Genomic DNA, 56,120 nt, shown 5'->3' on the forward strand with positions numbered 1-56,120 from the left:
CTAGCCTGTGTGCCATGACCGCCGCTCACGATCCCCTCGCCCCGCCCGCCGTGGACCGCTTCGGCACGCCGGGCACGCCGACCGCGACCCGCGTGATGCTGCTCGGCTCGGGGGAGTTGGGCAAGGAGGTGACGATCGCGCTGCAGCGGCTGGGTGTGGAGGTCGTCGCGGTCGACCGCTACGACGGCGCACCCGCCCATCAGGTCGCTCACCGGGCCCACACCATCGACATGACCGACGCCGACGAGGTGCGCCGTGTCGTGGAACTCGAGCGGCCCGAGGTGATTCTGCCGGAGATCGAGGCCATCGCCACCGCCGCGCTCGCGCAGATCGAGCAGGACGGGCTGGCCCGGGTCGTGCCCACCGCGCGCGCGGTGCGGCTGACCATGGACCGGGAGGGCATCCGCCGCCTCGCGGCCGAGGAGCTGGGCCTGCCCACGAGCCGCTACGCGTTCGCCTCCTCCCTCGAAGAGCTTCAGGACGCGTGCGAGGCCATCGGGTTCCCGTGCCTGGTCAAGCCCACCATGTCGTCGTCGGGTAAAGGCCAGTCCACCCTGCACGGTCCCGAGGACATCGAGGGTGCGTGGCAGTACGCGCAGTCGGGTGCCCGCGTCGCGGGGGCGCGCGTGATCGTGGAGTCGTTCGTGGACTTCGAGTACGAGATCACCCTGCTCACCGTCCGCAGTGTGGACCCGGAGACGGGCCGGATCCGCACCGACTTCTGCGAGCCGATCGGCCACCGCCAGGAGCGCGGCGACTACGTGGAGTCGTGGCAGCCGCAGGCCATGACCCAGGACGCGTACGATTCCGCACGTTCGGTGGCCGCGCGGATCACCGGCGCGCTCGGCGGCGTCGGGGTGTTCGGCGTGGAGTTGTTCGTCAACGGCGTCGACGTCTACTTCTCCGAGGTCAGCCCCCGCCCCCATGACACCGGCCTGGTGACGCTGCGCAGTCAGGTCCTCAGCGAGTTCGAGATGCACGCGCGCGCCGTGCTCGGCCTGCCGGTGGTCACGACGATGGCCAGCCCGGGCGCGTCGGCGGTCATCTACGGCGGCCCGGGGATCGGCGAGGGCCGTGTGGACGCGGTCGGTTTCGAGGGCGTGGCGCGGGCGCTGGCCGTGCCGGAGGTCGACGTGCGGTTGTTCGGCAAGCCGTCGGCCAGTGAGTTCCGCCGGATGGGTGTGGCGGTGGCGACCGCGGAGGACGTGGACGGCGCCCGCCAGCGGGCGCGCGAGGCCGCGTCGCGCGTGACGGTGGTGAGGTAGGTGCCGTCGGTCACCGCGAGTAGGTGGGAAGGCTCCGCTCGATGACGACGACGAGGTCCGCCGCCGACGACGCACGCGATCTGCCGCCCGAGCCGACGGCTCCGTGGATTCTCGTGCTGGCCGGGGGTGTGGTCCTGCTGTGGCTGGGAGTGCTGGCCTGGCAGGTGGCCGTCCTGCCCGAGCGGGTGCCGACGCACTTCGGCGCCGACGGGCGGGCCGACGGCTGGTCCAGTCGGACCGGGGCGCTCGCGTTCTCCGCGCTGATCCCGCTGCTCGTGGTGCTGCCGATGCCGCTGCTGTCCCGGCTGGCGTTGTGGGCCCCGGGCCAGATCAACGCGCCCAACAAGGAGTGGTGGACGGCCACCGGTCCGAGGCTGCGGCGGTTCGAGCGGTTGATGCGCGAGGACCTGTGGCTGATTACGACGGTCACGCTGCTCCTGCTGGTGGCCGGGCAGGTGGGCATCGTGCTCGCCGCAAGGTCGGGGGGGCGACGCGATGCCGACATGGATCCTCCCGGTCGCGCTGGTGGTCTTCCTCGTGGCGATCGGGGCGGTGATGGCCCGGATGTTCATCGGCGGCCGGTACGCCGCGCAGCCCGATCTCGAGTGAGTGACGCCCCCTGTGGATGGTCGTCGACCCCGTCCACAGGCACCTGGCGGCGAGGGCTTCGTGTCGGTGCCGACCCCTAGCGTGACCTGACGAGCGGCGCGGAGTGCCGGGCCGGAGGGGAGCGGGGTCGATGGCAGGGCAGGACGGGGGAACAGGCGCGGTGGCCGTGGGGGATGCGGCGGCCGCGGCGGTGGTGGCGGGCACGACGGCCGCGGCGGCGCAGGGGCCGCTGGGGACGGCCGTGCTGGCGTTCGATCAGGTGGCGGTGACGGCGGAGGCCACGCGAGTCCGCGAGGCCGGGCGGGAGTTGGCAGAGGGAGCGGTGTCGCTGAGCGCGGCGCTCGAGGAGGCGTCCGCGGTGGCGTCCGCAGCACAGGCGGGTGGCGTCGGACTACTCAGCGGCGGCGCGCTCGCCGAGTGTGCGGCGCTGCTCGCCCGCCGGTCCCGCGACCTCGCGGAGGAGACGGAGCGGTCGGCGGACGGGATGGCGCGGGCGGCGGGCCTGCTGACGGCGGCCGACGAGGAGGTGGCCGGTCGTGTCGCCGGCGCAGGGGGCTGACGGACTGGTCGCGGCGATCGACCTGGCGGCCGCGCGGGCGGCGGAGGTGGGCCGACGGATCGCGGATTCCGCCGAGGACCTGGACTCGGTCGCCCGCAGGCTCGGAGGGCGCGCGACAGACGGGGAGTGGTCGGGCCGGGCGGGGGAACGGGCCCGCGGCGAGGCCGCCGATGCCGCCGTCGAGGCGCTGATGCTCTCCGGGAACTGCCTCTTCGTGGCCGATGTGCTCAGGGTCGAGGGGAGTCGGCTCGCCCGCGCGGTGACCGGGTGGGCCGCCGCAGAGGCGGCCGAGCCCGGAACCGGGGACGCGGTCGCGGTGCAGGACGCCGACCGCGTCCTCGCCATGAGGCTGCGGGAGGCGGCGGACGGGCTCGCCGGCCGGGTCGACCCCGCGACGAGGCCGTGCCTGGACCTGTCGGGCTCGACCGACGACGACCCCCGCGAGGTCGCCCGGCTGTGGCACTCGCTCGGGCCCGCCGACCGCGCCCGGCTGGCGCGCGACCACCCCGAGCTCGGCTCGGTGGCCGGGCTGTCGTCGGCGACGCGCGACGCCATCAACCGGACGCGGCTACGGCGGCTGCTCGACGCGACCGGGTCCGGGGCGGGGGCCGGGTCCGGCGCAGGCGGGCGGCTGTCCGACGAGGCGGCGCGGGATCTGGAGGCGTTGGCCGCGTACCTCGAGCAAGACCCCCGGAGGCATCTCCTCGACCTGCATCCCGACGGCCGGGCGGTGGTCGCCGGCGCCGACCCCGATTCCGCCGAGCGGGTGGTGACGCTGGTGCCCGGCACCGGTTCCTCGCTGGCCGACCTCGGGCGCACCGGCGAGCGCGCCGGCGCGGTGTGCGAGGCGGCGGACGCGGCGGAGGCGGCCGGCGAGGCCGGCGCAGGGCACGGGAAGGGCGCGGCCGGGGAGTGCGTGGCGGTGTCGTGGCAGGGCTACGACGCGCCGGACGGCATCGTCTCCGCCGGCTCCTCCGCGGGCCCGGCGTGGGCGCACGCGGGCGACCTCCGGACCTACGCGGCCGGGCTGGACGCGGTCGAGGGCCTGGACGGCGACGACGCCCCGCACGCGGCCATCGGTTACAGCTACGGCTCGGTGGTCCTGGGCGCGGCCGCGGCGGACCCCGAGGGGCTCGCTGCCGACCTGATGATCCACGTCGGCAGCCCCGGCGCGGGTGTCGAGTCGCTCGGCCGGCAGTGGGTGGACGAGGCGGGCGTCAGCCGCCCGGCGGTCGACGACGACGTGGTGGCCGTGGCCTCACGCTGGGATCCCGTCCCGTGGTGGTCGATCACGGGCGTGCTCGGCGAGCGGCCGGGGACCGACGAGTTCGGCGGCCGCTCCGTGGACGTCACCGAGCCCGGCGCGGGACCGGAATCGGTGCGCACCGCGCACTCGCGCTACCTCGACCCGGGGACGGTGTCGCTGACGGAGATCGGCCGGCTCGTCAGCGGGATCGAGTAGCCCGCGAGGAGCGGGCGATGTCGAGCATCTCCGCCCGGCCCGGCAACTTGGTGCGCTCGCGGCCGGCCGCCTCGCCGAGCTCACGCTCGTGGGCGTCGATCGCGAGCCAGGCGTCGCCGTCGACGATGTCCACGCCGCGGTCGGCGAGCAGGTCGCGGACGGCGGACGGATCGGGGTCAGCGGGCTCGGGCAGCGTGCCGGACTCGAGCTCGGTGGTGAGATGACCGACCGTCTCCACCGCGCACGACCGGTTGGTGCCGATGACACCGGAGGGCCCGCGCTTGACCCACCCCGCCGTGAACAGCCCCGGCAGGTGGTCCCCGCCCGGCGCGTCGAGCACCCGGCCGCCGTCATTGGGGATGGTCGCCCGGGAGTCGTCGAACGGCACGCCCTCCAGGGCGGCGGAGCGGTACCCCACCGCGCGGTACACGGCCTCGACCGGCAGATCCTCGAAGCGGCCCGTGCCGCGCACCCGGCCGACGGCCGACCCCGTGGCCGCGGCCGCGCCGGACGTCCCGGCGCCGGCGCCGGCGGGCGCGGGATCGGGTTCGGTGATCTCCAGACGCAGCCCCGAGACCCGGCCGTCGTCGCCCACGATCTCGACGGGGGACCGGTGGAAGCGGAACCGCACCACCTTCCCGCCGGCCGCGAGCGCGGCGGTCTCGGCCTCATCCGCCGTCTCGAGCCCGGCCTCACGCTGCGCCCCGACCCATTTCTCGAGTTGCGCGCACACCTGCCCCACCCGGCGATCGCCGTCGCGGAGGGCGCGCGCCTCGTCGTCGTACTCCAGGTCGTCGGGATCCACCACCACGGTGACTCCCTCCACCTTGGCCATCTCTCGCAGCTCCAGGGGCGTGAACTTGGCGTGCGCCGGGCCACGGCGCCCGATCACCGACACCACGCGCGTCACATTGGTGCCGAAGCCGTCCCGCACGTGGGCGGGGATGTCCGTCGGCTCGAGCTGCTCCGGACTTCGCACCAACATGCGCGCCACGTCCAGGGCCACGTTCCCCACGCCGACCACGGCCGCCCGTTCGGCGGTGAGCGCCCACTCCGGGTGCGAATCGGGGTGACCGTCATACCAGGTCACGAACTCGGCGGCCCCGTACGATCCCTCCAGGTCCTCGCCCGGGACGCCCAGCCGACGGTCGGTCAGCGCGCCGGTGGAGAACACGACCGCGTGGTAGAAGCGCCGCACGTCCTCCACCGTCAGGTCGCGGCCGAACTCCACGTTGCCCAGGAACCGGATGCGCGGATCCGCGGCGATCCCCTCGAGCGTCCGCGCGATGCCCTTGATGCGGGGGTGATCCGGGGCCACGCCGTGACGCAGCAACCCGTACGGCACGGGCAGGCGGTCGAGCAGGTCCACCACGATCCCGCGCCCCGACGGATCGCTCGAGTCGCTCCAGTCCAGCAGGGCCTCGCACGCGTACACGCCCGCCGGGCCGGACCCGACGACGGCCACACGGTAGGGGTGATCTGTGAGCGGCGTCATATCCGGATCGTCGCACAGAACGGCCACCCGGGTACCTCGACCCCGCCGATCGGGCGTCGGGGGAGCATAATCGACACCCATGAGCGACTACGCCGGGGACCTACCGCCCCGCCAGGCCTGGGAACTGCTCGCCTCCGATCCCGACGCCGTGCTGGTGGACGTCCGCACCAGCGCCGAATGGCAGTGGGTCGGCGGCGCCGATCTGTCGGAGCTCGGCAAGCGCACGCTGGGCATCGAGTGGATGACCTCGGCGGGCCAGCCCAACGCCCGGTTCGTGGAACAGCTGGGCGAGGCCGGCGTCGAGCCCGACGCGCCCGTGCTGTTCCTCTGCCGCAGCGGACACCGGTCGGCGGCCGCGGCCCGGGTCGCCACCGCTGTCGGATACGGCGCCGCCTACAACGTGGCCGGCGGCTTCGAGGGCGACCCGGACGCCGAGGGGCATCGCGGCACGGTCAACGGCTGGAAGGTCGCGGGCCTGGCCTGGCGCCAGTCCTGACACGGCCCGCCCCGACACACGGGCGGTCCGCACACACGGACCGCCCACACACGGACCGCCCACACACGCACCGCCCACACACGGACCGCCCACACACGCACGCACACCCGAGTACACAGAAAGCAGCGGATGAAGAACAACGAGCTCCCCGACGGTCTCCACCCCGACACCCTGGGGGTCCGCGCCGGCCAGATGCGCACGGCCTTCGAGGAGACCACCGAGCCGATGTTCCTCAACTCCGGCTACGTGTACTCCTCCGCCGAGGCGGCCGAGGCGTCGTTCAACGGTGAGAAGCAGCGCTTCGTCTACTCCCGCTACGGCAATCCCACCGTGGCGATGTTCCAGGAGCGGCTGCGCCAGATCGAGGGCGCCGAGGCGTGCTTCGCCACCAGCTCCGGCATGTCCGCGGTGTTCGTGGCGCTGGCCGCGCTGTGCGGCAACGGATCCCGGCTCGTGGCCTCCCGCGCGCTGTTCGGCTCCTGCTACGTGATCTGCGCGGAGATCCTGCCGCGGTGGGGCGTGGAGACGGTGTTCGTCGACGGCGCCGACCTCGACCAGTGGCGTGAGGCGCTGTCCGAGCCCACCGACGCGGTCTTCTTCGAGACCCCCTCCAACCCCATGCAGGAGCTGGTCGACGTCCGCGCGGTGTGCGACCTGGCCCACGCGGCCGGCGCGCAGGTCGTGGTGGACAACGTCTTCGCCACCGTCCTGCACCAGAAGCCGCTCGAGCTGGGTGCGGACGTGGTGGTGTACTCCACGACCAAGCACATCGACGGCCAGGGCCGCGTCCTCGGCGGCGCCGTCCTGGGGACCGAGGAGTACATCACCGGTCCGGTGCAGAACCTCATGCGCCACGCCGGGTTCGGCATGAGCGCGTTCAACGCGTGGGTCCTGCTCAAGGGCCTGGAGACCATGAGCCTGCGCGTCGAGCGGATGAGTGCCAACGCGCTGGAGGTGGCGCGGTTCCTCGAGTCCCACCGGGCGGTTGACTGGGTGACGTACCCGATGCTCGAGTCACACCCCCAGTACGAGCTGGCGCGCGCGCAGATGTCCGGCGGCGGGTCGGTGGTGACGTTCGGGTTGAAGTACGACGACGACGAGGGCGGCCGCGGCAAGAAGGAGTGTTTCGCCCTGCTCAACTCGCTCGAGGTCATCGACATCTCCAACAACCTCGGCGATGCCAAGACGCTGGTGACCCATCCCGCGACGACGACGCATGCGTCCATGGAGCCCGAGGCCCGCGCCGCGGTGGGCATCGGCGACAACGTGGTCCGCCTGTCCGTGGGGCTGGAACACGCGGGCGACCTCATCGAGGACCTGCGTCGCGGTCTGGGGTGACGGTCTAGATTGATCGTATGTCTGATCGGGGTGAACATTCCCGGGTCCGGGTGGCGGTGCTGCCGGCCGCCCATCCCGCGGTTCGCCGTATCACCGGCCTGGATGGCGCTGAGCACGTAGAGCTGGTGCCCGTCCGGCCCGGGGTGGTGAACGGGCAGACCCCGCCCGAGGCGGTGACTCCCGCGGAGTTCGATCCCGGCCACGAGGCCTCGGGCGAGATTCATCGCGACGGCGACCCGCTGCGCACTGTCGACCTGGCGCACGTGCACTTCGGTTACGACTACCTCGAGCCCGAGAGCGTGGACGGGGTGGTGGAGCACCTGGCGCGGGCCGGGGTGCCGATGGTGCTCACCGTCCACGACATCGTCTACCCGTCCCACGAGGACGAACTCCCGCACCGGGATCACACCGGCACACTGGTCGAGGCCGCCGCTGCCGTGGTCACGCTGACCGAGGTGGCGGCGCACGAACTGTGGGTGCGGTGGGGCGTCGAACCGGTGGTCGTGCCGCACCCGAGGCTGCTGGACGAGGACGAGATCTCCGCCGCCGTGCGCGCGGGCAAGCACCTGCGCGGGCCGGACGACCCGCTCGTGGTGGGGGTCCTGCTCGAGCGGATGGGCGAGAACATCGAGGGCCCCGAGCTGTTGGACCAGCTCGCGCCGGTCGCACAGGGCCGCCGCGGCGCCCACCTGCGGATCGTGGTGGAGGCGCAGGCGTGGCGCGACGCGTGCGGCGAGGACCGCGAGGCCGGCGGGCACCACCTCGTCGCGGAGCTAGCGGCCGAGGGCGGCTGGGAGTCGGTGCGGTTGGTGCGTTACGAGTCGCTGGATCTGGGGCCCGTACTGCCGGAGTTCGCCGCGCTCGACGTGTGCGTTCTGCCGTACCGGTTCGCCACCCACTCGACGTGGCTGGAACTGTGCCGCGACCTCGGGGTCGCGCCGGTGTTCCCGTCGGTGGGGTTCCTGCGCGACCAGTGGTTCGACCGGTGCGACCCGGGCGAACACTCGGGAGAGGTGTACGACCCGCGTGATCCCTCCGCGGTGGCGGTGGCCGTGCGCGCGGCGTCGGAGGATCCGCGGGCCGTGCCGCCGCGGGTGGCGGGCGCCGATCCGGAGACCGTCGTGGCCACCCATGCGCGGCTCTACCGTGAGGCCGCCGGCGGCTGAGCAGGCGACCGCGGGGAGCGACTGACGAGCGATCGGGCGGTCGGTTCAGGCGGTGGCGTCGCTGCGGGCGATGTCGACGGGCCACGCCAGCGTGAGGACCGAGTCCGGCGCCGGGGAGTCGGCGTCCATGCTCAGTTCGAGGCACACGGTCACCGCCGCGCCGGGTGTGGTGCGGGTGGCGCCGGGCAGGATCAGCGGGACGTCGGAGGTGGGGGCGTCGACGGGCACCGGCTGCTCACCGTCCCCGGCGAGGACGTTGTCCGAGTCGAGGCGGAAGGCCGGCGCCGCGCAGGCCCCGCCGCGGGAGGCGACCGCCCGGATCCGCACGTCGACGGCGGCGGCCGGGTCGCCCTCCACGAGGACGCCCTCCCCGATCGCCACGTGGGCGTCGTCGCGCGAGTCGACGCTCGTGCGGAGGGTGAGCGGTTGGTAGGCCGAGCGGTCCCGCAGGCCGGCAGTGTCGACGCGGACGGGGAAGTGGCCACCGTAGGAGGAGATGGGCGCGGTCCAGGTGGTGCCGAAGTCGGTGGACGCCTGCACGGACCAGGCGGAGCTGCGGAGCTCGGACTCGCGGGCCTGCTCTTCGCGGTCCTGGAGAATCATCGTGGCGCCGAGGGCACAGGCGGAGGAGGCAGCGAGGGCCACCAGGGCGGTGGCCGCGTGCCTGATCCGCATGACTCCTCCGATATTGCGCTCCCCCGGAGGTCGGTGCAGGGGAGGGGGCCCTGGTCACGCGATGCGCGGTGACTTCCGGTTTATGAAGGATATTGCTGACGCGGCCGTGTTCGTTACAGCTACCTACGGCGTGTGGCCGATCTCATCAGATGTTCCGGCGGCCATGTCGCGGCCGGGGCGCTGACGCGTCGGCTACCCGTGCACCTTCCGCGCCGAGGCGACCTCGGAGCGTCGAGGTGGGGACAGGGCGCTACGAGTGTCGCAGGCCACTGGCATACTCGGCGCAGTGGCCCGCGCGACGGAGTGCCGCCGCAACGAACGCCGCAACGAACGCCGCAACGAACGCCGCAACGAACGCCACCGCGAACGCCGCTGTGAACGCCCCAGTGAACAACGTCGACGTACACCTGGCCACACGCCTAGACGTAGGAGAAGCCGATGCCCGACACCCCCTCCCTCAAGCTCGGATACAAGGCCTCGGCCGAGCAATTCGGGCCGCGCGATCTCGTGGAGTTCGCGGTGATGGCGGAGCAGGCGGGCATGGACTCGGCCACGGTCTCCGACCACTTCCAGCCCTGGCGCCACGACGGCGGCCACGCCCCGTTCTCCCTGGCCTGGCTCACGGCCGTAGGGGAGCGAACCAGCACCATCCAGCTGGGCACCTCCGTGCTCACCCCGACGTTCCGCTACAACCCCGCGGTACTGGCCCAGGCGTTCGCCACCATGGCGTGCCTCTATCCGGGGCGCGTCTTCCTCGGCGTGGGCACCGGTGAGGCGCTCAACGAGATCGCCACGGGCCACCGGGGCGAGTGGCCGGAGTTCAAGGAGCGCTTCGCGCGACTGCGGGAGTCCGTCCGCCTCATGCGTGAGCTCTGGACGGGTGAGACCACCAGCTTCTCCGGCGACTTCTACTCCACCAAGGACGCGTTCCTCTATGACGTTCCCGAGGGCGGCGTGCCGGTCTACATCGCCGCGGGTGGCCCGGTCGTGGCCAAGTACGCCGGTCGCGTCGGCGACGGCTTCATCTGCACCTCCGGCAAGGGTATGGAGCTCTACACGGACAAGCTCCTGCCCGCGGTCGAGGAGGGCGCGCGGATCAACGAGCGTGACTCCTCGACGATCGACCGGATGATCGAGATCAAGATCAGCTACGACCCCGACCCGGAGAAAGCCCTGGAGAACTGCCGCTTCTGGGCGCCGCTGAGCCTGACGCCGGAGCAGAAGCACTCGGTGGACTCGCCGCGAGAGATGGAGCGCCTGGCCGACGAGCTGCCGATCGAGCAGGTCGCCAAGCGCTGGATCGTCGCCTCGGACCCGGACGACGCCGTGGAGCAGGTCAAGCAGTACGTCGACGCGGGCCTCAACCACCTGGTCTTCCACGCACCCGGTCACGACCAGAAGCGCTTCCTCGACCTGTTCGAGGCCGACCTCGAACCACGTCTGCGAGCACTGGCATGAGCGACGAGAACACCCTCCCCGGCCCGGACACGGCCGATCTCTCCGGCCTCGAGGGCATCCTCGGCGGCAAGGACAAGGTCCGCGTCCTGCGCTACCCGCACGAGACCGAGCCGGACGAGGAGGGGAAGACCACCGAATGGCACTGCGACATCGTCGTCGTCGACAACGTCCCCGCCGTCGGCTTCTCCACCTACGCCACCATCGGCGCGCGGGAGCTGCCCACCAACGTCACCACGCCCGAAGGGCGTCAGATCCGCAGTGAGTTCGTCACGGTCGGCCGCACGGGGCACCGCGCGATGGCCGACGTCCTGGACGCCTGCGCGCTGGCAGTGGCGACCGGCTCGATCCACGTGGCGCCCGGCGCGGTGATCCCCAACGCGGTCGGCCTGGTCGATCCCGGGCGTCGCTGCGAGCACCTCGTCCTCACGCCGCCGTTCCTGTGGCCGGAACTGCAGGTCGTCGACGAGACCGGCGGCCCCGACGGCGCCGGCCCCCTGCTCACGCGCCTGCAGGCCGTGCCCATCACCACCGCGGAGATGTCCGCGATCGGTCGCGACGGTGCCGACGCCCTGTTCGAGAAGCTCGATACCGCCGACGCCGACGTCACCAACCCGGACCGTCCGAGCGTGGTGTGAGCGTGCGCGCGGCCCGGACGCCCGGCGTCGCCGCGCGGCTGCTCGAGACCGCGGCCGGCCTCATGATCGTCGAGGCCACGGCCGTGGGAGTGTCACGTCTGCAGCAGGTCGACGAGAGCGAACTCCACGCGGTCGACGCATGGTTCGACGTGAAACACGGTGACGGACGGGGAGGGGACGACGACGAGGACCCCGACAGCGGGCCCGGCGGCGCTGGTGGGCATCTGAACCGACTCGCGCGTCAGGTGATGGCCTACCTGGCCGGCGAGCTACGCGGCTTCGACGTCCCGCTCGACTGGGCCGCCGCCGGCGTCCACGACGAGTTCTCGCGCGAGGTCTACCGCGAGATCCAGCGCATCCCGTACGGCGAGACATCCACTTACGGGCAGATCAGCGTGGACGCCGGACGGCCACGCAATGCCCGGCGGGTGGGCCGGCTGTGCAGCATCGTGCCGGTGCCGTTAGTCATCCCCGTCCACCGCGTGATCCGCGCCGACGGCGGAATGGGCAACTGCCCGGAGTACCGACTGCGGCTGCTCGAGCACGAGCGGCGCAACGACGCCGCCGCGCGCGGTCGGCCACAGGCCCCGATCTCTTTCGTGTAGCGATTCGGTGGGCGGTGTCGTACGCCGTGGTTAGGGTGGCGGAAACGCCGGGGGTCCGACGGGTCCCCGTCCCAGACCGCCTGCCGTCGACCACGAACCACGGGGGATCCCATGACAGTCGGCTCCGTCAGCACCGCTCCTCGCACGGGGAGCGTCGTCGAGAGATTTCTTCGGGTGCGCGGGCTCACGGACCTGCTCGCGTCCCGGCTCAGTCCCGAGGATCAGATCCCCCAGTCCATGACCGCCGCCAGCCCCGCGGCGTGGCACCGCGCGCACACCACGTGGTTCTTCGAGGAGTTCGTCCTGGGCCGGGTGCCCGGGTACGTGGCGCCGGAGCCGGTGTTCCGCTTCCTGTTCAACTCGTATTACGAGGCGGTCGGGCCCCGGCAGCCGCGCCCCGAGCGCGGGCTCATCACGCGGCCATCGGTCGCCGAGATCTCCGACTTCCGGGCGCGGGTCGACGAGGCCGTGGTCGCGGCCCTCGAGGCGGACGACATCGACGAGCGCGGCCTCGAGCTGCTCGAGCTGGGCTGTCATCACGAGCAGCAGCACCAGGAACTGCTGCTCATGGACATCAAGCACCTCTTCTCCCACAACCCGACCGATCCCGTGTACGTCGACAGGCCCGCCGACCCGGCCGCCGCGACGCCGGGGGAGACGGAATGGCTCGCCGTCGTCGAGGGGGTCGCGCAGATCGGCGCGCCCGATCCCGCGTGCGGCAATACACCCGGCGCCAACGCACCCGGCGCCAACGCACCCGGCGCCAACACTCCCGGCGCCCACATACCGCCCGCGGGGTTCTCCTACGACAACGAACGGCCCCGCCACCGCGTGTGGATCCCGGGCGGCGAGGTCGCTACTCGCCAGGTCACCGTCGGCGAGTGGAAGCGGTTCATGGCCGACGGCGGTTACTTACGTCCCGAGTTGTGGCTGTCGGACGGGTGGGCGACCGTGCAGGCCGAGGGCTGGGACGCGCCCGGGTACTGGCGGCGCGAGGACAACACGGGCGATGCGCGCGCCGACGCCGGCAGCGCCGTCGACGGCGAGTGGACCACCTTCACGCTCAGCGGGCGGCGCCCGGTCGTCGACGCCGAACCGGTCATCCACGTCTCCTTCTACGAGGCCGACGCCTACGCGCGCTGGGCCGGGGCGCGGCTGCCCACCGAGTTCGAGTGGGAGGTCGCCACCACCGGCTGGGAGATCCGCGACGAACTCGACCCCGACCGGTGCCACCCGCGGACCGTCGCCGACCGCACGATCGGCGGCGTGTGGGAGTGGACCTCGAGCGCTTACCTGCCGTACCCCGGCTTCGTCACCGAGGAGGGCGCGGCCGGCGAGTACAACGGCAAGTTCATGTCCGACCAGCACGTCCTGCGCGGCGGCAGCGCCCTCACGCCCGCCGGCCACACGCGGCACACGTACCGCAACTTCTTCCCGGCCGCGTCGCGGTGGGCGGCCGCCGGCCTGAGGCTCGCGCGGTGACCGGCGCGCGCCGGGATTCCGTACACGTGGCCGCCGAGCGTGGGGACGCCGGTGGCGAGGCCGCCGCGCGTGGGGACGCCGTGGGCGGGGCCGCCGCGCGTGGGGACGTTATAGCGCCGACCGACGTCGCGGGGGCCCCGGGTTCGACGGCGACGACGACGAGCCCCGCCGATCCCGATACCGCCGCCCTCGAATCGGACCTGCGCGAGGGGTTCTTCTCGGACCCGCCGACGGTGCCGCCGCGGTGGTTCTATGACGAGAAGGGCAGCCTGCTGTTCGACCGGATCACCCGGCTGGCCGAGTACTACCCCACCCGCGCGGAGGCCGAGATCCTGCGGTCGCGGGCCGTGGACATCGTCGGCGACGCGACCACCATGGTTGAGCTCGGGGCCGGCACCTGTGAGAAGACGCGGGTACTGCTCGACGTGTTCAGTCGCCGCACCACTGCCCCTCCCGCCGGCGCTGCCGCTCCCGCCGGCGCTGTCGCTCCCGCCGGCGCTGCCGCTCCCGCCGGCGCTGCCGCTCCCGCCGGCGCTGCCCCTCCCGCCGGCGCTGCCCCTCCCGCCGGCGCGGCGGCCGAGGCGTCGCCGCTCTTCGTGCCCGTCGACATCTCCACCGAGATGCTCTTCGACTCCGCCCGCGCCCTCGCCGCCGAGTATCCGGGCCTGCGGGTCGAGCCCGTCGTCGCCGACCTCACCGCCCTCGACGGGCCCCTGCCCGGCGAACCTGGCGGCCGGCTCGTGCTGTTCCTCGGCGGGACGGTCGGAAACTTCAGCGAAGCCCAGCGTGCGGACTTCCTCGACATGCTGCGCGGCGTCATGGACCCCGGCGACCGCCTGGGACTGGGCTTCGACCTGGTCAAGGACCCCGCGCGCCTGGTCGCGGCCTACAACGACGCCGACGGTGTCACCGCGGAGTTCAACCTCAACATGCTCGACGTCATCTCCCGCACTGTCGAGGCCCGGGGCCTGGACCGCAGGGATTTTCGGCACGAGGCGGTGTGGAACGCCGAGGAGAGCAGGATCGAGATGTGGCTGCGGGCCATCCGCGACGTGCGCATCGACTTCCCGACGCTGGGGCGCTCCCGGACCCTCGACGTCGGGGCGGGCATCCGCACCGAGATCGCGCGGAAGTTCGAGCCGTACGCCCTCATGGACGAACTCGCGGGGCACGGCTTCCTCCGCGGGCCCGTGTGGACCGACGACGCCGGTGACTTCGGGCTGGCCCTTGTCGTCGTCGACTGACAGGCACCTCAGCATGGCCACGCCGGACGGACCCGACCTCGCCGCGCGCGCCCGCGACCTGCTCGACGACGCGCGCGTCGCCGAGGCGGCCATCGACACGGCCGCGGCGACGCTGTTCCGTCTCGGCGGGGACGTCGCCCGCGCCGGCACGCGGCGCGAGGCCGCCCGCAGCGGCGCCCGCGTCGCCGCCGAGCGGGACAGGGTCAGCGGTCTGCTCGGCGAACTCGCCGTGCTCTCCGCCGCCGCGGATCGGCTCGGTGCCGAACTGGTGGGCTCGGCGAGCGGGGACGCGGTGGCCGGCGGGGCTCCGCGCGGCGGGGCTCCTCGCGGCGAGGTTTCCGGCGGCGGGGCTCCTCGCGGCGAGGTTCTCGACGGCGGGGCTCCGCGCGGCGGGGCTCCTCGCGGCGAGGTTCTCGACGGCGGGGCTCCGCGAGGCCCGGCGCGGGACGGCGAGGCCCGGCGCGGCGAGGTGAGGGCGGTCCTCGAGTCGGCCCGGCGTGTCCTCGAGGCGGCCGGCGAGCGCGGCCGGGAGTGCGTGTGGATCGGCGAACTCGCGCGCGACCGCGTGCACGACTTCGCAGAGTTCGACCTGCTCTACACGCGCGCGTCACGACACCTCGACCACAGTGACCCCGACGCGGCCTCAGCGGACCTCGCCAGGCTCGTCACGCTCGAACGCGCGCTCGTGAGCGCCGAGGTCGCCGCCATGCTCGACGAGCTCAGGTTCCGGCTGCTGACCGAGCGCGACTGAGGAGACCCGCGGGCGGTCGGCCGCCGGAAGCAACCCCACGGTGTCGTACGCCTGTTCTATACTTCAGGGCATGGAGCAGGGGATATCGGGCACCGAGGGCGACGGCGGTCGCAGTGTCGAGCCGCCCACGCTGGCCGATGTCCTCGGGTTCCTCGAGGCGTCCGTGGAGTCACTGTCCGCGGTCGAGTGGTCCGCCGTCGAGGCCGACGCGCTCGCGGACGCGGTGGGCCGCGTCGAAGTCCTGGCGCGCCGGCTCGAGGCCAGCGGCTGCCGCGCGACCGCCGAGCTGGCGGCGTTGCACGGGCAGAAGGGCCGGACCCCCGGAGGCGTGGCCGCCATGCTCGCCGAGAGGCTGGGCCTGGCCAAGGGCACTGTGCACGGCCGGATCGACGCCGGCGGGCGCCAGGCCACCCCGGCCGGGCGGGCGGCAGCGAGCGGAGAGATCTCCGGTGAGCACGAGCGGATCATCGCCAAGGCCGTCGCGGCACTACCCGGGACGATGGGCGGCACGGCCAAGACCGCGTTCGCCGAGGAACTCACACGGTTCGCCCGGTCGGCGGCGCCCGCCGACCTGCGCGCTGAGGCCGCGCGACGGATCGCGGAGCTGTGTCCCGCCCGCGGCCGGGACCGCGAGGAGCACCAGGAGCGTCAGCGCTCCGCGAGGCTCGGAGCCGTGCGCTCCGACGGGACGAGCACGCTGACCATGACGCTCACCCCTCGCGGTCGCGCGCTGGTGGAGCGGGCGCTATGCGACTTCGGTGGCCCGGGCGGGGCCGTGCCGTGCGAACCCGGATCGGACGACCGCACCCCGGAGCAGCGTGCCCACGACGCACTGGTCCACCAGTGGGCACTCGGCTCGACCGTCGACCCGGCACGGCCCAAGGGGATCGCGACCATCGTGGTGCGGCTGACCCCCGAGCAGCTCGAGGACCCCCACGCGCTCGTCCGCACCGACTCGGGCACCCAGCTCAGTGTCAGGCAGGCCGTCTCGATGGCCGGAGCCATGCCATGGTTCGTCTCGCTACTCCGCGACGGACGCGAAGAGCTGCTCAGGGTCGACGTGGACGCCCACCCCGAACGGCGCATCGCCACGGCGATCCAGCGGCTGGTCCTCTACGCCGCCCACGGAGGGTGCACCTTCCCCGGATGCACAGCCCCGGCCCGACGAAGTCAGTTCCACCACGTCCGGGAATGGTCCAGGGGCGGACCGACGACCGTCGCGAACGGCGCACTCGGCTGTCCCGTCCATCACGGATTCGTCGGTGACGGGCCGGCGGGCTGGACGACCATCGTGAACCCCGCTTCGCCCGGGCTGTGCACGTGGCTGCCACCCGGCGTCGACAGGCTCACCGATGCCTGACGATCGGCCCCCGACCGGGGTGACGGACGCGCCCGACAGGGGTGTACCTGATGTGCCGCGCCACCCGCGCTGTCACAATGCCCCCGTGCCCGATTCCCTTCCGCCCGATTCCGTCACGCCCGAGTCGCCCGAGTCGTCCGAGTCGTACGGGGCCGAGCCGCCCGAACCCGACATCGCCGCGCTGACCATCCCGGCCCAGAGCGGGAACGAGCCGCTCTCCTCGTCAGCCGTCTACGTGGCGGCCCCCGAGGGAGACACCGGGAAGTCGACCGTCGCGCTGGGCCTGCTGAGGATCCTCGCCGGTACCGTCCAGCGGGTCGGCGTGTTCCGTCCCGTCACCGTCGCCCCGCGGCCGGTCCCCGGTGTGACCACCGGCGCGGCTACCGGCACGGCGACCGCCGACGAGTCGGCCCGGGACCGCATCCTCGAGATGCTGCTGCAGCACACGACCGTGGACCTCGACTACGAGGACTGCATCGGCGTGACGAACCTGCGCGTCCACGAGGACCGCGACGCCGCCCTCGCCGAGATCGTCGACCGCTACCAGGTGGTCGCCCGCCAATGCGACGTCGTGGTGATCCTCGGGACCGACTACACCGGGGTCCCCAGTCCCACGGAGTACGACTTCAACGCCACGATCGCCGTGAACCTGGGCGCCCCCGTGCTACTGGTGCTCCGCGGTACCGACCGCTCTCCGGCAGAGATCGGCACCAACGCCCGGCTCACGCTCGACGAACTGCGCGCCGAGCACGCCCACCCCGTCGGTGTCGTCGCCAACCGCTGCGACCCCGACGCCCTCGAGGCGATCCAGGCCGAACTCGACACGCTCGACGTGCCGGCCTGGACCCTGCCCACCCAGGCGCTGCTCACCGCACCCACGATGGGCGAGCTCAAGGAGGCGGTCGACGGCACTCTGTACTCTGGCGACCCGGCGCTGCTCGACCGCGAGGCGATGGCCGTGATGGTCGGCGGCATGACCGGCGACCGGATCCTCGAGCGGCTCGTCGACGGCATGGTGGTCATCGTGCCCGCCGACCGCACCGACGCGGTGCTGGCGATCCTCACCGCGCACGCGGCCGAAGGCTTCCCGTCGCTGGCCGGGATGATCTGGAACGGCGGGGTGACGCCGAACCCGGCGCTGGACAAGCTCGTCCGTGGGATGCGGTCCACCCTGCCGATCGTCTGCACCCAGCACGGGACCTACGACACCGCGCGGCTCGCCGCCGAGACCCGCGGTCGTGTCTACTCCGGCTCCGGACGCAAGGTCGAGACCGCGCTGAGCCTCATGGAGAAGCACGTCGACACCGAGGAACTGCTCGCCCGGCTGCGCGTCGACACGCCCGACGTGATGACGCCGCAGATGTTCGAGCACCAACTTCTCGAACGCGCCCGCGCGAACAAGCGGCACATCGTCCTGCCCGAGGGCGACGACGACCGCATCCTCCACGCCGCCGGCCGTCTGCTGCGACGTGACGTCGCCGACCTGACGATCCTCGGGGATCCCGAGGCGATCCGACGCCGCGCCGATGAACTGGGCATCGACCTCAGCGGGGCGCAGCTGCTCGACCCGCGGGAGAGCGAACACGCCGACAGGTTCGCCGAGGAGTACGCCGAGCTGCGCAAGCACAAGGGGATGACCTTGGACGTGGCCCGCGACCGCATCCTCGACATCTCCTACTTCGCCACGATGATGGTGCACACGGGCCTCGCCGACGGCATGGTCTCCGGCGCAGCTCACACCACCGCGCACACCATCCGTCCGGCACTGGAGATCATCCGCACGCGGCCGGACGTTAAGACGGTCTCGAGCGTGTTCCTCATGTGCCTGGCCGACCACGTGCTCGCGTTCGGCGACTGCGCGGTGGTACCAGATCCCACCGCGGAGCAGCTCGCCGACATCGCCGTGTCGTCCGCCGAGACCGCCGCGCGCTTCGGTATCGAACCGCGGGTGGCGCTGCTGTCGTACTCCACCGGTGACTCCGGCACGGGCGCGGACGTCGACAAGGTGCGCGAGGCCACCGCACTCGTGCGGTCGCGCATCGCCGACGCCGCCGCGTCCGCCGCTGGTCCCGCCTCGCGCGCCGCCGACCCGGTGGCCGGCCTCGTCGTGGACGGCCCCCTGCAGTTCGACGCGGCCGTCGACCCCACGGTCGCCGGGAAGAAGATGCCCGATTCCGAGGTCGCCGGACGTGCCACCGTGCTGGTGTTCCCCGACCTCAACACCGGCAACAACACGTACAAGGCCGTCCAGCGGACCGCGGGCGCTGTCGCGATCGGGCCGGTCCTGCAGGGCCTGCGCAAGCCGATCAACGACTTGTCGCGCGGCGCGCTGGTCGAGGACATCGTCAACACCGTCGCCATCACGGCCGTCCAGGCGCAGGGCGCCGGCGACTCCCAGGGAAGCGATTCATGACCCGCGTACTCGTCATCAACTCCGGCTCGTCCTCCCTCAAGCTGCAGATCCTCGACACCGCCGAAGAGGCCGAGCTGGCCTGGGCTCTGGTCGAGCGGATCGGGGAGCCCGTCGGCACCATGACCGTGCGCCGCGGCGAGCTCACGGGATCGCCCGCCGCGGAGCGGACCGCGGAGGCCGGATTCCCCGACCACACCGCCGCGCTGGCCCGCGTACTGGAGCTGGCCGAGGAACTGCGGGTGCACCCCACCGATTTGGGCGTCGAGGCGATCGGCCACCGGGTCGTCCACGGTGGGCCGGCCTTCCACGAGCCGGTCGAGGTCACCGCCGAGGTGGAGGCCGACATCGAGAAGCTCGAACTACTCGCCCCGCTGCACAATCCGGCCAACCTGCGCGGCATCCGGGTCGCCCGCGAGCTGCTGCCCGGGCTGCCGCACGTCGCGGTGTTCGATACGGGCTTCTTCCACACGCTGCCCGCCGCGGCCCACACGTACGCGATCGACAGGGAGACCGCGCGTGAATGGGACCTGCGTCGGTACGGCTTCCACGGCACCAGTCATGAGTTCGTCTCCCACCGTGTCGCCGACGTCCTCGGCCGGCCCTACGACGAGATCAACCAGATCGTCCTGCATCTGGGGAACGGGGCGTCGGCGTCGGCGATCGCGGGCGGCAGGCCGATGGACACCTCCATGGGATTGACCCCGCTCGAGGGTCTCGTCATGGGCACGCGCCCCGGGGACCTCGACCCCGGGCTGATCATCCACCTCATCCGCGACCGCGGGATGTCACCGGAGGACGTCTCCACCCTGCTCAACCGCCGGTCCGGGCTGGAGGGACTGTCGGGCGCGCGTGACTTCCGCGAGCTGCTGACCCGGGTCGACGACGACGACGAGAACGCCCGGCTCGCCTACGAGGTGGTGATCCATCGCCTGCGCCGCTACATCGGCGGCTACTGGGCGGTCCTCGGCCGGGTCGACGCGATCACGTTCACCGCCGGGGTGGGGGAGAACGTCGCCCGCCTGCGGGCCGACGCGCTGTCCACGATGAGCGACTGGGGGGTCGACATCGATCGCGACGCCAACGAGAACGGCACGGGCGAGCGGGTCATCTCGACGCCGGACAGCCGGGTCGCGGTGCTCGTGGTGCCGACGGACGAGGAGTTGGCGATCGCGCGGGCGTGCGACACCGTGCTGGGCCTGGGACGGTAGTGCCCTGACCGCCCCCGCGGCGCTAGAACAACGTGCGCGGGCGGATGCTGTTGGCCTGGTCGACCAGGCGGAACCGCTGGGCCCGCGTCTCGGTGGACCGGGCGAGCGTCCGCAGGACGGTCTCGGCACCGGAGCGCAGGCCGAACTCGGTGAACGGCACGCCCCGCATCAGCGGGGACGGCGAGGGCTCGTTGCCGGGCAGCTGGATCCACGCGAGTGCGGTGGTGAGGACGGTGAGCCGGATCTGGAAGGCCCGGTGCTCGCCGGCGGACAGGTTGGTCACCCGGCGTGCGGCTTCCCGCAGGTGGGACTCCTCGGTCTCCTCCAGTGGGCGTCCCTGGCACAGGAGGAGGATCGCGGTGAGGTTGGCCAGCGAGGAGTAGCGCGAGTTGGGTGGGACGCGGTCGAGTTCCTCGATGGCGGCCGCGACCTCGCCGCGCCGCTGGAGCTGGCGGGCCAGTCCGAACGCCGAGCTGATGACCGAGCGGTCGACCGACCACACGGTGCGGTAGAAGTGCTCGCTCGAGCGGGCCCAGCGGGCGCGGTCCCGTTCGGGGCAGACGTCGAGGATGAGCTCGGCGGTGGCGGCGAGGGCCAGCTTGGGTCCGTTCTCGCCGGGCATGGCGGAGAGCACCTGCTGGAACTTCGGGTAGGCGCCGACCGGGTCGCCCTTGAGCAGCGCGACGATGCCGTCGTACCAGACGAGCCGCCACTCGGCGCGCCGCCGGTGGGCGTTCTCCTCCAGGAGCGCCTCGGCGGCGGCGAGGTCCCCGCTCTCGAGGTAGGCGCGTGCGAGCGACATGATGACGCCGATGCTCTCGTGCGCCTCGGAGCCGGTGTCCGAGTAGAGCTCCCTGAGCGTGTCGATCCGTTGTTCGACCGAGGTGTACGAGGTCGCGGCGAGGATGCGGCTGGCCGGGTCGGACGACTCCATGAGGGGTACCGGGAGCGCGTCGACGAGCTCGGCGCCGGTGAGCGTGGTGTCGCGGGCGCGGCCGTCGACGAGGAAGTCCGTCGGCTCGACGGTGAACAGGGTGCCGAAGGTCGACCGCTGGGGGGAGAACACGGACGAGAACGCGGGGTGCGGCACCCCGGTCCGCAGTGCCAGCACCTCCCGCAGGACGCCCATGAGCTGGTTGGCCATGCCGGTGGCGCTGCGGAACCGCATGTCGGGGTCCTCGTGCGTGGAGCGCAGCAGGAACCGGTACAGGGAGTCGTACCGGCTGAAGACCGGCTCCTCCATGGGCGAGGGGATCCCGTCGGCGTAGCGACCGTCGACGACGGGCAGGCGGACGATGAGCGAGGCCAGTGTCCGGCCGACGGTGTACAGGTCCGAGACGATGGTCGGTCCGGTCTCGGGGATCTCTGGGGCCTGGAAGCCGGGGGTGCCGTAGATGTGCCCGTAGTCGCCGACGCCCGACACGGCGCCCATGTCGATCAGCTTGACGTGGTCCTCGGTGAGCATGATGTTCTCGGGCTTGAGGTCGTTGTAGACCAGCCCCACGGAGTGCAGGTAGGACAGCGCCTGGAGGACCTCGAGGACGTAGGCGATGGCCTTCTCCACCGGCAGGACCCGCCCGGGGGCGGCGCGCCGGACGTCGCGGAGGCTGGGGCCGCCGACGTATTCCATGACGATGTACCCACCGTGGGTGGGCGAGGTGGCCCAGTCGTCGTGGATGAAGTTGTAGATACGCACGATCGACGGGTGCGACAGCTCGGCGAGGATCTCCCGCTCCGCGACCGCGACCTCCTGCGCTTCGGCCTGGTCGGCGTGGAGCAGACCCTTGAGCACGACCCAGCGGTCGGAGACGTTGTGGTCCACGGCGAGGTAGATCCAGCCCATCCCGCCATGGGCGAGCGCACCGCGGACCTCGTACTGGTCGGCGACGATGTCGCCGGGTCGCAGTTCGGGCCTGGGCAGCTTGCCGTTCGAGGCCTCGCACTCGGCTTCGATGTCCTCCGGTGCGAGCATCGCGGACATGGGGTCGACGGGGATGATGTACGGCAGATCGACGAGGCCCTCGGCGGCCTGGCTCGGCCGGTCCTCGGGCTTGTCGGGGTGGCGCAGGCGGAACGGTGCCGAGGTGGCGCGGTCACCGGTGACCGCGTCGGTCCGGACGGACGGACGCGCGCCGGGGACGGACTCGGTGCGCGACTCCGGATCGTGACGCGGCCGGCCGGCGGCGCGGGGGGTGGTGCCGGCGTCGGGGTCGGTGTCGGACAGGAGCCCGGTCATGGACACCGCGCCGGTGACGTCGACGACGCCGGTCTCGGCCATCCCGCCGGTCGACGCGGAGCCACCCGTCTCCGCCATCGCGCCCGTGGCCGCCATCGCGCCGGTGGCCTCGGTCGCGCCGGTCGCCGCCGCGGCGCCCGTCTCGGCCATCGCGCCCGTCTCCGTCGTCGCGCCCGTGGCCGCCGCGGCCTGGGTGACGGCGACGGCCTCGGTCCGCACGGTGGCCTGGGTGCCGACGGTGGGTTCTCCGTCCTCCGGCGGGTCGTCCCACTTCCGGTAACTCATCGCGGCTCCTCGATGTACCGCGGCTCAGGCATGCCGGGGTTCGGTCCCAGCCCGGACAGCCACGTGGAGTACATGCGGTTCCACGTGCCGTCCGCGCGGATCCGCTCGAGCGTCGAGTTCACCTGCCGGACCAGCCCGTCGGTGTTGTTCTCCGGGGTGGACTTGGCGATGCCCACGCCGTACGGCTCGGCGTCGAGCTGCGGACCGACGATCTGCAGGTACGGGTCCTGCGCGGTGATGCCCACCAGGATGGCGTCGTCGGTGGTGATGGCGTCGACCTGATTCTGCTGGATGGCGACCAGGCAGTCCGCCCACGTGTTGACCGACAGCACGGTGATCCGCTCCAACTCCGCCCACAGTCGCGACGCCGAGGTGGTCCCCGCCGCCACGCACACGCGCTTTCCCTCGAGGTGCTCGATCTCCGTGATACCCGAACCCCGCACGGTGAGCACTCGTTGGTAGGCCTGGTAGTACGGCACCGAGAACGTCACCCGCTCGCGCCGGGCGCACGTGATGGACATCGACCGGATCACCACGTCCACCTGGTCGTTCTCGAGCGCCTCTAGCCGGTTCGCCGATGTCAACGACCGGAACTCCACCTGCCGCGGGTCACCGAAGATGTCGGCGGCGATCTCCCGGGCGAGGTCCACGTCGAAGCCGGTGAGCTGGCCGCTGGCGGGGTCGCGGAAGGAGAACAGGTTGGAGCCCTGGTCCAGGCCGACGATCAGCCGGCCGCGCTGCAGGATCCGCGGCACACGTTCCTCGGGCGGGGCGTCGTCTGGCCGCAGGCTGGGCAGGGGGTCGCAGTTCTCCTCGTCTTCGCGCGGCAGGTTGTCGGGGATGTCGGTGCTGACCACCGCGCCGGCGGGCAGCGGCATGACGGCCTCCACCTCCGGGATCCCCGCGCCGACGATGTCCGCGGACTCGGCCGCCGCGCCCTGGTCCGGCCCGCCGACGCCGGGGCGGACCTCGTCGTCGCCGACCCCACACGCGGCGCCGAACGCCAGGGCCGCCACCAGCACGCCACCCAGCGCGGCCCGCGCCGCCCCGCCGACCCGCGCCGCGCCGCCAGCCCGTCCCGGCCCGCCGACCCGTGCCGCCCCGCCGACCCGCGCACTCACAGGTACTCCCTGATCCGGGGCGCGATCCCCACGACGACGCCGAACGCGGCGAGCGTGGACAGCGCGATGATGAGGTCCGGGCCACTCGAGGAGGTGCGGCGGGCGTTGTCGATGCGGGTGCGCAGCGTGTCGCGGGCCTCCTCGATGGCGGCCTGCATGGACTCGTCGAACTCGTCGAACGCCGCCCCCGAGTCGCCGGCGTCCTGTCCGGACGAGATCTCGATGGCGCCCTGGTAGTCGCCCTGCTGGTACAGCGAGTCCGCGCGGTTCTGGGCGGCTATCCACTCGTCGAGCGCCTCGATCGCGTCCGTCACCGCGCCGTGCGAGTCGAGGCTGATGTCGCTGCCGCTGTCCTCCTCGTCGTCGAGATACACGGTCAAGGTGTCGCGGACGCCACCGAGGACGGCCGCGCGCTCGGCCGCCGACCCCTCGGGGTCGGTGCGCCGCACGAGGTTGAGCGTCTCCTGCGCGCGCACCTTCTGGGCGTTGATGCGCTGGCGGGTCAGTTCGTTCATCGGCGCCGCGCCCTCGGACAGGCCCTTGGCGTTGTCGTTGGCGGCGAGGAACCCGGCGATCATGGTGAGCAGGAACGTCGCCACCATGAGCAGGGACGCCACGCCGAGCGCGGGGTTGATGCGCCGTCCGGTGAGCCGCCACAGCCACTGCTGCAGCAGCACCAGCACCGCGATCGCCAGTCCGAGGAGGAAGAACGAGCCCCACGGCGGCGACGACCACTCGCGGTCCGACTGGCCCACGGACGTGGACTGCCGGTCGTACAGGTCGGCGGCCGCGGGCAGGATGGTGTCCTGCATCAGCGCGGACGCGGAGGCGAGGTACGCCGAGCCGACCGGGTTGGCGACGCGGTTGTTGGTGCGCGCGGTCTCGACGAGGCCGGTGTAGGTGGCCAGCTGCGCGTTGATGTGGGCGAGCTGGTCGATGGACTCGGTGTCGTTGCGGTCGAGGCCCTGGGCGGCGGCGATGATCGACGACGACGAGTCCGCGATCGCCTGGAGGTAGCGTTCGCGCAGTTCCGCGGGTTCTATCCCGCCGGTGATGAAGGCGGTGTTCGCGGCGGAGTCCGCGATCGTCAGGGAGCTGTAGAGCGTCTGCGAGGCGTTGGCGACGGGCTCGACCTCGGCGAGCAGGGTCTCGTGGTAGCTCTGCCGCTGGGTGATGGTGGAGGACGCCACGATGCCGCCCGCGAGCACCACCACGATCGCGACCAGCGCGAAGACCGACATCCGGCCGGGGGTGGTGAGCACGTCGCTCCAGAAGCGGGCGGCGCGGCGGCGCACGGGGTGGCGGGGCTGGACGGCGGTGCCGGACTCGCCGCTGCCGCCGCCGGCCCCGGGCCGAGCACCGGATGCGGAGCGGCCGCCGGTTCCGGAGCGGCCGCCGGTTCCGGGCCCGGAGCCCGGCGTGGGTGTGGAACCGCTGCCGGTCCCGTCGGAGGATCCGGGAGTGCCGCGTCGTGCGAGGGTTCGGGCGCGCATCGCGTCGCTCACCTCCCCGGTCCTCGCCCGCCGAGCCGACGTCGCGACGGGAGTGTGTCCCAGGTTAGTGAAGTGACGGCGCGGAGTCGGGCAGACTGGTCGAGGAGGACTCGAGGACCCGCCCGATACGGGGGTGGGCCCGTCCGGGGAGGTGGAGGTCCGGTGACGGCGAGCGAGGGTGACGGCAACGGCTGGGTGGTGTCCGCGGGCGGTGATCGCCGGTGGGGCCGGTTCGGCGCCGCCGGGCTGCTGCTGCGCGCCGCCGATCCCACCGATCCGGACACCCCGCTGGTGTTGCTGCAGCACCGCGCGGTGTGGACCGCCTCCGGCGACACGTGGGCGTTGCCCGGCGGCGCGCGCGACTCGTACGAGGACGCGCCCCGCGCCGCGCTGCGCGAGACCGAGGAGGAGGCGGAGATCCGGCCCGCCGACGTCGTGGTGCGCGCGGAGGTTGTGACCTCCCGCATGCCCGGCACGGTCTGGCACCGGCCCGGCCTGGACATGCGCCACGCCGCGGAGATGCTGCGTCGGCTGCGCCCGGACCAGAGGCATGACGAGGAGCCCGACGAGTCCGGCGCCGACGCGGCCGCCGGGGCCGCCGGGGCCGACGTAGCCGCCGGGGCCGACCGCCGCCCCCGCGCGCTGCCACCGCTGGTCCAAGAGTCCCCCGACTCGGTCGAGTGGACGTACACGACCGTGATCGCCGACGCGCCGCGCCCGCTGGAGACGGTGCCCAACAACGAGAGCCTCGAGCTGCGCTGGGTGCCGGAGACGCGGGTGGCGGACCTGCCGCTCATGCCGGCGTTCGCGCGGGCGTGGGCGGGCGGGCTGCGGTCCGAGCCGGTCGAGCTGGTGGTGGACGTGGCCAACGTTCTCGGCTCACGCCCCGACGGCTGGTGGCGGGACCGGGCCGGCGCGACCGGGCGTCTGCTCGACGAGCTGGGCGCCGGGATGCCCCGCACCCTCGAACTGCCCGCGTCGACCGGACGACCGGCCCCGGCCGAGCCGCCCGCCCCGGCGGCCGCCTTCGGCTGGGTCGCCCGCGCGCACGCCGTGATCGAGGGTGCCGCCCGCGCCGCCGAGCACTCGGGCCCGTTCGTGGTGCACCGCGCGCCGGGTTCCGGTGACGACGCGATCGTCGACCTGGCCACCGAGCTAGATGGCGGGCCCCGACGGGTCGTGGTGGTCACGGCCGATCGGGGACTGCGGGACAGGCTGCCGGGGAACGTCCTCGTCGTCGGGCCCCGGACCCTCCTCGGGTAACCCTCGCCGTTCCGTTCGACGGACCGGTCCCGCCCCCGTGCCGCGCGGGTGCACACTGGTTCGCATGACTGCGCCCGACCGCACGCCCGAGCTCACCCTCGGCCCGCTGCTCCGGTACGTCGACAGCACCGACGCGACGGTGTGGGTCGAGGTCTCCGCCCCGTGCGAGGTGACGATCCGCGCGGGGGACGAGGTGGCCACCGAACGGACCTGGGGCGTGCACGGCCACCACTTCGCGGTGCTGCACCTGTGCCACCTGCGTGAGGGGGAGGAGACGCCGTACACGGTGGAGCTCGACGGCGAGCAGGTCTGGCCGCTCGACCCGGGGAGGCCCAGCGTGATCTGCACGCCCCGCGCGGACGACACCGTGCGGCTGGCGTTCGGCTCGTGCCGGCGTGGTGAGAGCCAGACGCCGGAGGCGCTGCGGGAGATCGGCGCCGACGCGCTGGTGGGGCTGGCGCACCGGATGGCGCAGGCGCCGCGCCGCGAGTGGCCGGACGCGATGCTGCTCCTCGGCGACCAGGTGTACGCGGACATCCCCAGCCGCGAGATCGCCGAGCGCCTCGCCGAGCGCCGCGACGCCGGTCTGGGGCCGCAGTCGGTGCGGGACTCGGCGGGCGCGGGCGGCGACCGGGACGTCTCGGACGAGATCTGCGACTTCGAGGAGTACTCCTGGCTCTACCACGAGTCGTGGCGGGACCCGGACGTGCGCTGGCTGTTGTCCACCGTGCCGAGCTGCATGATCCTCGACGACCACGACCTGCGCGACGACTGGAACTCCTCGTACTCGTGGCGCCGCGAGATGACCGCCCAGCCGTGGTGGCGCGACCGCGTGATCGGGGCGTTCTCCAGCTACTTCGTCTACCAGCACCTCGGCAACCTCGCGCCGGACGAGCTCGAGGCGAACGAGACGTACCAGGCCCTGCGCCGCGCCTCCTCGGACGCGGAGCGCGAGCGCCTGCTGGAGGACTTCGCCGTGGCCGCCGACGCGGAGCGCGGCACGGTCCAGTGGAGTTACAAGCGCGACTTCGGTCGGGTGCGGGTGGTGATGCTCGACGTGCGGGCGTCGCGGCACCTGGATCCGGAGGACCGGCGGGTGATGGACGCCGACGAGTGGGCGTGGACGCGGGACGCGTGCCTGGACGCGGACGTGGACCACCTGGTGATCGGTTCGTCGTTGCCCGCGTTCATGCTGCCGGCGCTGCATCACGTGGAGGGGTGGAACGAGGCGGTGGCGCGCCATCGCCCGGAGATGCCGGTGTCCGCGAGGTTCGGGGAGTGGGCCCGGCGCGCGGTGGACCTCGAGCACTGGGGCGCGTTCCGCAACAGCTTCGACGACCTCGTGGGACTGCTCACCGAGGTCGCCGCGGGGGAGGGGCGTCCGGCACCCGCGTCGATCCTGCTGCTCGGCGGCGACGTGCACTGTTCGTACCTCGAGGAGGTGGAGCTCACCGCGCCGCGGGTGGCGGATTCGCCGACGCGCGTACACCAGCTGGTGATGTCGCCGTTCCGCAACCCGCTGCAGAAATCGATCCGCGCGGTGAACCGGCTGTCGGTGCGCGAGCCCCTGCCGGCGTTGACGCGTCGCCTCGCGCGGGCGGTGGGCGTGCGCGACCCCGAGGTGCGGTGGCGGGTGTCCGACGGCGTGTGGTTCGACAACGGCGTGATGACCCTCGTGCTGCGCGGCCGCCGCGCGAGGGTGCAGGTCGACCACGCGCGCGTCGAGTGGCCGGCGTGGGGGCTGGGTAAGGCCCTCACCCTGGTGCCGGGGCTGGCGCCCGACTCGTGGGGACGCAAGCCGGGAGACGACCCGACCGGGCAGGCCGGGCGCACCGGCCAGGCCGGGGGAGGGGGACGACGACGAGGTGGGGATTCGCTCGACCGCAAGCCCCGGCAGGTTCTGCGCAGGACGCTGACCAAGGAGTTGACCGCGGCGGACCCGCTCGCCGAGGGTGCTGCCGCCGGGGCCGGGAGCGGGGCCCCGCAGGCGGCGACGCCTTAGCCGGGTCGCCGGGCGGGGTGGGGCGGGGCGGGGCGCTCAGGCCAGGGCGGCCCGGAGTTCGCGGGCTGCGGCGGTGGGGTCCGGGGCCGCGGTGATCGCGCGGACGACGACCACGCGGCTCGCCCCGGCGGCCAGCACCTCGGGCAAGGTGTCCGGGTCGATCCCGCCGATGGCGAACCACGGCTTGGGCGCCGCGGCCGGCCCGCCGCCCAGCCCGGCCGCGTGCCGCACGAGCCCGAGCCCCGGGGCGTGGCGGCCCGGCTTGGTGGGGGTCGGCCACACGGGGCCGGTGCAGAAGTAGTCCACCACCGGGTTCGCCGCCGCGGCGTCGACCTCGTCGTCGGCGTGGCAGGAGATGCCCAGGATCATGTCGTCGCCGACGATCCGTCGCGCCCACTCCACGGGTAGGTCGTCCTGCCCGACGTGCAGCACGTCGGCGCCGGCGGCCACCGCCACGTCGGCGCGGTCGTTGACCGAGAGCAGCGCGCCGTGGGCATCGCAGACGTCCCGCATCACCGCGAGCGCGCGCAGCTCGTGCCCGGCCTCCAGGGGCCCGAGGTCGCGGTCGCCGGGTGAGTTCTTGTCCCGCAGTTGCACGATGTCGACGCCGCCGGCCAGGGCGGCCGTGACGTCGCGGCGCAGGGCGGGGAAGTCGCCCGTCCAGCCCTGCGCGCGGGCGTCGTCGTCGAGGTGCCGGCGGGCGTCGATGCAGAGGTAGAGGCGGGCGTCGGCGAGGCGGGCACGGAGGCGGTCGGCGCGGACGGTCATGGGTTCAACGGTAGGTGATGGCCCCTACTAGGCTGGCCGCCATGACCGTCGACCCCGCCCCGCCCGCCGCCCGTATCGGTGCGGGGCGGGTCGTGGTGGTCGGCGGCTCGGTGATCGGCCTGGCCTGCGCCTGGGCGATCGCCCGGTCCGGGGCCGCCGATGAGGTCGTCGTCCACGAGCCCGACGATTCCGGGCCCGGCGGCGTCCCCACCTCGGGCGCCGCGTGGGTCGCGGGCGGCATGCTCGCCCCGTTCAGCGAGGCGTGGCCGGGGGAGGAGGCGGTGTTCGCGCTCGGCGTGGACTCGCTCCGGAGGTGGCCGGGCTTCCTCGACGCGCTCGCCCCCCACGTCCCACCCGGTCCGCCCGTCCGCACGGCCGGGTACACGCACATGCTGGCGGTCGACGAGGCCGACGCCCGGGACCTCGACATGGCCATGGAGTGGGCGGCCAGCCAGCCCGACCCGACACGGGGCACCGACCCGGCCGGCACCAACGGCGGCGTCACCGAGGCCGATCTGCGTCGCGTGACCCGCCGCGAGCTCCGGGAGGCCGAGCCGTCCCTGGCCCGGGTCGCCCGCGCCGCCTACCGGATGGACTCCGAGGGCGCCGTCGACAACCGGGTCCTGCTCGCCGCCCTCACCCGTGCCTGTCGCGCCGAGGGAGTGACGTGGGTGCGCGGCGCCGTCGCCTCTCTCGACGACCTCGACGCGGACCGCGTCGTCCTCGCCGCGGGCACCGGCTCCGCCGACCTGGCGGGCCTGCCCGTGCGCCCGGTCAAGGGCGAGGTCCTCCGCCTGCGGTCCCGCCCCGGGTGTGAGGACCCGCCCCGCGGCGTCGTGCGGGCCTTCGTCCGGGGCCGGCCGCTGTACCTGGTGCCGCGCGCCGGCGGTCTCGTCGTGGGCGCCACCCAGTACGAACACGGCGACGACCGGCAGGTCACCGTCGCCGGGGTCCGCGACCTGCTCGCCGACGCCGAGACGATCTTCCCCGGCGTCGGCGAGTACGAACTCGCCGAGATGATCGCCGGACTGCGGCCGATGTCGCCGGACAATCTGCCGATCCTCGGGGTCGACCCCGCCGACCCGCGGATCGTCCACGCCACCGGGCACGGACGCAACGGGATCGCGTTGACGCCGGTCACCGCTGCGACCGTCGTCGCGACGCTGCTGGGGCGGTCGGCCCCGGGGGCGGCGGGCGCGGCGTCGCCCGACCGCTTCGCCCGCTCCTGACCCCGGTCGTGCCCGACGGCTACGGTGGTGCCGTACGTCACGACTTCCTGCAGGAGGCCCCCATGATCGTCACCGTGAACGGTGAGGACCGCACCCTGGCCGATGGCGCGACCGTCCGCGCGCTCGTCGCCGAACTGGACCTGCCCGACGAGGGCGTCGCGATCGCCGTCGACGGCATGGTCGTGCCCGGCTCGAGCTGGGGTGACACCCCGCTCGACGCCGGCGCGGAGGTGGACGTCCTCACGGCGGTCCAGGGTGGCTGAGGCCGCCCCCGGCCCCGTCGACGCGCCCGCCGCCCCCGACCACGGGGCGCGCGTCGCCGAGGTGCTGGACTCGCCGCTGGTCATCGCCGGTGAGGAGATCGGCTCCCGGCTCATCACCGGCACCGGCGGTGCCGGCAACCAGGAGGTCCTGCGCGAGGCGTTGATCGCCTCGGGCACCGCCCTGACCACCGTGTCGATCCGCAAGGTCGACCTGCGCCTCGGCTCGGACGGCCTCGGACTACTCGGGCTGCTGCGCGAGCTCGGCATCCGCCCGCTGCCCAACACCGCCGGGTGCCGGAGTGCCTCAGAGGCGGTCAAGACGGCCCGCCTGGCCCGCGAGGCGCTCGGCACCAACTGGGTCAAGTTGGAGGTGATCGCCGACGAGCGCACGCTCCTGCCCGACGGACTGGAACTCGTCGAGGCGGCCGAGGACCTGGTCGACGACGGATTCGTCGTCCTCCCCTACACCACCGATGATCCCGTCCTGGCCCGCCGACTGGAGGATGTGGGCTGCGCGGCCGTGATGCCCCTGGGCGCGCCGATCGGCACCGGGCTGGGCATCTGCAACCCGCACAACCTGGAGATGATCGTCGAGCGCGCCGGGGTCCCGGTGATCTGCGACGCGGGGATCGGCACCGCCTCCGACGCCGCACTGGCCATGGAGCTCGGCTGCGACGGTGTCCTGCTCGCCACCGCCGTCACCCGGGCGGAGAACCCGCCGCTCATGGCCGCGGCGATGCGCGAGGCCGTCCGGGCCGGGCACGCCGCCCGCCTTGCGGGGCGGATCCCCAAACGCTTCTGGGCGCAGGCGTCCAGCCCGCCGGTCGACTGAGGCCCTACCGGCCGCCCGACAGCATGCGCGCGACCCGCCCGCCACCCCGCCGGCGGTCAGTCCTCGCTGCGCGGCACCCGCCGCACGCCGATCCCGCCCATGAGCGCCAGCCCGGTGACCCGGATGACCGGGGCGCCGGGCGGGGCCTGGCGGACCGGTCGCGGATCGGGCTTCCAGCTCCCGGACTCCTCGCCGAAGCCCCCCATCAGCCCCAGGCCCTCGATCTCCACATGGATGTCGTCGGGGACGTAGATGTCGATGCCGCCCATGATCGCGAACGCCCGGATCGTCGTCTCGTGGGACTGCAACGAGGCGCCACGCAGGTCGATCTCGATGCCGCCCATCAGCGCGAACGCGGTGTGCACGGAGGGAAGGGTCCACGCCCCCGCCCGCTCGACGCCTCCCATGATCGCCAGCGAGTAGGCGGGCCCGCTGGCCCCGGTGACGCCCCCGGTGACGCGACGCGCCGGGGCCCCGTGCGGCCGGGTCGCGGGCGTCGAGTCGTGCTCGTGGTGGGCGATCGGCAGGTCGTGCGTCAGCTCGATGAGCTCGGACCGGAAGCGTGCGGCGTACGCCCGCGAGGTCCGGTCATCGAATTCGGCGAGCGTGAGCCTCCCCTCCGAGAAGGACTCCCGGAGGAGCTTGGCGGTGGCGTCGCGCTCGGCGTCGGAGGCGCGGACCGACGGCAGATGGCGATCCGGCTCGGGCGTGACGTCATCCATGGTCACGAGCCTAGTACTGCACTACCTGTACGCGGGCTGAGTAGGTGAACGCACGCTGCCCGCGCCCCGGCAGGCAGACTGGGGACCATGATCGAGGTACGGAATCTCACCAAGCGCTTCGGCGCCTCCACCGCCGTGGACGACCTCAGCTTCGAGGTCCGTCCCGGCGTCGTCACCGGATTCCTCGGCCCGAACGGCGCCGGGAAGTCCACGACGATGCGGATGATGGTCGGTCTCGACACCCCCACGTCTGGGCAGGCACTGATCAACGGCACCCCGTACCGCGAGTTGGATCGCCCCGCCCACAAGGTGGGCTGTCTGCTCGACGCGTCCTGGACCCACGCCAACCGCTCCGCCGGCGCGCACCTGAGGATGGTCGCCGCGGCGGGCGGGGTGGCCCCGGGCCGCGTCGACGAGGTGCTCGGCCTGGTCGGCCTCACCGACGTCGCCGGCCGCAAGGTCGGCGGATACTCGCTCGGCATGCGCCAGCGACTCGGTCTGGCCACCGCCATGCTCGGCGACCCCGAGGTCCTGCTGTTCGACGAGCCCGTCAACGGACTCGACCCCGAGGGGATCCTGTGGATCCGCCGTTTCATGCACGCGCGCGCCGCAGAGGGCCGCACCGTGCTCGTCTCCTCGCACCTGCTGTCGGAGATGGCGCAGACCGCCCAGGACCTCGTCGTGATCGGCCGCGGCAAGCTGCGCGCGCAGACCTCCGTCGAGGAGTTCCTCGACGCCGCCACATCCTCGGTGGTGTTGCGCACCCCGCACGTCGATGAGTTCACCGCCGCCGCGCGCGACGAGGGCATCGAGGCCACGTTCGACGCGGAACAGGGTGTCTTCCTCATCCAGAACCTCCGCGCGCCGCAGGTCGGCGATGTCGCCGCCAGCCTGGGGATCACCGTCCACGAACTGCACGAGAAGCGGGCGTCGCTGGAAGAGGCCTTCATGGCCCTCACCGACCAGGACGTCGAGTACCACGGTCAGGAGTCCACCCGATGAACCAGCTGAAGTCCGAGTGGATCAAGGTCACCACCACCAAGAGTGCCTACTGGCTGTACGCGATCGGCATCGGCCTGGCAGTGGTGCTCGCCGTGGTCATCGGCCAGTTCGAGCAGCCCGCCACAGGGGACCCGATGGCCGGTGCGCCCGGCGGCGGCAGTGACCCGCTGTTCGCGATCCTCGGCGTCAGTGCGTTCACCGTCCTGCTGGCGTGGATCGCCGCGATCGTCGGTGTGACCGGCGAGTACCGCTATCACACGATCAAGGCGACGTTCTTGACGACGCCGTCGCGCTGGCCTGCCATCCTGGCCAAGACCGCCCTGTTCACGGTGCTCTCGATGGTGGTCACAGCCATCGCGGTGATCCTGGCGCTCCTCGTGGCCGGGGCGCTCTCCGGAAACGAGGGCTGGACCCCGTTCTCCGGAGACGGGCTGACCTACCTGTGGCGCTTCCCCGTCTACGCCGCACTGGGGACGATCGCGGTCACGGGCCTGGCGTACATCATGCGCAACGCCGCCGGCACGATCTCCCTGTTCCTCGTGTGGATACTGGCCCTCGAGGGCATGGTCTCGTTGATCCCGCGGGTCGGCGAGGACATCGCCGCCTGGATGCCGTTCGCCAACGGTGACTACTGGACCCAGGGTGAGGCGGCCAAGGGCTACATCACCTGGGGTGAATGGCCGGCGTTCGCGCTCTACGCCGCGGTGTGCGTCGTCCTGTGGGCCGTGGGCCTGGTGATGACCCTGCGCCGCGACGCCTGACCCTGCGCCGCGACGCCTGACCTCGGGCCGCGACCTCTGACCCGCGCCGGGGCGCCCGCGGATTCACGCTCGCGATGCGCCGGACTGGGCCGCCCTTCAGGGGTAGGGTCGGAATCGATACTCGGTCGGCCCTAAGGAGTCGAGATGACCGGCGGAACTTCGCTCAAGCTCGTCCACAACACCGATAGAGACCGTTTCGAGCTGTGGGACGGCGAGACCTTCATGGGACTGGTCGGGTACGAGAAGGACGGCGACGTCTACATCCTCCTGCACACCGTGATCGAGGAGCGGTTCGGTCAGCAGGGCATCGCCCGACTGCTGGTGAGCCTGGTCCTCACCCGCCTGCGGCTCGACGGGCTGAAGATCCGCCCGGTGTGCAGCTACGTGCGCCGCTTCCTCGTGCGGTTCCCCGAGTACCAGTTGCTCGTCGCCCCCAACTGACACGCCGCGTCACGCCGCGCGCACCACGGCCGGCTTCGCCACGGCGGGGAGGATGCTCGCCACGACGGGGGAGGATGTCCGACCCGATCCGTAGTGTGGGCGGCGGAAGACCGGCCATCGAACAGGACACCTCATGACTTACCCGCCGCAGGGCGACAACGCCGACAACGCCGACAACACCTCCTCGTCCGGGTACACGGACTACTCCGCACAATCCGGATACGGCGGCCAGTCCGGGGCGGGGCAGGGCTCGTACGGGACAGGCGGCTACGGCCAGGAGGCGTACGGGCAGCAGGCGTACGGGCAGGGCTCCTACGGGCAGGGTGGCTACGGCTCGCAGACGCCCGCGTACTCCGGTTCGGGCGGCTTCGCCGCGGCTCCCGGTGCCCGCCCCGGGCCGCCGTCGAACGTGGGGTGGGCGGTCGCCTCGATCCTGTTCTTCTGGCCCCTGTCGTTCATCGCGATGACGCGGGCGCTGGAGGTCTACCCGCTCTGGGCCGCCGGGCGGTACGCCGAGGCCGAGGCCGCCAGTGCGACCGCCAAGCGGCTCGGGATGATCTCGCTCGCGATCGTGGCGGTCCTCATCATCCTGTATCTGATCTTCATCTTCGCGATGGTCGGCCTGGCCTCGAGCGGCTACTAACGCTCAGCCCGAGCACGCGCGCCGCCCACCCGGTGCCGGGTCGGCGGCGCGCCCGCACGCCTCAGGACAGGCCCAGGCGCGGTGCCTCGATCGCCGGGCACGCGTCCATGACCACGTCGAGACCGGCCTCCTTGGCCCGCTGCGCGGCGGCCTCGTCGATCACGCCCAGCTGCAGCCAGACGGCCTTCGCGCCCTTGGCGATGGCGTCGTCGACCACGCCCCCGGCGAGCTCGGAGTTGACGAACACGTCCACGACGTCGATCTCGCCGGGGACCGACGCCAGGTCCGGATACCCCTGCTGACCGTGGACCGTCTCGGCCTTCGGATGGACGGGCACGATCTCGTGACCGAGGTCCCGGACGAACGCGGCGATCCGGTACGCGGTGCGCGAGGTGTTCGAGGACAGACCGACGACGGCCCACCGCCCCCTCTGGGACAGCAGACGCTCGATGACGGCCGGATCATTGGAATGGCTCATACCCCGTGCAAGGCCCCACGGCGCCCAGACATTCCCGCGCGAGCAATCAGTCCCCGACGGCGTCTGCGCGCGGGGCGCTTCCTTCGCAGGCTCAGTCAGTCCCCGACGGCGTCCTTGCCGCGCTGGACGATCCTCGGGTCCGGCTCGAACACCACCTGGTGGTCCTTCTCCGGGTAGTCGAACTGGTTGAGGAAGTAGCGCATCGCGTTGATGCGGGCCCGCTTCTTGTCGTTGGACTTGATGGTCGTCCACGGCGCCCACTCGGTGTCCGTGCGCCGGAACATCTCCTCCTTGGCCTCGGTGTACTCGTCCCACTTGCCCAGCGACTCCAGGTCCATGGGGGAGAGCTTCCACCGGCGCACGGGGTCCAGCTGCCGGATCGCGAACCGGGTCTTCTGCTCCTCGCGGGTCACCGAGAACCACAACTTGGTGAGCCCGATACCCGACTCGACCAGCATCTTCTCGAACATCGGCGCCTGCTGCATGAACGTGGAGTACTGCTCGTCGGTGCAGAACCCCATGACCCGCTCGACGCCGGCGCGGTTGTACCAGGAGCGGTCGAACAGGACCAGCTCACCGCGGCTGGGCAGGTGGGTGACGTAGCGCTGGAAGTACCACTGGTGCAGCTCGGTCTCGGTGGGCTTGATGAGCGCCACGACGCGGGCCTGGCGGACGTTGATGTACTCGGTGAACCGCTTGATCGTCCCGCCCTTGCCGGCGGCGTCGCGGCCCTCGAACACGATCACCTGCCGGTGCCCGGACTCGGCCTGCCAGCGCTGGAATTTCAGCAGTTCGATCTGCAGGAGGTACTTCTCGACCTCGTACTGGTTGCGGTCCATCCGCTCGTCGTACGGGTAGTTCTCCCGCCACGTGTCGACCGCACGGCCGGTGATGTCGATGAGGTCTGGGTCCTCGCCGTGATCGTCACGGACGGTGAAGCCCTCGGCGCGCAGCCGGTCGATGTAGTGCCGCAGCTGGAACGTGGACATCTCAGTCGAGTTCCACCACGACGGGCGCGTGGTCGGAGGCCCCCTTCCCCTTGCGCTCCTCGCGGTCGATGAAGGCCCCGGTGACGCGGGCGGCCAGCGCGGGGGAGTGCAGCTGGAAGTCGATGCGCATGCCCTTGCGCTTGGGGAAGCTCAGCCCGGTGTAGTCCCAGTACGTGTAGACGCCGGGGCCCGGGGTGTGCTCGCGGGTGACCTCGCGGAACCCGGCGCCGTCGAAGGCGGCGAACGCGAGCCGCTCGGGCCCGGAGACGTGGGTCTTGCCCTCGAAGACCTCCATGTCCCACACGTCCTCGTCGAGCGGAGCGACGTTCCAGTCGCCCACGAGCGCGACCTGGGCGTCGGGGTCGGCGGCCAGTTCGGCGGCGGCGTGGTCACGCAGTCGGGCCAGCCACTCGAGCTTGTAGGTGTAGTGCGGGTCGGACAGTTCGCGGCCGTTGGGCACGTAGAGGCTGTAGACGCGGACGCCGTCGCACACCGCGGAGATCGCGCGCGCCTCCGGGTCCTGCGACTGCTCTGGATCTTTGTGGAAGCCGGGCATGCCGTCGAAGCCCAGTCGCACGTCCTCGAGCCCGACGCGCGAGGCCACGGCGACGCCGTTCCACTGGCTCAGGCCGTGGTGGGCGACCTCGTAACCGAGCTCGCGGAACTCCTCGTGCGGGAACTGCTCGTCCTTGCACTTGGTCTCCTGCATCGCCAGGACGTCGACGTCGGACCGGTCGAGCCAGGCGAGCACGCGGTCCTTGCGGGCTCGGATCGAGTTCACATTCCAGGTGGCCAGGCGCATGGGTGCGAGTCTATTGCGCGCCGCGCGGCGGCGTCACCGTGGGAGGCGGGGGCTGGTCGACGACGACGAGGTGCCGCAGCGAATGGTGTGGTTCGAGTCCGAGCTTGGCCCACAGGCCGCGCCCGGCGGTGTTGTCGGCGAACACGTGCAGGTGACACTCCCGCGCGCCGAGGCCGAGTCCCCAGTCGACGAGCGCGCCGGTGACGACCTCGGCGAGGCCGCGGCGGCGGTGGCCGTCGGCGGTCTGCACGCAGGACACGGCGATCCGCGCCTGCCCGTCGGGGCCGGCGGTGACGGCTCCGCGGGCGATGGCGGCCAGCTCGCCGCCGGACTCGAGGCGGGCGAACACGACGTGGCCGCCGGGGCCGGGATCGCCGTTGTCCGGTCCGTCGGTGAGGATGCCGGCCGTGGCGAGCATCGCCGGCCGCACGCGCTCGGGGTCCAGGCCGGCGGTGGCGTGGTAGAGGGCCAGCCAGTCGTCGTCGGGTCGATCGGCCAGCGTCACGCCCGGCCGGGTGTCGGCGGGGAAGGCGGCGTCGACCACGGCGAGCAGCGCCTCGCTGTCCGCAGTGCAGAGGAACAGGTCGCGGTCGGCGCGGATCCGCGCGGGGTCCACGGGCGCGCCGTCGAGCATCATCCGCTCCACCTTCACGAGCCGCTCGACGTCGACCAACCGCAGCGGCAGGCCGCGGGCGGCGTACCAGTCGCGCACCCCGTCGAGGTCCTCGCAACTGGCCCACGGCAGGACGGGCACGGCCGAGTTCCCGCGATACGACCAGTCGTCGCCGGCCCGACAGAACCAGCCGTCGACCAGCTCGTACTCGGGGCACGGCCACGCCAGCGCACCCGCGTACTCGTGCGCCCGGACGTCGCGGGCCCGCACCGGCCGCGGCGGTAGGACCTTGAGCACGGCGACGTCCGCGTCGGGGATCCGCAGCTCCTCGCCGGACTCCCGGCGGACGACCAGCTCCGGCTCGAGCGCCACCACGTGACCGATGACGTCCGTGTACAGGTGCGAGGCCTCACCGGGAGCCAGATGGCGACGCACGACCACGCGCTCGCCCACCGCCACCCGGCGGCCGGAGTTCCATCGGGACCGACCCGACAGACCCCGGTCCTGCTCAGCCATGGTCGGTGACGACCTCGTCGTCGTCGCCGTCCCAGTCCTCCTCGTCGGCGAACGGATCCGGGTCGGTGGCCGGATCCCAGCTCAGGCCCGGCACGCCCCAGCCCGCGTCGCGGATGTGGCGCTTGGCGGCCTTCTTGTTCCGCCCGATGAGGTGGTCGGTGTATACGAAGCCGTCCAGGTGGCCGACCTCGTGCTGCAGGCAGCGGGCGAACAGGCCGTAGCCCTCGACCGACACCGGCTCGCCGTGCTCGTCGGTGCCGGTCACGCGCGCCCACCACGCACGCCCGCGCGGGAAGTTGACGCCCGGGACGGACAGGCAGCCCTCGAGGTCGTCCTCGGGGTCCGGCATGGTCTCGGGGATCTCGGACGTCTCCAGGACCGGGTTGATCACGCAGCCGCGCCGGTTGAGCCAGCCGCCGCGCGCCTCGACCTCCTCGCGCGAGACGCCCTCGCCGTCCTCGGTGTCCAGGTCGGGGCAGTCGTAGACGAACACGCGCTTGCGGACGCCGATCTGGTTGGCGGCCAGGCCCACCCCGTTGGCGGCGTCCATGGTGTCGTAGAGGTCCCGGACGAGGTCCGCGATCTCCTCGGGGGACTCGGTGACGGGTTCGGTGGGCGCGTGGAGCGCGGGATCGCCGAGGATGACGATGGGACGGACGGCCATGGTCGCCGATTCTAGTGCGCCGGCGATGGCGGGGTGTCGGAGGCGTGTGGTTCACTACGGGGGAATCACAACGGTGTGATCTGGCCGGACTGCTGGCCGGGTTGCTGGCCTGGGCGTCGGGTGCGGTGCCCGTTGGTACACGAGGAGGTGCGCGCATGGGTCGATCGGCTGCCGCGACGCGTGAGGCAACCACCGGAGGCGACCGGGAGGGCCCGCTGCCCGCCGCCGACCCCGTCCTGTCGGAGCGGGATCAGAAGATGCTCGAGTTCGAGCGGCAGTGGTGGAAGTTCGCCGGTTCCAAGGAGGAGGCGATCCGGCAGCAGTTCGACATGTCGGGCACCCGCTACTTCCAGATCCTCAACGACCTCATCGACCGCCCCGAGGCGCTGGCCGCCGATCCCCTGCTCGTCAAGCGGCTGCGCCGCATGCGTTCGAGCCGCCAGAAGGCACGCGCGGCGCGCAACCTGGGAATGCGCCTCGACTGACCTAGACTCGGGCGCGTGAGCTCCCAGTCCGAGAACCCGCAGTACGCCCCGCAGCCCGGCGACCCCGACCACGGCGATCCCCGGTACGACGACGCACGGTACGGCGACCCCCGGGACGGCGGCCCGTACGACGCCGACGACCCCTACGGCCCGGGCGCTGGCGACCCCGACGAGCCCAGCGGCCCGCCGTACCGCGCCATCGCGATGGTGCTGCTGTCGGCGGTCGTGCTCGCCGTGGGCATCGGGCTGGTGCAGCTGTTCGGGGGCGACGACGACGAGGCGGCCCCCACCGCCGACGAGGGCACCTCCCAGGTCGAGCAGGACGGCTCGACCGGTCAGGGCGCCGACGGCCAGCCCGCGCAGGGTGAGGCCGGCGGGGCTGAGGGTGCACCCGCCCAGGGCGGCGCCCCCGGTGGTCAGGACGGCGCGGTGGGAGCCCCCGGCGAGGCCGGCGGCGAGGCCCAGCCCGGCGATCCCGCCGCCCCGGCCGACCCGCCCGCGGCCGGGCAGCCTCCCGCCCAGCCCGGCGCGCCCGGACCGGACGTGACCAGCGTGCCGGTGCAGATCTTCAACAACAGCACCGTCACCGGCCTGGCAGCCCGCACGGGCGAGGCGCTGCGCGAGAGCGGCTTCGCGGTGGGCGACGTGGCCAACATGCCGTCCAACCGCGGCGTGGTGGCGGAGTCCACCGCCTTCTACGGCACCGGGCCCGGTGAGCAGCAGGCCGCGCAGGCGATCGCCGCCCAGCTGGGGATCACCGCCAAGCCGCGTCCGGCGGATCTGGCGGGGGAGGCTCCCGGGGTGATCGTGATCGTCACCCAGGATCTCGACCGCTGACCCCTGAGGATATGATGAGCCCACGCGTCCGGCCCGTCCGCGGGACGCACGCCCAGTAGCGACTTGCAGCCTCCCGAGATCGAAGGAGCCCCCATGGCCCCGCGTCAGACCGCCCGCCGCATCCTGGTCGCGGCTCCCGCACTCGCCCTCGCGTTCGCCGTGGCCGCGTGCAGCCCCAACCAGGAGCCGGCCGATCCCGACGCGCCGTACACGCTGCCCACGTACTCCGAGGAGTCCGCGCCCCACTCCTCCATCCCGGAGACGCAGGAGACCGACGACCCCGACACGATCGAGGACTTCGAGGCCGGCACTACCGCGGCCGGCATCCCCGGTGAGGGTGGAGACGAGGGCGGCGGCCAGGCCACCACCGACGACGGACTCCCGGTCCCGGGCGCCGGGCAGCAGGCCGGCAGCGCGGTTCCGACGCGGCCCGCCCCCTGATCTCCGGTCCGGCCACCGGACCCGCGAGCCCCGCACCCGAGCAGACGGGTGCGGGGCTCGCGTCGTGTGTGGCCGCAGGCGGCGCCAGGCCCGGCGCTCAAGCCCCGGCTCTGCGGCCCGCGGTGCGGCTCAGAGGGGTCCGCGGCCGTCGAGACGGGGGCCGGTGTACTTCTCCAGCACGGGCGCCTCGTGGGTGATGGTCCCGTCCTCCACACTCTCGCGGTAGGCGAGATTGCCCACCCGGTTGGCGATCACGGGTGCGGCGCACACGGCCACGATCGCGGTGAGGACGAGCATGCCGAGGTCGATGTCCGGGAAAACCCGGATCCCCGCGCCGATGAGGACGAGGACCAGCCCGAGCACCTGAGGTTTGGCCGCCGGGTGCATTCGGCTGAGGGTGTCGCGGAACCGCACGAGGCCGATCGCGCTGCACAAGGTCAGTAGCGCGCCGGCGAGAACGAACAGCGCGGCGATGATCTCGATGAGGTCGTCGCTCATGAAATGGCCTCCTCGGGGGTGCCGATGTTGTCGCTGACGCGGAACCGGGCCACGGACACCGAACCCAGGAACGCGACCAGTGCCAGCGCGACGAGCGCCGCTGCGGGGGTGGTGTCCTTCGTCCACGCGATGTAGACGGCGATGCCCCCTTGAGCGACGGCGACCATCATGTCGAGGGAGATGAGCCGGTCGAGGGTGTTGGGTCCGCCGACCAGACGGATCATCGTCACGAACAGCGCGGCAGTCAGCGCGATGATCGCCAGGATCCAGAGGACGAGTGCGACGCTCACCAGGGTCCCTCCTCTTCCGTCGTGGGATCGAACGGCTTCTTCTCGTCGCCATCGGGGCCTGCGGGGTTGTCGGGGCCGGCGGCCCGGTCGGCGTCGGGATCTGCCGGGTCCGTGTCGCCGGCGGGATCCACCGGCTCCGCGGGCGCCACGGTGCTCGCGGCGCTCGGGGCCCTGTCGGCGGGGGCCGAGTAGTGCCCGGGGCTCGGCCTCCAGTCCTCGTCTCGCTCGAAGGCGCGGAGGTAGAGCTTCTCCACGTGTGCGGTCTGGCGGCGGAACCGCTCCACGGCCTCGTCGGTACCGGCGTCCAGGACGTGCACGTAGACGTAGCGGGCCACCGGGTCGACTCGGACCACGATGCCGCCGGGCAGCAGGTTGAGGGTGTTCACCGCCAGGGCGAGGTTGAAGTCTGACTTCAGTCGCATCGGCGCGCGCAGCACCGCGGACCGGGGTGGCGCCTTCGGCCGGATCGACTGCCAGGAGACGATCAGCGACGACCGGATCAGGTAGAACGCCACGACCAGCACGAGCCAGACCGTGGACAGCGGCCGGAGCAGACCCTCGACCGGCACCCGCGGCAGGGGCAGGACCACCATCACCAGGATCGCCACGAGCAGTCCGGAGACGACGGTGCCGATGTCGAAGCTGCCCCACAGCAGTACCCAGGCGAAGGTGAGCCACAACGTCATGAAGACGCGGGCGCCGAGCACCCGCAGGTCGGGAGAAGGCTTGCGTCCCATGTCAGCGCACCCCCGTCACGGAGTCGACGTACCGGTCGGGTGAGGTGTCGGTGGGGACCGTGTAGAGGTACTCGGCGCGCTCGCGCAGGGTGGCGGCGGCGCCGTCTGCCACCCGGAGCAGCGGTCCGGCGAAGATCGTCATGAGCAGCGAGACCACGATGAGCGCCCACGTCGGGGCGAGCATGCTCCAGGGCATCTTGCCGACCTCCTCGCGCTCGTCGAACTCGACGTACTCGTCGGAGGGGAGGAGGGACAGCGGCCGGGCCAGCGCGAGGGCACCCTCCGGGGCGTCGGCCCGCGGCCGCCAGAAGGCCTTGGACCACACGCGCGCGACCACGTAGAGCGTCAGCAGGCTGGTGACCATGGCGCCCGCGATGAGCACCCACAGCAGGGCTCCGCCCTTCTCCGCGCCGGCCTGGACGACCGCGAGCTTGCCGATGAACCCGGAGAACGGGGGGATGCCTCCGAGGTTGAGCGCGGGGACGAGGAACGTGACCGCGAGGACGGGACTGGCGACGCCGAGGGATCCGAGCCGACGCAGGGACGACGACCCCGCCTGGCGTTCGATCAGACCGACCACGAGGAAGAGGGTCGTCTGGACGATGATGTGGTGCCCGACGTAGTAGATCGCCGCGCTGAGCCCGGCTTCGCTGGACAGCGCGATGCCGAAGATCATGTAGCCGATGTGACTCACCAGCGTGAACGACAGTATTCGCTTGATGTCGGACTGGGCGATCGCGCCGAGGATGCCCACGACCATCGTGAGAAGACCGGCGACGAGCAGTACCCCGTCCATCCCGCCCCCGGGGAACACGAGGGTGTGGAAGCGGATGATCGCGTACACGCCGACTTTAGTGAGCAGGCCGGCGAACACGGCGGTGACCGGGGCGGGAGCGGTCGGGTAGGAGTCGGGCAGCCAGGTGGAGAGCGGGAAGACCGCGGCCTTGATACCGAACGCCACGAGGAACACTGCGAAGATCGTGTTGCGCAGGCCTTCCGGCACCTCCGCCATCCGCGTGGCCAGCTGAGCCAGGTTGAGCGTGCCGACGGCCGAGTACGTCAGCGCGATCCCCAGCAGGAAGACCATGGACGAGACCATCGACACGACGGTGTACGACACCCCCGCGCGGACGCGTTCCTGGCTGGCCCCGAGCGTGAGCAGGACGTAGGACGCGGCCAGGAGCATCTCGAACCCGACGAACAGGTTGAACAGGTCGCCCGCGATGAAGGCGGCGTTGAGTCCCGCCGCCAGCGCGAGGTAGGTGGGCAGGAAGATCGAGGTGGGCTGGTCGCCGTCGCCGTCGCGGACACCCTGCCCGACGGCATAGATGATGACCGTCAGCAGCACGATGGCGGCCACACACAGCATCAGGGCGCTGAGCCGGTCGGCGACCAGGGTGATGCCGACCGGGGCGTCCCACCCGCCCACCTGCACCGTGTGCATGCCGTGCGAGTCCGTGAGCACCAGCAGGAGCCCGGAGATGACGAGCAGAGCGGACAGGGTCGTGATGGTGATGATGTTCTGGACCCGCGGCCGGCGGGAGACCACCAGGCACAGCGCGGCCGCGAGCAGCGGCAGGAGGACGACGGAGGGGATGAGGTACCCGAAGAGGTCGGGAGAGATCACAGTTCCTCCTCCTTACCGGCCTTCTTGTACCGCCGCTCTCGTCTGTCGACCTCCCGCGCCTCGGCCTCGGCTTTCGCCCTGGCCTCTGCGCGGGCCTCCGCCCGGGCTTCGGCTTCGGCCTCGGCTTCCTCGAGGTCCTCGTCGTCGTAATCCACGTGGTCGCCGAGTTCGGTGGGCTGGCCCGTGGTCTGGTCGTCCGAGGCGTCGCGGTCCGGAGCGGACCAGGCGTCGGTGGGGGAGCGTTGGGCGATCTTGGTGTCCTCGGCGTCGTCCGCGACCTCGTCCACAGTGGTGAACTGATAGGAGCGGTAGGCCAGGGCCAGGATGAACGCACCCACGCCGGCGGTGATGACGATCGCGGTGAGGATCATCGCCTGGGACAACGGATCCGAGTCGACGGTGTTGTCGCCCCATGACCGGCCGCGGATGGGCGGGTTCCCCGGGGCTCCACCGGCCGCGAGGATGAGCAGGTTGACGCCGTTGGACAGGATCATGATGCCGAGCAGGATCTTGATGATCGCGCGCTCGAGAAGCAGGTAGACACCGGTGGCGCTGAGGACACCGGCCATGAGTAGGAGTGCGAAGTCGGCGGTCATGGCATCCCCTGGGGTGTGGTGCCCTGGTTCTCGGCGGCCTCGAGACGCGCGGCGCGGCGCGCGGCCAGGTCGGACCGTGGAGCTTCGCTGTCGACGCCGGGGACGCGGCGCAGGGCGGCGGTGGAGGGCGAGTCGGTGGCGTCGACGTAGACGGCCCTGAGCTCCTCGAGGTCCTCGGCGTCGAGGTCGAGCCGCGCTCCCAGGCTGCGGAGGATGTCGAGGACCAGGCCGACGACGATGAGGTACACGCCCGCGTCGAAGAACAGCGCGGTGACGAGCTTGACCTCACCGAACACGGGCAGCGTCCACTCGAAGGTGGCGCTGGACAGCGGCGGCGCACCGAGGGCCATCGAGGCGGCGGCGGTACCGGCGGCCAGCAGGAGGCCGGCGCCGAGGATCCGTCCGGCATCGATCGGGACGGCCTCGCCGAGTTCGTAACGGCCACCCGCGAGGTAGCGCAGAACGAGCGCGAGACCCGCGACCAGCCCCCCGGCGAAACCGCCGCCGGGGTTGTTGTGGCCGGCGAAGAAGAAGAACAGGCTCAGGATCATCATCGTGGGGAAGATGAGACGGGTGGTGACCTCGAGGACGAGCGAGCGGGCGCGGGGGTCGCGCACGGTCGCGCCGACCAGCCACCGGCCGGGCGAAGCCCCCGGTGCCTCGATGACGATCCGGGCCGCCTCCATCCCGCGCCGTCCGGAGCGGGTCTTGTCGGCGTCAGCGATGCGTGGCCCGGAGCCGTAGCGACGATTGCGGAAGACGAGGCTGGCCACACCGGTCGCGGCGACCAGCAGCACGGTGATCTCGCCGAGGGTGTCCCAGGCGCGGATGTCGACGAGGGTGACGTTGACGGCGTTGGCGCCGTTGCCGATCCGGTAGGCGATGTCCGGGAAGACCGTGGACACGGCTGGGTCCTGGCGGGCGTTGATGGCGTACGCGCCGACGATGACGACGAGGAGTCCCACGCCGATGCCGAGCCAGGCGCGCAGGCGGCGGAAGCCGTCGGACAGGGGCACCTCGGCGGGCATCGTGCGCAGGACCAGCACGAACGTGACCATCATCAGCGTCTCGACCAGCACCTGGGTGAGCGCGAGGTCGGGAGCACCGTGGAAGGCGAAGATCACGGCGACGCCGTAGCCGGTCACGGACATGTTGACGACCGCGGCGAGGCGGTTGCGCAGGACGGTGGCGGCGACCGCGGCGACGGTCATGGGGATCATGACGAACAGCACGACCGGATTGGCGGACAGTTCCATCCGCAGGCCCTCGCGGGTGCCGACCAGCAGGGACACGAAGGGGAACACCACGAGCGTGAACAGGATGATGCCCAGGGTCAGCGGGAGGGAGCCGCGCTGGATGCTGGCGGTCAGGCGCAGCGACAAGATGTCGAAGAAGCGCAGGACGGCGTCGTAGATGCGGTCCGCGTTACCCAGGGCGGGCGACTCGAACTGCATCCGCTCCACGGTCCGCTGCGCGACGTAGAGCATGGTGCCGAGGACGTATACGACCGCGGTGAGCGCGAGCGGGACACCGAACCCGTGCCACAGCCCGAGGTGGTAGGCCTCCTCGCCCGCCCACGGGCTGCCCGGCGGGAACGCGACGTCGACGAACCGGGTGAGCAGTGCCTCGACGGGCGCCGACCACACACCGAGCACGAGGCCGGCGACGGAGAGGAGCGCGGGCACGGAGAGGAAGAGCGGGGTGACCGGCTTCGACTCGGCGACCGCGGGGCTGATCCCGTCCGGGAAGAACGGCTTGGAGCGGAACGCGCCCATGACGAGGCGGGCGGTGTAGGAGAAGGTGAGGACCGAGCCGACGACCAGCCCGGCGGTGACGACGAGCGCCGGCATGCCGTGGAGCCGCTCCTCGGTCAGCGTGGTGGCGAACGCGGATTCCTTACCGACGAATCCGAGGAAGGGCGGGAGACCGGCCATCGACGCGGCGGCGAGGGTGAAGAAGACGGCGAGAGCGGGACTCTTGCGGCCCAGACCGGACAGTTCGCGGATCTCCCGGGTGCCGGTGGTCTTGTCGATGACGCCGACGGCCATGAACAGCGCGGACTTGAACAGCGAGTGCGCCAGCAGCATCGTGAGTCCGGCGAGCATCGTGTCGCGCGATCCGATGCCGACCAGGACCAGCAGGAACCCCAGCTGGGACACGGTTCCGAAGGCGAGCACCAGCTTGAGGTCGGTTTCCCGCAGGGCGCGCCAGCCGGCCATGAGCAGGGACACCAGGCCGAGAACGATGAGCGGCAGCTGCCACGTCGACGATCCGGACAGGCCCGGGCTGAAGGCGGCGACGAGGAAGACCCCGGCCTTGACCATCGCCGCGGAGTGCAGGTAGGCGCTCACCGGCGTGGGTGCGGACATGGCTCCGGGGAGCCAGAAATGCAGGGGGGCGATGGCGGATTTACTCGTCGCGCCGACGATCACCAGGCCGAGAGCCCAGTGGACGAGAGAGCCGGACGGCGGAGAGGCGACGATCTCGCTGAGCAGGTAGGTTCCGGCCTCCTGGGCCAGGATGATCATGCCGACCAGCATCGCCAGGCCGCCGAGTGTGGTGACGAGCAGGGCTTGTGTGGCGGCGCGGCGGGATGTCGCCCGCTCCGCGTAGTGGCCGACGAGTAGGAAGCTCAGGACGGAGGTGATCTCCCAGAAGGTGTAGAGCAGCACCATGTTGTCGGCCACGACCAGGCCGAACATGACTCCGGCGAACGCGACCATCTCGGCCGCGAACAGGTGCAGGCGGGGCTCGGTGTCGTCGAAGTACCAGGTGCAGTAGAACAGGACGAGCGCGCCGACGCCCAGTGCGATGAGGGACATCAGTGCGGACAGCGCGTCCATCCGCAGGTCCAGCGTCAGGTGGATGCCGGGCGCCCACTGGAGGGTCTCCGTGGGCACACGGTCGAGATTGGCGGCCACCCATACCGCGCCGCCGGCGGGGACGAGCGCCAGCAGCGGGAAAGCGCGGCGTCCGAGCCTCAGCACCAGTGGGAGCGCGATCAGGGCGGCCACGGCATGGGCCGCGAGGATCACGATCACCGGCGGCTCCTTCCCTTGCGTCGATCGGACGACGACATGCGGATGGACCCGCCGGGAGGGGGCGGGCGACCGGTGTCGACCGGGGCGTGGTTACTGCGCCTACTTTACAGAACAGCGTTTCGAGCCGCTTTCACCGCAGGTGAAGACGGGTCGCTGCGCTGAGCAGCGCGGAGATGGACGCCTCCGCCGCGGTCTGGCCGAAGCCGAGTGCCCACGTCTCGCGCCTGCCACTCGTCGCTCGCAGGATGGTGCACCACGACGACGTCGCCTCGTCGAACCCGCGCCCCTCGTACTGGTGGAACCGCTCGATCTCGGCGGGCGCGCCGACCCGGCTCAGCATCTCCGACATCGCCGTGAGGTCGCCACAGGACTCGGTGGTGAGACGGTGAGCGCGGAAGTCTCCGGGCGCGTCGTCGGCGGTGCGGGTGGCCAGGATCGCCTCGTAGGCGGTGATCCCACGACCGAGCGGGCGCCGCGAGAAATCGGCCAGGTGGAAGTGGTCGGACGAGGGGGCGTAGGTGTCGACGAGGGCCCGCCAGTCCATCCCGGCCGCCTCCTCGGCGAATCCGCGGGGCATGCGCCGCCCGAAGCGTTCGGCGAAGGGGCAGGGAGTGGCGGTGGCACCGCGGGAGTCGGTGTCGCGGGCGATGCTGCCGTGGGGGGTGCGGCCGTTGATGCCGGTGGGGAGGTGGTGCGTGGCGGCGTTCATGGTGTTCTCGCTTCTCGACGTCGGTGACGATGACCGACGGAGAAAGAGCAACCACGCAACGGGGGTGCCGGTCTGTCAGGCCCCGTTACGTCCGGTTACTACGAGAATCTTCCGCATGATCCCCACCATAGGCTGCCGTCCGCGGACCCGGCAAGCCCGTGTGGTCGACGCCTCGAGCTCCCGGGCCGGCTCAGTCGGCGCGTCGCTCCGCGTAGAGCCGCAGGTTCTCGACCTGGTCGGGGTCGAGCGACGGCCGCACGGCGAGGCGCGCGCGGGCCACGTCGTCGGCGGTGACCTCGGCCGCGTCGATGTCCCGGCGCATCGCGGTCAACGCCGATTCACGCAGCAGGGCCGCGCAGTCGGCGGCGGAGTAGCCGTCGAGGTCGGCGGCGAGCTCGTCCAGGTCGACGTCGTCGGCCAGCGGGACGTCACGGCCGGCGGCGCGCAGGATGTCGGCGCGGGCCTCCGCGTCCGGCGGCGGGACGAACACCAGTCGCTCGAGCCGCCCGGGGCGGAGCAACGCGGGATCGATGAGCTCGGGCCGGTTGGTGGCGCCGAGGATGACCACGTCGCCCAGCGGCTCGGCGCCGTCGAGCTCGGTGAGCAGCGCGGCAACGACGCGGTCGCCCACCCCGGAGTCGCCGGTCTGGCCGCGACGTGGGGCGAGGGCGTCGATCTCGTCGAGGAACACCAGGGACGGCGCCGAGTCGCGGGCCTTGCGGAACAGGTCGCGGACAGCCTTCTCCGACGACCCGACCCACTTGTCCATGAGCTCGGCGCCCTTGACCATGTGCACGGTCAGTCGCCCACTCGCCGCGAGTGCACGGACCACGAACGTCTTGCCGCAGCCGGGCGGGCCGTACAGCAGGACACCCCGCGGTGGCTGCACGCCCAGGCGCTCGAAGGACTCGCGGTGCTGCAGCGGCCACAGCACCGTCTCGGTGAGCGCCTGGCGCACCTCCTCCATGTCACCGACGTCGTCGAGCGTGATCGAGCCCAGGCTCAGCTCCTCCGTCCCCGAGCGGGAGAGCGGTCGGATCACGCTGATGGCGCCGAGGAGGTCCTCCTGCTCGAGGCGGGCGCCGGAGAGGGCGTCGTCCGCGGCTCCCGTGCCGTCGGTGCCGCCGTCGGTGCCGCCGTCGGTGCCGCCGGTGGCGCGGGCGGCTGCGCGCAGTGCCGCCTCGCGGGTCAGCGCCCGCATGTCGCCCGCCACGTAGCCGGGCGTGCGATCGGCGACGGCGGACAGGTCGAGGTCCGCGGCGGGCACGTCCCGCAGCATGACGGCCAGCAGGGCGGCGCGGTCGGCGGCGTCGGGCAGCGGTAGGTCCAGGACGCGGTCGCACACGTCGGGATCGCGCAGTCGGGGGTCGGCGTCCTCCGGCCGGACGCACGTCGCGACCAGCGCCGCACCCGGGGCCGCGACCACCGACCTCAACCGGTCCAGGACCAGGGTGGAGACCGGCTCGGACTCGGCCGGCAGCAGCGCGTCGACGTCGGTCACCAACAGGATCCCGCCGTGTTCACGCGTGCGCTCGGCGGCCGCCCGCACCGCCTCCAACCGTGACGCCGGGTCGAGGGAGCCGACCGACGGCCCGTCGATCACCTCGAGACGCCGGTCGCCCGCGACCGACCGCACGAGCGTCGCCTTGCCGACCCCCGGCGGCCCCGCCACCAGCACCCCGAGGTGCGGCGACGCGCCCAGCGTCCGCAGCAGTTCCGACCGGTCCAGCGCGAGCGAGAGCCACTGCTCCAGCACCTCGGCCTGGTCACCCACGCCCACGAGATCCTCGCGCGCGACGGCCGAGATCGCCGAACCGTCGGCCCCATCCGCGCTCCCGGCGCCCGCGGTCCGCCCGGCGGCCGCGGTGCCGGACGACCCCGACGCGTGGACGCCGCCTGCGGCGGGACCGGCGGGGAAGAGGGAACTCGTCGTCGTCACCGCCGCCGTCGTTCCGGCCGCCGCTGCTGTGCGCGGCGCGGTCGCCGTCGCCGCGCCCGTCACCACCGCGGTGGTGGGCTGCACGGACACGATGCCGTCGGGAACGGTCGCGGTCACGGTGAGCAGCTCCGTGCTCCACTGCGCGCCCATCGTGTTGCGTAGGGTGCGGGTGGTGTCCCCGGTGGGGAACTGTGGCCCGAGGTCGCGGGGCAGCAGCGTCACCGAATCGCCGACGCGCACCACCTTGCCCAGCAGCGCCGACCGCAGCACCCGCTCGGCGACCCCCCGCCCCGCCGGCGGGAGCCCCTGCACCTCGATCGACTGCGCACCCGTGACCTGCGCGGCCCGCACGGTGACGCGTGCGTCCTCGCCGAGACCACAGTTGGCGGCCACGACTTCGTCCACCACGAGGATCCCGCTCGGCGAACCCGGCTTCGCGGCGGCCACCACCGCCCCCGTGGTCCGGGCGCCGACGATCTCGATCGCGTCCCACTCCCGCATCCCCAGCGCGAGGATCACCTCGGGGTGCGCGCGTACGATGCCCCGGCGGGAGTCGGCCGCGGAGGCGGACAGTCGCAGGGTCAGGTCCAGATCCGGGCGCGCGTTCACGCCGCCGAGCCTATCGGCGCGCCGTCACGGCCCGGCGGTCAGAGGCCGACGCTGTGCTTGATGGCGTTCCACGCGACGGGGATCTGGCGCGAGTAGTAGGACCAGTTGTGCATGCCCGTCGGGAGGTGGTCGATGCGCGCCGGGATCCCCAGCTGCCGCAGGCGGCGGTCGGCGTCCCACGTGCACCGGTCGGTGGCCTGTTCGAGCGCCATGCCGGCGACGAAGTTGGCCGCGTCGTTGTTGTACGCCTCCCAGTCACCGGGGTTGGCCACGCCGGTGCTGGACGAGAGGTAGATGGCCTTGCCGCGCAGGTTCTCGGCGTTCAGGAGGGCGTCGTGGGCGGCCCACTGCTCGTTGCCGGGCTCGCCCCACATGTTGGTGAGCGTCGCGCCGCGGCTCTCGACCGTGTAGCGGGTGAGGATCTGCCCGAGCGCGTCGGTGGAGTAGCAGCCGGAGACGCCGAACACGCCGTTGTACAGGCCGGGGTGCCGGGTCGCGATGGTCACGGCCGCGCCGGCGCCCATCGAGATGCCGCCGATCGCGCGGTTGGTGTTGGCGCTGAGGCGGGGTTCGGCGATCCGCGGGAGGTCGCGGGTGATGAACGTCTCCCACTTGCTGATGCCCAGCACGGGGTCGGGCGCGTTCCAGTCGGACCACATGGAGCCCTGGCCGCCCGTGGGGATGATGAGGTTGACGTTCTGATCGGCGAACTGCTCGGCCGCGCCCCACTGCATGAAGCCGCTGGGCAGCTCGGAGCCCACGCCGTCGAGGAGGTAGAGGAAGGGCGCGCCGGCGCCGCCGCCCGGTGCTCGGTAGACCTCGACGGTGATGCCGCGCTGCATGTCCGCGGAGTCGATGAGCCAGCGCTCGTAACGGCCGTCCTTCTCCAGGACCTCGACGAACTTCGTCTCGCGGATGTTCGGGTTGGGCTGCGGCGACGGCGGCGGCGGGCCGGCGAACATGTTGGGCGAGAAGCCGAGCCGGTGGGCGATGTTCATCATCGACGAACCCGAGGAGCCGGGGAGGTTGCCGAAGTAGAGGAGTTGGCTGAGGCTCTCGGGCGAGATGGTGCCGAGGGCGTCGTTGGCGATCTGCTCGGGGCTGATCGAGCCGGGCAGGCCCTGGGCCTGCGCCGATGCCGGGACGAGGCCGACGCTCAGGGCCGCGGCCGTGGCGGTGGCGAGCAGGGCGCGCCCCGCTCGGCGGGCGGCGGATGTCCGCCGCGTGCTCGGCACGGCGGCGACGGGTGCGGGGACGGTCATGGCGGCTCCTTGCTCCGGGCAGCCGGGACTGGACAGCCGCCACTGCATCCACTATCGCACTGTTCCGTCACACTGTTACCGAGATGCGCGTGGTGGGTTCAGCGTCCAGCCGGTTCAGCTCCCCGCCCCCGGTCAGCGGTAGCGCTGGAGGAACGCCGCTTCGGCGAGGGCGATGCGCTCGATCTCCCGGGGATCGACGCTCTCGTCGGGGGAGTGGATTGCGGCCGCCGGGTCCTCGACGCCGAACAGGGCGATGCTTGCGTCCGGGTGCGCGCGCTGCAGCGCCGTGCACAGCGGGATCGACCCGCCCGAGCCGACCTCCGCGACCTCCTCGGCACCGTAGGCCTGCGCGAGGCACCGCGAGAGCAGGTCGTGCACCGGGTCGGACCCGCCCGCGGGCACGGAGCGGAACGGGTGGCCGACGGCCTCGGGCTCGACCGTCACCCGGGCGTTCCAGGGGCGGCGGCGCTCGATATGCGCGGTGAGCAGCCCCTGCGCCTCGACCGGGTCCATCCCCGGTGGGACGCGCAGGTTGATCAGGGCACGGGCGTGGGGCTGCACGGCCGCGATCGAGCCCTCGACCGGCGGGCAGTCGATGCCCAGCACCGTCACCGCGGGGCGGGCCCACACGAGGTCGGCCACCGGCGCGGCCGTGGAGACATCGACGCCGTCGAGGACGCCGGCATCGGCGCGGAACGTCTCCTCGGGGTAGGCCTGTCCGTCCCACCGCCCCGAGAAGTCGAGTCCGTCGACGGTGGTCGCCCCGGTCTGCGGGTCGCGCATGGAAGCGAGAACCGAGAGCAGTGCGGCCAGCGCGTCGGGCGCCGCGCCGCCGAACTGGCCGGAGTGGACCCCGGCCTCGAGGGTGTCGACGGCGACGACGACGTTCGCGATCCCCCGGAGGCTGGTCGTCAGCGTGGGGGTGCCCACCGAGACGTTCCCGGAATCGGCGATGAGTATGGCGTCCGCCGCCACCAGGTCCGGCCGATCGGCCACGAGATCGTCCAACCCTCCGCCACCGGTCTCCTCGGAACCCTCCACGACGATCCGGATCCCCAGGCCGTCCAGCGGGTCCGCCCCGGGCGAGCCGCCCTTGTCGTCGTCGTCCTCTTCTGATCCACCCACGGCGGCGAGGGCGCGCAGGGCGGTGAGGTGGACGACCAGGTTGCCCTTACAGTCGGCCGCGCCGCGGCCGTACCACCGGCCGTCACGCTCGGTCAATTTCCACGGCGAGGAGGTCCACGCCCCCTCGTCGCCCGTCGGCTGCACGTCGTAATGGCTGTACAGCAGCACGGTGGGCCGACCCGGCGCGGCCGGGCGGTGGGCGAACACGGCCCGCGACCCGTCGGACGTCTCGACCACCTCCACCGCCTCCGGTCCCAGACCCGGCACCGGCAGCTCGGCGAGCAGATCGCGGACCATCTCGCACGCCCGCTCGCAGGCCTCCGGCTCGGCCCCGTGTACCGACGGCACGGAGACGAGCGCGGCCAGGTCCGAGCGGGCGCGGTCGAGTTGCGCACCCACCGCGGCGGCCAGCGGCGCGAGCTCGGCGTGGGGATCGGCGAACGCGGAGGAGTCGGTCATGGGCAACAGGATAGAGGCCGGGTCCGACACGGCTGCGCAAGATGAACAGCAAGTGAACGCGGAATGAAGTATTTTCGGAGTCATGAGCAGCTTTGTGATCGTCGTCACTCCGGCGGAAGAGGAATTCCGCGAGCTCGCGCACGTCGACGAGCTCCCCCAGCGACTCCGCGCCGACCTCGAGGCCCTGCGCGACGAGGTCGCCGAGCGCTTCCCCGGGGCGGAGGCCATCGGCGAGACCGGCGCGCTGTGCGCACGGCCCGAGATCGAGGGCGTCGGCGTCGTCATCCGTCCCGAGGTCATCACCCGCCCACTCGTGGTCAACGCGGTCATGCGGCTGGCCGCGCCCCGCCAGCTCCGCGTCACCGCGCCCGAGCTCGGGCTCGCCGCGGATCCGCGCGAGCGCATCGACATCGATGTGAACCGGCGCCCCACCATGGTCGGGGCGGGGATCGCCGACCACTCCGTGCGCGGCCGGCCGCGGGGCACGCTGCCGTGGGTCACCCGCGAGCTTCTCGGTCAGCTCGTGGACCATCTCGAGATCGACGGTGACCGGCTGGAGCTGGAGGTCGACGACGAGCGGTGGTTTCGCTACGAGCGTTCCGGCGGCGCGCTGGTCGTCGAGGCCGTCGACGGCCCGGACGTCCCTGTCCGACGCGTCATGGTCCCCGTGGACGTGGCGGCCTCCGCGGCCGACGCCGGCTGGGCGTGGGCGCGGTGCGGCGCGGACTGGGCCCGGTTCCTCGAGGCGGGCACCGGCTCCGGGGAGGCGCCGGCGGACGTCGATCCCGCCGCTGCGCGCATGACCGAACCGAGCAGCCCCGCGTCGGCGGCCTGAGTCCTCACCGGTCCCGCGCGTCTACACCGAGTTGTCGTAGCGCAGTGAGGCCACAACGGTATCGATCGTCTCCGTCGGCTGAACCCCGGGCTCCCGCTCGTCGGACATGAGGACGAAGACGGTGGACGCCGGCGCGCCGTCCGGGGTGCGGGTGGAGACCGCGATCGTGTCGAAGCGGATGACCGGCGGCGTGCACGCGTTGCGCGGCGGGCGCACCTCACCGCGCAGTGACACATACCAGGCGGGCACCCCGGAGATCCCGATACGGCGCGCCTCGGGAACCGGGACGTCCGCTCCCGCCTCGGTGAAGCGCCGGTCGATGGAATCTGCCATCGCCCGCGACGCCGACTCGGCCTGATCGCGCGCCTCGCCCGGCAGCGTCGTCGCGCTGATGCCGACCAGCGTCCGGAAGCTCAGACCCCCGAGCGCGCAGTAGTCCCTGTCCGCGATGGCGTTTGCGGTGGTCACGTAGCCCGAGCCCCAGTCCGCCCCCGGGTCGTGGCCGTCCTCGTCGACACCGAACGGGTCACCGACCTCCCAGTCCGGCGGAACCGAGTACACGAGGCCGGTGGGGCTGCGCACGTCCTGCCAGTCCGCCGGCGGTGGCGCGGCGGCCAGAGTGGGCCCGGGCTCCTCCCGGGTGGGCTCGTACGGCTCGTCCTCGCCGCCGGGCCACAGTGTGCACCCCGTGAGCGTCGCGACGAGCGCGCCGGCGAGCAGCGCCGCGGCGGGGCGGGGCATTCCGCTCTCAGCCCCGCTCGGCGAGAGCCTTGATGCGCTGGAGCGAGGTGGACACGCCGCGGTCCATCTCGGCGGTGAACGACTTCTGTCCGCCGAAGAGCTTGTCGGTGAGGAACCGGGAGATGAAGGTGAGCCCGTCCGGCACCTCGCGGCGCTCGGTCAGTCGCGTGCCACCGGACGGCGTGGGCTCGAGCTCGAACACCCACACGGTCGTGTTCTCGTTGATCCGGTTGGCGAACCGGCGACCGGGCTCGAACTCCACCACCCGGCTCGTTGTGGGCCATACGATAGGGCCGCGCTTGTTGAGGTTGATCGCCCACGTGCCCTTGGTGGTGCGGCCGCCGGGTGAGAAGATCCTCCACGCCTGGCTGCTCCACTCCGTGGCGTTGCGGACCTCGGAGACGACCTCCCAGACCCTGGCCGGAGCGGCGTCGATCTCGATGGAGCTCTCGATGGCGCCGATGGCGGCGGGTTCGGTGGGCATTCGGCGGGCCTTTCGACACGGGCGGGTGGGACGGCGTCTCGATGGTAGGGCAGGGCTCGGG

At 72.5% G+C, this 56,120-nt stretch carries 53 protein-coding genes; 29 read left to right on the forward strand and 24 right to left on the reverse strand.

Going from position 1 to position 56,120, the window contains the following annotated elements:
* Window positions 1-14 precede the first annotated feature (14 nt).
* Genes purT through DCI01S_RS03165 form a run of 4 tightly spaced genes read left to right on the forward strand, consistent with a single transcriptional unit; the run spans window position 15 to window position 3,895 of the window.
* Window positions 15-1,265, forward strand: coding sequence for a formate-dependent phosphoribosylglycinamide formyltransferase (purT, locus tag DCI01S_RS03150; RefSeq protein WP_061227907.1), 1,251 nt, complete (start codon window positions 15-17; stop codon window positions 1,263-1,265).
* A 41-nt stretch (window positions 1,266-1,306) separates the two neighbouring features.
* Window positions 1,307-1,954, forward strand: a complete 648-nt coding sequence (locus tag DCI01S_RS16665; RefSeq protein ID WP_232303175.1) for a DUF1648 domain-containing protein — start codon at window positions 1,307-1,309, stop codon at window positions 1,952-1,954.
* A 50-nt stretch (window positions 1,955-2,004) separates the two neighbouring features.
* Window positions 2,005-2,433 (forward strand): hypothetical protein, encoded by a 429-nt coding sequence (locus DCI01S_RS03160; RefSeq protein ID WP_156482536.1) that lies wholly within the window; start codon window positions 2,005-2,007, stop codon window positions 2,431-2,433.
* The gene (locus DCI01S_RS03165; protein WP_061227910.1) at window positions 2,411-3,895 is read left to right on the forward strand and encodes an alpha/beta hydrolase; all 1,485 of its coding nucleotides are present in this window, start codon (window positions 2,411-2,413) and stop codon (window positions 3,893-3,895) included. The genes DCI01S_RS03160 and DCI01S_RS03165 overlap by 23 nt, the downstream gene beginning before the upstream one ends.
* Here the strand turns inward: DCI01S_RS03165 and DCI01S_RS03170 are convergent.
* A complete protein-coding gene (locus tag DCI01S_RS03170) occupies window positions 3,879-5,390 on the reverse strand; it encodes an FAD-dependent oxidoreductase (RefSeq protein ID WP_061227911.1) in 1,512 nt (503 codons plus the stop codon). The genes DCI01S_RS03165 and DCI01S_RS03170 overlap by 17 nt on opposite strands.
* Window positions 5,391-5,469: 79 nt before the next feature.
* Between DCI01S_RS03170 and DCI01S_RS03175 the strand changes: the two genes are divergently transcribed.
* The 3 genes from DCI01S_RS03175 to DCI01S_RS03185 all read left to right on the forward strand — a co-directional run bounded on the left by DCI01S_RS03175 (window position 5,470) and on the right by DCI01S_RS03185 (window position 8,390).
* Window positions 5,470-5,886, forward strand: a complete 417-nt coding sequence (locus DCI01S_RS03175) for a rhodanese-like domain-containing protein (RefSeq protein WP_061227912.1) — start codon at window positions 5,470-5,472, stop codon at window positions 5,884-5,886.
* A gap of 129 nt (window positions 5,887-6,015) precedes the next feature.
* Window positions 6,016-7,224, forward strand: a complete 1,209-nt coding sequence (locus DCI01S_RS03180) for an O-succinylhomoserine sulfhydrylase (RefSeq protein WP_061227913.1) — start codon at window positions 6,016-6,018, stop codon at window positions 7,222-7,224.
* A 17-nt stretch (window positions 7,225-7,241) separates the two neighbouring features.
* A complete protein-coding gene (locus tag DCI01S_RS03185) occupies window positions 7,242-8,390 on the forward strand; it encodes a glycosyltransferase family protein (RefSeq protein WP_244881633.1) in 1,149 nt (382 codons plus the stop codon).
* Between the two features lie 45 nt (window positions 8,391-8,435).
* Here the strand turns inward: DCI01S_RS03185 and DCI01S_RS03190 are convergent, their stop codons facing one another.
* Window positions 8,436-9,065 (reverse strand): hypothetical protein, encoded by a 630-nt coding sequence (locus DCI01S_RS03190; RefSeq protein WP_061227915.1) that lies wholly within the window; start codon window positions 9,063-9,065, stop codon window positions 8,436-8,438.
* Window positions 9,066-9,503: 438 nt separating this feature from the next.
* On the opposite strand from DCI01S_RS03190, the gene fgd reads away from it, so the two are divergent.
* The 9 genes from fgd (at window position 9,504) to DCI01S_RS03235 (ending at window position 20,221) form a co-directional block, all read left to right on the forward strand.
* Window positions 9,504-10,523 carry a glucose-6-phosphate dehydrogenase (coenzyme-F420) gene (gene fgd, locus DCI01S_RS03195; protein WP_061227916.1) on the forward strand — a complete coding sequence of 340 codons (1,020 nt, stop codon included), beginning with the start codon at window positions 9,504-9,506 and terminating at the stop codon, window positions 10,521-10,523.
* Window positions 10,520-11,158 carry a suppressor of fused domain protein gene (locus DCI01S_RS03200; protein ID WP_061227917.1) on the forward strand — a complete coding sequence of 213 codons (639 nt, stop codon included), beginning with the start codon at window positions 10,520-10,522 and terminating at the stop codon, window positions 11,156-11,158. Before fgd ends, DCI01S_RS03200 begins: the two co-directional genes overlap by 4 nt.
* The gene (locus DCI01S_RS03205) at window positions 11,155-11,763 is read left to right on the forward strand and encodes a methylated-DNA--[protein]-cysteine S-methyltransferase (protein ID WP_061227918.1); all 609 of its coding nucleotides are present in this window, start codon (window positions 11,155-11,157) and stop codon (window positions 11,761-11,763) included. Before DCI01S_RS03200 ends, DCI01S_RS03205 begins: the two co-directional genes overlap by 4 nt.
* Window positions 11,764-11,874: 111 nt before the next feature.
* Complete coding sequence (gene egtB, locus DCI01S_RS03210) at window positions 11,875-13,245, forward strand: ergothioneine biosynthesis protein EgtB (RefSeq protein WP_061227919.1); 1,371 nt, start codon at window positions 11,875-11,877, stop codon at window positions 13,243-13,245.
* Between the two features lie 200 nt (window positions 13,246-13,445).
* A complete protein-coding gene (locus tag DCI01S_RS17490; RefSeq protein WP_167349534.1) occupies window positions 13,446-14,489 on the forward strand; it encodes an L-histidine N(alpha)-methyltransferase in 1,044 nt (347 codons plus the stop codon).
* Window positions 14,490-14,502: 13 nt separating this feature from the next.
* Window positions 14,503-15,240: a hypothetical protein gene (locus DCI01S_RS03220; protein WP_061227920.1), complete on the forward strand. Its 738-nt coding sequence runs from the start codon at window positions 14,503-14,505 to the stop codon at window positions 15,238-15,240.
* Window positions 15,241-15,310: 70 nt separating this feature from the next.
* The gene (locus DCI01S_RS03225) at window positions 15,311-16,600 is read left to right on the forward strand and encodes an HNH endonuclease signature motif containing protein (protein ID WP_061227921.1); all 1,290 of its coding nucleotides are present in this window, start codon (window positions 15,311-15,313) and stop codon (window positions 16,598-16,600) included.
* An 85-nt stretch (window positions 16,601-16,685) separates the two neighbouring features.
* Window positions 16,686-19,013 (forward strand): phosphate acetyltransferase, encoded by a 2,328-nt coding sequence (gene pta, locus DCI01S_RS03230; RefSeq protein ID WP_232303170.1) that lies wholly within the window; start codon window positions 16,686-16,688, stop codon window positions 19,011-19,013.
* Window positions 19,010-20,221, forward strand: a complete 1,212-nt coding sequence (locus DCI01S_RS03235) for an acetate/propionate family kinase (RefSeq protein ID WP_061227922.1) — start codon at window positions 19,010-19,012, stop codon at window positions 20,219-20,221. Before pta ends, DCI01S_RS03235 begins: the two co-directional genes overlap by 4 nt.
* Window positions 20,222-20,243: 22 nt before the next feature.
* On the opposite strand, the gene DCI01S_RS03240 is transcribed toward DCI01S_RS03235, so the two are convergent.
* The 3 genes from DCI01S_RS03240 to DCI01S_RS03250 all read right to left on the reverse strand — a co-directional run bounded on the left by DCI01S_RS03240 (window position 20,244) and on the right by DCI01S_RS03250 (window position 25,368).
* On the reverse strand, window positions 20,244-22,742 hold the full coding sequence (locus DCI01S_RS03240; RefSeq protein WP_061227923.1) for a serine/threonine protein kinase: 2,499 nt from the start codon (window positions 22,740-22,742) through the stop codon (window positions 20,244-20,246).
* Window positions 22,739-23,773, reverse strand: a complete 1,035-nt coding sequence (locus DCI01S_RS03245; RefSeq protein ID WP_061228004.1) for a glutamate ABC transporter substrate-binding protein — start codon at window positions 23,771-23,773, stop codon at window positions 22,739-22,741. Before DCI01S_RS03245 ends, DCI01S_RS03240 begins: the two co-directional genes overlap by 4 nt.
* A gap of 86 nt (window positions 23,774-23,859) precedes the next feature.
* A complete protein-coding gene (locus DCI01S_RS03250) occupies window positions 23,860-25,368 on the reverse strand; it encodes a GlnX family signal transduction membrane protein (RefSeq protein WP_232303168.1) in 1,509 nt (502 codons plus the stop codon).
* Between the two features lie 150 nt (window positions 25,369-25,518).
* Between DCI01S_RS03250 and DCI01S_RS03255 the strand changes: the two genes are divergently transcribed.
* Together DCI01S_RS03255 and DCI01S_RS03260 are read left to right on the forward strand one after the other, a co-directional pair.
* Window positions 25,519-26,619, forward strand: coding sequence for an NUDIX domain-containing protein (locus DCI01S_RS03255; RefSeq protein ID WP_061227924.1), 1,101 nt, complete (start codon window positions 25,519-25,521; stop codon window positions 26,617-26,619).
* Window positions 26,620-26,683: 64 nt separating this feature from the next.
* Window positions 26,684-28,621: an alkaline phosphatase D family protein gene (locus tag DCI01S_RS03260; RefSeq protein ID WP_082767622.1), complete on the forward strand. Its 1,938-nt coding sequence runs from the start codon at window positions 26,684-26,686 to the stop codon at window positions 28,619-28,621.
* A 36-nt stretch (window positions 28,622-28,657) separates the two neighbouring features.
* On the opposite strand, the gene thiE is transcribed toward DCI01S_RS03260, so the two are convergent.
* Window positions 28,658-29,389, reverse strand: coding sequence for a thiamine phosphate synthase (gene thiE / locus DCI01S_RS03265; RefSeq protein ID WP_061227925.1), 732 nt, complete (start codon window positions 29,387-29,389; stop codon window positions 28,658-28,660).
* Between the two features lie 41 nt (window positions 29,390-29,430).
* Between thiE and thiO the strand changes: the two genes are divergently transcribed.
* The 3 genes from thiO (at window position 29,431) to DCI01S_RS03280 (ending at window position 31,713) form a co-directional block, all read left to right on the forward strand.
* The gene (gene thiO, locus DCI01S_RS03270; protein WP_061227926.1) at window positions 29,431-30,618 is read left to right on the forward strand and encodes a glycine oxidase ThiO; all 1,188 of its coding nucleotides are present in this window, start codon (window positions 29,431-29,433) and stop codon (window positions 30,616-30,618) included.
* A gap of 62 nt (window positions 30,619-30,680) precedes the next feature.
* Window positions 30,681-30,881 carry a sulfur carrier protein ThiS gene (gene thiS / locus DCI01S_RS03275; RefSeq protein ID WP_061228006.1) on the forward strand — a complete coding sequence of 67 codons (201 nt, stop codon included), beginning with the start codon at window positions 30,681-30,683 and terminating at the stop codon, window positions 30,879-30,881.
* Window positions 30,882-30,942: 61 nt separating this feature from the next.
* Window positions 30,943-31,713, forward strand: a complete 771-nt coding sequence (locus DCI01S_RS03280; RefSeq protein ID WP_061228007.1) for a thiazole synthase — start codon at window positions 30,943-30,945, stop codon at window positions 31,711-31,713.
* Between the two features lie 56 nt (window positions 31,714-31,769).
* Here the strand turns inward: DCI01S_RS03280 and DCI01S_RS03285 are convergent, their stop codons facing one another.
* Window positions 31,770-32,435, reverse strand: a complete 666-nt coding sequence (locus DCI01S_RS03285; protein WP_061227927.1) for a DUF1707 SHOCT-like domain-containing protein — start codon at window positions 32,433-32,435, stop codon at window positions 31,770-31,772.
* Between the two features lie 87 nt (window positions 32,436-32,522).
* Here DCI01S_RS03285 and DCI01S_RS03290 point away from each other — a divergent pair, with 87 nt between their 5' ends.
* The 4 genes from DCI01S_RS03290 (at window position 32,523) to DCI01S_RS03305 (ending at window position 35,282) form a co-directional block, all read left to right on the forward strand.
* On the forward strand, window positions 32,523-33,437 hold the full coding sequence (locus DCI01S_RS03290) for an ABC transporter ATP-binding protein (RefSeq protein WP_061227928.1): 915 nt from the start codon (window positions 32,523-32,525) through the stop codon (window positions 33,435-33,437).
* Window positions 33,434-34,198 carry an ABC transporter permease gene (locus tag DCI01S_RS03295; protein ID WP_061227929.1) on the forward strand — a complete coding sequence of 255 codons (765 nt, stop codon included), beginning with the start codon at window positions 33,434-33,436 and terminating at the stop codon, window positions 34,196-34,198. The genes DCI01S_RS03290 and DCI01S_RS03295 overlap by 4 nt, the downstream gene beginning before the upstream one ends.
* A gap of 144 nt (window positions 34,199-34,342) precedes the next feature.
* Complete coding sequence (locus tag DCI01S_RS03300; protein ID WP_007627316.1) at window positions 34,343-34,639, forward strand: GNAT family N-acetyltransferase; 297 nt, start codon at window positions 34,343-34,345, stop codon at window positions 34,637-34,639.
* A 133-nt stretch (window positions 34,640-34,772) separates the two neighbouring features.
* Entirely contained in the window at window positions 34,773-35,282 is a 510-nt protein-coding gene (locus DCI01S_RS03305) for a CD225/dispanin family protein (protein WP_061227930.1), read from the forward strand.
* Window positions 35,283-35,343: 61 nt separating this feature from the next.
* Here DCI01S_RS03305 and DCI01S_RS03310 read toward each other — a convergent pair whose 3' ends face one another.
* The 5 genes from DCI01S_RS03310 to DCI01S_RS03330 all read right to left on the reverse strand — a co-directional run bounded on the left by DCI01S_RS03310 (window position 35,344) and on the right by DCI01S_RS03330 (window position 39,344).
* Window positions 35,344-35,760 carry a CoA-binding protein gene (locus DCI01S_RS03310; RefSeq protein WP_061227931.1) on the reverse strand — a complete coding sequence of 139 codons (417 nt, stop codon included), beginning with the start codon at window positions 35,758-35,760 and terminating at the stop codon, window positions 35,344-35,346.
* Between the two features lie 95 nt (window positions 35,761-35,855).
* Window positions 35,856-36,749 carry a polyphosphate kinase 2 gene (ppk2, locus tag DCI01S_RS03315; protein WP_061227932.1) on the reverse strand — a complete coding sequence of 298 codons (894 nt, stop codon included), beginning with the start codon at window positions 36,747-36,749 and terminating at the stop codon, window positions 35,856-35,858.
* Between the two features lies 1 nt (window position 36,750).
* Entirely contained in the window at window positions 36,751-37,551 is an 801-nt protein-coding gene (locus DCI01S_RS03320; protein WP_061227933.1) for an exodeoxyribonuclease III, read from the reverse strand.
* Window positions 37,552-37,561: 10 nt separating this feature from the next.
* Complete coding sequence (locus tag DCI01S_RS03325) at window positions 37,562-38,680, reverse strand: GNAT family N-acetyltransferase (RefSeq protein ID WP_061227934.1); 1,119 nt, start codon at window positions 38,678-38,680, stop codon at window positions 37,562-37,564.
* Window positions 38,673-39,344, reverse strand: a complete 672-nt coding sequence (locus DCI01S_RS03330; RefSeq protein WP_007630501.1) for a peptide deformylase — start codon at window positions 39,342-39,344, stop codon at window positions 38,673-38,675. Before DCI01S_RS03330 ends, DCI01S_RS03325 begins: the two co-directional genes overlap by 8 nt.
* A 155-nt stretch (window positions 39,345-39,499) precedes the next feature.
* On the opposite strand from DCI01S_RS03330, the gene napA reads away from it, so the two are divergent.
* From napA to DCI01S_RS03345, 3 genes are all read left to right on the forward strand, one after another.
* Entirely contained in the window at window positions 39,500-39,829 is a 330-nt protein-coding gene (gene napA, locus DCI01S_RS03335; protein WP_061227935.1) for a nucleoid-associated protein NapA, read from the forward strand.
* A 15-nt stretch (window positions 39,830-39,844) separates the two neighbouring features.
* Entirely contained in the window at window positions 39,845-40,666 is an 822-nt protein-coding gene (locus tag DCI01S_RS03340) for a LytR C-terminal domain-containing protein (RefSeq protein ID WP_061227936.1), read from the forward strand.
* 93 nt (window positions 40,667-40,759) lie between these two features.
* The gene (locus tag DCI01S_RS03345) at window positions 40,760-41,107 is read left to right on the forward strand and encodes a hypothetical protein (RefSeq protein WP_061227937.1); all 348 of its coding nucleotides are present in this window, start codon (window positions 40,760-40,762) and stop codon (window positions 41,105-41,107) included.
* A gap of 129 nt (window positions 41,108-41,236) precedes the next feature.
* Here DCI01S_RS03345 and DCI01S_RS03350 read toward each other — a convergent pair whose 3' ends face one another.
* From DCI01S_RS03350 to DCI01S_RS03395, 10 genes are all read right to left on the reverse strand, one after another.
* Window positions 41,237-41,605 (reverse strand): cation:proton antiporter, encoded by a 369-nt coding sequence (locus DCI01S_RS03350; protein WP_061227938.1) that lies wholly within the window; start codon window positions 41,603-41,605, stop codon window positions 41,237-41,239.
* A complete protein-coding gene (locus DCI01S_RS03355; RefSeq protein ID WP_061227939.1) occupies window positions 41,602-41,895 on the reverse strand; it encodes a monovalent cation/H+ antiporter complex subunit F in 294 nt (97 codons plus the stop codon). The genes DCI01S_RS03350 and DCI01S_RS03355 overlap by 4 nt, the downstream gene beginning before the upstream one ends.
* Entirely contained in the window at window positions 41,892-42,632 is a 741-nt protein-coding gene (locus tag DCI01S_RS03360; RefSeq protein ID WP_061227940.1) for a Na+/H+ antiporter subunit E, read from the reverse strand. Before DCI01S_RS03360 ends, DCI01S_RS03355 begins: the two co-directional genes overlap by 4 nt.
* A gap of 1 nt (window position 42,633) precedes the next feature.
* Entirely contained in the window at window positions 42,634-44,259 is a 1,626-nt protein-coding gene (locus DCI01S_RS03365) for a Na+/H+ antiporter subunit D (protein ID WP_061227941.1), read from the reverse strand.
* Window positions 44,256-44,855, reverse strand: a complete 600-nt coding sequence (locus DCI01S_RS03370) for a Na(+)/H(+) antiporter subunit C (protein WP_061227942.1) — start codon at window positions 44,853-44,855, stop codon at window positions 44,256-44,258. The genes DCI01S_RS03365 and DCI01S_RS03370 overlap by 4 nt, the downstream gene beginning before the upstream one ends.
* Entirely contained in the window at window positions 44,852-47,896 is a 3,045-nt protein-coding gene (locus tag DCI01S_RS03375) for a Na+/H+ antiporter subunit A (protein ID WP_061227943.1), read from the reverse strand. The genes DCI01S_RS03370 and DCI01S_RS03375 overlap by 4 nt, the downstream gene beginning before the upstream one ends.
* Window positions 47,897-48,026: 130 nt before the next feature.
* Window positions 48,027-48,605 carry a hypothetical protein gene (locus DCI01S_RS03380; protein WP_061227944.1) on the reverse strand — a complete coding sequence of 193 codons (579 nt, stop codon included), beginning with the start codon at window positions 48,603-48,605 and terminating at the stop codon, window positions 48,027-48,029.
* A gap of 190 nt (window positions 48,606-48,795) precedes the next feature.
* On the reverse strand, window positions 48,796-51,153 hold the full coding sequence (locus DCI01S_RS03385) for an AAA family ATPase (protein WP_061227945.1): 2,358 nt from the start codon (window positions 51,151-51,153) through the stop codon (window positions 48,796-48,798).
* 38 nt (window positions 51,154-51,191) lie between these two features.
* Window positions 51,192-52,415, reverse strand: coding sequence for an alpha/beta hydrolase (locus DCI01S_RS03390; RefSeq protein WP_061227946.1), 1,224 nt, complete (start codon window positions 52,413-52,415; stop codon window positions 51,192-51,194).
* Window positions 52,416-52,547: 132 nt separating this feature from the next.
* Window positions 52,548-53,999, reverse strand: a complete 1,452-nt coding sequence (locus tag DCI01S_RS03395; protein WP_061227947.1) for a M20/M25/M40 family metallo-hydrolase — start codon at window positions 53,997-53,999, stop codon at window positions 52,548-52,550.
* Window positions 54,000-54,081: 82 nt separating this feature from the next.
* Between DCI01S_RS03395 and DCI01S_RS03400 the strand changes: the two genes are divergently transcribed.
* On the forward strand, window positions 54,082-54,834 hold the full coding sequence (locus DCI01S_RS03400; protein WP_244881634.1) for a hypothetical protein: 753 nt from the start codon (window positions 54,082-54,084) through the stop codon (window positions 54,832-54,834).
* Window positions 54,835-54,855: 21 nt separating this feature from the next.
* Here the strand turns inward: DCI01S_RS03400 and DCI01S_RS03405 are convergent, their stop codons facing one another.
* Window positions 54,856-55,575: a DUF8017 domain-containing protein gene (locus tag DCI01S_RS03405; protein ID WP_061227949.1), complete on the reverse strand. Its 720-nt coding sequence runs from the start codon at window positions 55,573-55,575 to the stop codon at window positions 54,856-54,858.
* Between the two features lie 7 nt (window positions 55,576-55,582).
* Window positions 55,583-56,059, reverse strand: a complete 477-nt coding sequence (locus DCI01S_RS03410) for an SRPBCC family protein (protein ID WP_061227950.1) — start codon at window positions 56,057-56,059, stop codon at window positions 55,583-55,585.
* Window positions 56,060-56,120: the final 61 nt, after the last annotated feature.

This window comes from Dietzia cinnamea NBRC 102147 (genome assembly GCF_001571065.1).
Taxonomy (GTDB): Bacteria; Actinomycetota; Actinomycetes; order Mycobacteriales; family Mycobacteriaceae; genus Dietzia; species Dietzia cinnamea.

Excerpts from the sequence above, each read along its gene's own strand:
- purT (WP_061227907.1), top strand. The coding sequence starts at position 15 with ATGACCGCCGCTCACGATCCCCTCGCCCCGCCCGCCGTGGACCGCTTC.
- DCI01S_RS16665 (WP_232303175.1), top strand. The coding sequence starts at position 1,307 with ATGACGACGACGAGGTCCGCCGCCGACGACGCACGCGATCTGCCGCCC.
- DCI01S_RS03160 (WP_156482536.1), top strand. The coding sequence starts at position 2,005 with ATGGCAGGGCAGGACGGGGGAACAGGCGCGGTGGCCGTGGGGGATGCG.
- DCI01S_RS03170 (WP_061227911.1), bottom strand. The coding sequence starts at position 5,390 with ATGACGCCGCTCACAGATCACCCCTACCGTGTGGCCGTCGTCGGGTCC.
- DCI01S_RS03175 (WP_061227912.1), top strand. The coding sequence starts at position 5,470 with ATGAGCGACTACGCCGGGGACCTACCGCCCCGCCAGGCCTGGGAACTG.
- DCI01S_RS03180 (WP_061227913.1), top strand. The coding sequence starts at position 6,016 with ATGAAGAACAACGAGCTCCCCGACGGTCTCCACCCCGACACCCTGGGG.
- DCI01S_RS03185 (WP_244881633.1), top strand. The coding sequence starts at position 7,242 with ATGTCTGATCGGGGTGAACATTCCCGGGTCCGGGTGGCGGTGCTGCCG.
- DCI01S_RS03190 (WP_061227915.1), bottom strand. The coding sequence starts at position 9,065 with ATGCGGATCAGGCACGCGGCCACCGCCCTGGTGGCCCTCGCTGCCTCC.
- fgd (WP_061227916.1), top strand. The coding sequence starts at position 9,504 with ATGCCCGACACCCCCTCCCTCAAGCTCGGATACAAGGCCTCGGCCGAG.
- DCI01S_RS03200 (WP_061227917.1), top strand. The coding sequence starts at position 10,520 with ATGAGCGACGAGAACACCCTCCCCGGCCCGGACACGGCCGATCTCTCC.
- egtB (WP_061227919.1), top strand. The coding sequence starts at position 11,875 with ATGACAGTCGGCTCCGTCAGCACCGCTCCTCGCACGGGGAGCGTCGTC.
- DCI01S_RS03220 (WP_061227920.1), top strand. The coding sequence starts at position 14,503 with ATGGCCACGCCGGACGGACCCGACCTCGCCGCGCGCGCCCGCGACCTG.
- DCI01S_RS03225 (WP_061227921.1), top strand. The coding sequence starts at position 15,311 with ATGGAGCAGGGGATATCGGGCACCGAGGGCGACGGCGGTCGCAGTGTC.
- DCI01S_RS03235 (WP_061227922.1), top strand. The coding sequence starts at position 19,010 with ATGACCCGCGTACTCGTCATCAACTCCGGCTCGTCCTCCCTCAAGCTG.
- DCI01S_RS03240 (WP_061227923.1), bottom strand. The coding sequence starts at position 22,742 with ATGAGTTACCGGAAGTGGGACGACCCGCCGGAGGACGGAGAACCCACC.
- DCI01S_RS03260 (WP_082767622.1), top strand. The coding sequence starts at position 26,684 with ATGACTGCGCCCGACCGCACGCCCGAGCTCACCCTCGGCCCGCTGCTC.
- thiE (WP_061227925.1), bottom strand. The coding sequence starts at position 29,389 with ATGACCGTCCGCGCCGACCGCCTCCGTGCCCGCCTCGCCGACGCCCGC.
- thiO (WP_061227926.1), top strand. The coding sequence starts at position 29,431 with ATGACCGTCGACCCCGCCCCGCCCGCCGCCCGTATCGGTGCGGGGCGG.
- thiS (WP_061228006.1), top strand. The coding sequence starts at position 30,681 with ATGATCGTCACCGTGAACGGTGAGGACCGCACCCTGGCCGATGGCGCG.
- DCI01S_RS03285 (WP_061227927.1), bottom strand. The coding sequence starts at position 32,435 with ATGGATGACGTCACGCCCGAGCCGGATCGCCATCTGCCGTCGGTCCGC.
- DCI01S_RS03290 (WP_061227928.1), top strand. The coding sequence starts at position 32,523 with ATGATCGAGGTACGGAATCTCACCAAGCGCTTCGGCGCCTCCACCGCC.
- DCI01S_RS03295 (WP_061227929.1), top strand. The coding sequence starts at position 33,434 with ATGAACCAGCTGAAGTCCGAGTGGATCAAGGTCACCACCACCAAGAGT.
- DCI01S_RS03300 (WP_007627316.1), top strand. The coding sequence starts at position 34,343 with ATGACCGGCGGAACTTCGCTCAAGCTCGTCCACAACACCGATAGAGAC.
- DCI01S_RS03305 (WP_061227930.1), top strand. The coding sequence starts at position 34,773 with ATGACTTACCCGCCGCAGGGCGACAACGCCGACAACGCCGACAACACC.
- DCI01S_RS03310 (WP_061227931.1), bottom strand. The coding sequence starts at position 35,760 with ATGAGCCATTCCAATGATCCGGCCGTCATCGAGCGTCTGCTGTCCCAG.
- ppk2 (WP_061227932.1), bottom strand. The coding sequence starts at position 36,749 with ATGTCCACGTTCCAGCTGCGGCACTACATCGACCGGCTGCGCGCCGAG.
- DCI01S_RS03320 (WP_061227933.1), bottom strand. The coding sequence starts at position 37,551 with ATGCGCCTGGCCACCTGGAATGTGAACTCGATCCGAGCCCGCAAGGAC.
- DCI01S_RS03325 (WP_061227934.1), bottom strand. The coding sequence starts at position 38,680 with ATGGCTGAGCAGGACCGGGGTCTGTCGGGTCGGTCCCGATGGAACTCC.
- DCI01S_RS03330 (WP_007630501.1), bottom strand. The coding sequence starts at position 39,344 with ATGGCCGTCCGTCCCATCGTCATCCTCGGCGATCCCGCGCTCCACGCG.
- napA (WP_061227935.1), top strand. The coding sequence starts at position 39,500 with ATGGGTCGATCGGCTGCCGCGACGCGTGAGGCAACCACCGGAGGCGAC.
- DCI01S_RS03345 (WP_061227937.1), top strand. The coding sequence starts at position 40,760 with ATGGCCCCGCGTCAGACCGCCCGCCGCATCCTGGTCGCGGCTCCCGCA.
- DCI01S_RS03350 (WP_061227938.1), bottom strand. The coding sequence starts at position 41,605 with ATGAGCGACGACCTCATCGAGATCATCGCCGCGCTGTTCGTTCTCGCC.
- DCI01S_RS03360 (WP_061227940.1), bottom strand. The coding sequence starts at position 42,632 with ATGGGACGCAAGCCTTCTCCCGACCTGCGGGTGCTCGGCGCCCGCGTC.
- DCI01S_RS03370 (WP_061227942.1), bottom strand. The coding sequence starts at position 44,855 with ATGACCGCCGACTTCGCACTCCTACTCATGGCCGGTGTCCTCAGCGCC.
- DCI01S_RS03380 (WP_061227944.1), bottom strand. The coding sequence starts at position 48,605 with ATGAACGCCGCCACGCACCACCTCCCCACCGGCATCAACGGCCGCACC.
- DCI01S_RS03390 (WP_061227946.1), bottom strand. The coding sequence starts at position 52,415 with ATGACCGTCCCCGCACCCGTCGCCGCCGTGCCGAGCACGCGGCGGACA.
- DCI01S_RS03395 (WP_061227947.1), bottom strand. The coding sequence starts at position 53,999 with ATGACCGACTCCTCCGCGTTCGCCGATCCCCACGCCGAGCTCGCGCCG.
- DCI01S_RS03400 (WP_244881634.1), top strand. The coding sequence starts at position 54,082 with ATGAGCAGCTTTGTGATCGTCGTCACTCCGGCGGAAGAGGAATTCCGC.
- DCI01S_RS03405 (WP_061227949.1), bottom strand. The coding sequence starts at position 55,575 with ATGCCCCGCCCCGCCGCGGCGCTGCTCGCCGGCGCGCTCGTCGCGACG.
- DCI01S_RS03410 (WP_061227950.1), bottom strand. The coding sequence starts at position 56,059 with ATGCCCACCGAACCCGCCGCCATCGGCGCCATCGAGAGCTCCATCGAG.